Annotated in this window: 43 protein-coding genes and 1 tRNA gene (2 of these 44 cut by a window edge); 30 read left to right on the top strand and 14 right to left on the bottom strand. The window is 59.2% G+C overall.

The features are described from left to right. From KGB23_RS10650 to KGB23_RS10635, 4 genes are all read right to left on the bottom strand, one after another. A protein-coding gene (locus KGB23_RS10650) for an efflux transporter outer membrane subunit (RefSeq protein ID WP_223431057.1) crosses the window boundary here: on the bottom strand, positions 1-882 show its 5' portion. It extends 540 nt beyond the left edge of the window; 882 of the gene's 1,422 nt are visible here — the first part of the coding sequence; its start codon is at positions 880-882; its stop codon lies beyond the left edge, outside the window. After that, a complete protein-coding gene (locus KGB23_RS10645; protein ID WP_223431056.1) occupies positions 879-4,061 on the bottom strand; it encodes an efflux RND transporter permease subunit in 3,183 nt (1,060 codons plus the stop codon). The genes KGB23_RS10650 and KGB23_RS10645 overlap by 4 nt, the downstream gene beginning before the upstream one ends. Positions 4,062-4,073: 12 nt before the next feature. Next, positions 4,074-5,327, bottom strand: coding sequence for a multidrug efflux RND transporter periplasmic adaptor subunit MexE (mexE, locus tag KGB23_RS10640; protein ID WP_223431055.1), 1,254 nt, complete (start codon positions 5,325-5,327; stop codon positions 4,074-4,076). A gap of 327 nt (positions 5,328-5,654) precedes the next feature. Then, on the bottom strand, positions 5,655-6,572 hold the full coding sequence (locus KGB23_RS10635; protein ID WP_223431054.1) for a LysR family transcriptional regulator: 918 nt from the start codon (positions 6,570-6,572) through the stop codon (positions 5,655-5,657). A 268-nt stretch (positions 6,573-6,840) separates the two neighbouring features. On the opposite strand from KGB23_RS10635, the gene KGB23_RS10630 reads away from it, so the two are divergent. From KGB23_RS10630 to pgm, 4 genes are all read left to right on the top strand, one after another. After that, positions 6,841-7,863 carry a zinc-dependent alcohol dehydrogenase family protein gene (locus KGB23_RS10630; protein ID WP_223431053.1) on the top strand — a complete coding sequence of 341 codons (1,023 nt, stop codon included), beginning with the start codon at positions 6,841-6,843 and terminating at the stop codon, positions 7,861-7,863. Between the two features lie 576 nt (positions 7,864-8,439). Further along, on the top strand, positions 8,440-9,930 hold the full coding sequence (locus KGB23_RS10625; protein ID WP_223431052.1) for a hypothetical protein: 1,491 nt from the start codon (positions 8,440-8,442) through the stop codon (positions 9,928-9,930). Between the two features lie 67 nt (positions 9,931-9,997). Continuing rightward, positions 9,998-11,398, top strand: coding sequence for a PLP-dependent aminotransferase family protein (locus tag KGB23_RS10620; RefSeq protein ID WP_223431051.1), 1,401 nt, complete (start codon positions 9,998-10,000; stop codon positions 11,396-11,398). Positions 11,399-11,500: 102 nt separating this feature from the next. Continuing rightward, positions 11,501-13,147, top strand: coding sequence for a phosphoglucomutase (alpha-D-glucose-1,6-bisphosphate-dependent) (pgm, locus tag KGB23_RS10615; protein WP_223431050.1), 1,647 nt, complete (start codon positions 11,501-11,503; stop codon positions 13,145-13,147). Between the two features lie 62 nt (positions 13,148-13,209). Here the strand turns inward: pgm and KGB23_RS10610 are convergent, their stop codons facing one another. Next, positions 13,210-13,905 (bottom strand): pirin family protein, encoded by a 696-nt coding sequence (locus KGB23_RS10610; protein ID WP_223431049.1) that lies wholly within the window; start codon positions 13,903-13,905, stop codon positions 13,210-13,212. Between the two features lie 268 nt (positions 13,906-14,173). Between KGB23_RS10610 and KGB23_RS10605 the strand changes: the two genes are divergently transcribed. Beyond that, complete coding sequence (locus tag KGB23_RS10605) at positions 14,174-16,648, top strand: UvrD-helicase domain-containing protein (protein ID WP_223431048.1); 2,475 nt, start codon at positions 14,174-14,176, stop codon at positions 16,646-16,648. A 64-nt stretch (positions 16,649-16,712) separates the two neighbouring features. Here the strand turns inward: KGB23_RS10605 and KGB23_RS10600 are convergent, their stop codons facing one another. After that, positions 16,713-16,985: a DUF1652 domain-containing protein gene (locus tag KGB23_RS10600; RefSeq protein WP_008156356.1), complete on the bottom strand. Its 273-nt coding sequence runs from the start codon at positions 16,983-16,985 to the stop codon at positions 16,713-16,715. Between the two features lie 263 nt (positions 16,986-17,248). Here KGB23_RS10600 and KGB23_RS10595 point away from each other — a divergent pair, with 263 nt between their 5' ends. From KGB23_RS10595 to KGB23_RS10540, 12 genes are all read left to right on the top strand, one after another. Then, positions 17,249-18,064: a helix-turn-helix transcriptional regulator gene (locus tag KGB23_RS10595; RefSeq protein WP_140682769.1), complete on the top strand. Its 816-nt coding sequence runs from the start codon at positions 17,249-17,251 to the stop codon at positions 18,062-18,064. Between the two features lie 50 nt (positions 18,065-18,114). Further along, a complete protein-coding gene (locus KGB23_RS10590) occupies positions 18,115-19,518 on the top strand; it encodes an NAD(P)/FAD-dependent oxidoreductase (protein ID WP_223431047.1) in 1,404 nt (467 codons plus the stop codon). A gap of 43 nt (positions 19,519-19,561) precedes the next feature. Further along, positions 19,562-19,903 carry a cupin domain-containing protein gene (locus tag KGB23_RS10585; RefSeq protein WP_223431046.1) on the top strand — a complete coding sequence of 114 codons (342 nt, stop codon included), beginning with the start codon at positions 19,562-19,564 and terminating at the stop codon, positions 19,901-19,903. A gap of 47 nt (positions 19,904-19,950) precedes the next feature. Further along, entirely contained in the window at positions 19,951-21,036 is a 1,086-nt protein-coding gene (locus KGB23_RS10580; protein WP_223431045.1) for a polyamine ABC transporter substrate-binding protein, read from the top strand. A gap of 92 nt (positions 21,037-21,128) precedes the next feature. Beyond that, complete coding sequence (locus tag KGB23_RS10575; protein ID WP_223431044.1) at positions 21,129-21,587, top strand: REP-associated tyrosine transposase; 459 nt, start codon at positions 21,129-21,131, stop codon at positions 21,585-21,587. A gap of 478 nt (positions 21,588-22,065) precedes the next feature. Next, on the top strand, positions 22,066-23,523 hold the full coding sequence (locus KGB23_RS10570) for a serralysin family metalloprotease (protein ID WP_223431043.1): 1,458 nt from the start codon (positions 22,066-22,068) through the stop codon (positions 23,521-23,523). A 67-nt stretch (positions 23,524-23,590) separates the two neighbouring features. Further along, positions 23,591-24,013 carry an AprI/Inh family metalloprotease inhibitor gene (locus KGB23_RS10565; protein WP_223431042.1) on the top strand — a complete coding sequence of 141 codons (423 nt, stop codon included), beginning with the start codon at positions 23,591-23,593 and terminating at the stop codon, positions 24,011-24,013. Positions 24,014-24,221: 208 nt separating this feature from the next. Next, the gene (locus tag KGB23_RS10560) at positions 24,222-25,997 is read left to right on the top strand and encodes a type I secretion system permease/ATPase (RefSeq protein WP_223431041.1); all 1,776 of its coding nucleotides are present in this window, start codon (positions 24,222-24,224) and stop codon (positions 25,995-25,997) included. Continuing rightward, on the top strand, positions 25,994-27,328 hold the full coding sequence (locus KGB23_RS10555) for an HlyD family type I secretion periplasmic adaptor subunit (RefSeq protein ID WP_150656009.1): 1,335 nt from the start codon (positions 25,994-25,996) through the stop codon (positions 27,326-27,328). Before KGB23_RS10560 ends, KGB23_RS10555 begins: the two co-directional genes overlap by 4 nt. Positions 27,329-27,330: 2 nt before the next feature. Continuing rightward, on the top strand, positions 27,331-28,695 hold the full coding sequence (locus KGB23_RS10550) for a TolC family outer membrane protein (RefSeq protein WP_223431039.1): 1,365 nt from the start codon (positions 27,331-27,333) through the stop codon (positions 28,693-28,695). 96 nt (positions 28,696-28,791) lie between these two features. Continuing rightward, positions 28,792-30,480 carry a polyurethanase gene (locus tag KGB23_RS10545; protein WP_223431037.1) on the top strand — a complete coding sequence of 563 codons (1,689 nt, stop codon included), beginning with the start codon at positions 28,792-28,794 and terminating at the stop codon, positions 30,478-30,480. Positions 30,481-30,577: 97 nt separating this feature from the next. After that, positions 30,578-32,431 (top strand): polyurethanase, encoded by a 1,854-nt coding sequence (locus KGB23_RS10540; RefSeq protein WP_223431035.1) that lies wholly within the window; start codon positions 30,578-30,580, stop codon positions 32,429-32,431. Between the two features lie 108 nt (positions 32,432-32,539). Here KGB23_RS10540 and KGB23_RS10535 read toward each other — a convergent pair whose 3' ends face one another. Next, positions 32,540-32,764: a YgdI/YgdR family lipoprotein gene (locus KGB23_RS10535; protein ID WP_059407112.1), complete on the bottom strand. Its 225-nt coding sequence runs from the start codon at positions 32,762-32,764 to the stop codon at positions 32,540-32,542. A 206-nt stretch (positions 32,765-32,970) separates the two neighbouring features. On the opposite strand from KGB23_RS10535, the gene KGB23_RS10530 reads away from it, so the two are divergent. The 3 genes from KGB23_RS10530 to KGB23_RS10520 all read left to right on the top strand — a co-directional run bounded on the left by KGB23_RS10530 (position 32,971) and on the right by KGB23_RS10520 (position 38,957). Next, a complete protein-coding gene (locus KGB23_RS10530; RefSeq protein WP_223431033.1) occupies positions 32,971-34,638 on the top strand; it encodes a VRR-NUC domain-containing protein in 1,668 nt (555 codons plus the stop codon). Then, positions 34,635-36,935: an ATP-dependent DNA helicase gene (locus KGB23_RS10525; protein ID WP_223431031.1), complete on the top strand. Its 2,301-nt coding sequence runs from the start codon at positions 34,635-34,637 to the stop codon at positions 36,933-36,935. Before KGB23_RS10530 ends, KGB23_RS10525 begins: the two co-directional genes overlap by 4 nt. A gap of 99 nt (positions 36,936-37,034) precedes the next feature. Next, positions 37,035-38,957 carry a PAS domain-containing sensor histidine kinase gene (locus KGB23_RS10520; RefSeq protein WP_223431029.1) on the top strand — a complete coding sequence of 641 codons (1,923 nt, stop codon included), beginning with the start codon at positions 37,035-37,037 and terminating at the stop codon, positions 38,955-38,957. Between the two features lie 748 nt (positions 38,958-39,705). Here the strand turns inward: KGB23_RS10520 and KGB23_RS10515 are convergent. The 4 genes from KGB23_RS10515 to KGB23_RS10500 all read right to left on the bottom strand — a co-directional run bounded on the left by KGB23_RS10515 (position 39,706) and on the right by KGB23_RS10500 (position 42,921). After that, positions 39,706-40,182, bottom strand: coding sequence for a hemerythrin domain-containing protein (locus KGB23_RS10515; RefSeq protein WP_223431027.1), 477 nt, complete (start codon positions 40,180-40,182; stop codon positions 39,706-39,708). A gap of 254 nt (positions 40,183-40,436) precedes the next feature. After that, the gene (locus KGB23_RS10510) at positions 40,437-40,733 is read right to left on the bottom strand and encodes a hypothetical protein (RefSeq protein ID WP_223431026.1); all 297 of its coding nucleotides are present in this window, start codon (positions 40,731-40,733) and stop codon (positions 40,437-40,439) included. 186 nt (positions 40,734-40,919) lie between these two features. Next, positions 40,920-42,263, bottom strand: a complete 1,344-nt coding sequence (locus KGB23_RS10505) for a cation:proton antiporter (protein WP_223431024.1) — start codon at positions 42,261-42,263, stop codon at positions 40,920-40,922. A gap of 46 nt (positions 42,264-42,309) precedes the next feature. Beyond that, the gene (locus KGB23_RS10500) at positions 42,310-42,921 is read right to left on the bottom strand and encodes a Yip1 family protein (RefSeq protein WP_223431023.1); all 612 of its coding nucleotides are present in this window, start codon (positions 42,919-42,921) and stop codon (positions 42,310-42,312) included. A 171-nt stretch (positions 42,922-43,092) separates the two neighbouring features. Here KGB23_RS10500 and KGB23_RS10495 point away from each other — a divergent pair, with 171 nt between their 5' ends. Genes KGB23_RS10495 through KGB23_RS10485 form a run of 3 tightly spaced genes read left to right on the top strand, consistent with a single transcriptional unit; the run spans position 43,093 to position 44,321 of the window. Then, the gene (locus tag KGB23_RS10495) at positions 43,093-43,356 is read left to right on the top strand and encodes a hypothetical protein (protein ID WP_223431021.1); all 264 of its coding nucleotides are present in this window, start codon (positions 43,093-43,095) and stop codon (positions 43,354-43,356) included. After that, positions 43,346-43,864: a hypothetical protein gene (locus KGB23_RS10490; protein WP_223431019.1), complete on the top strand. Its 519-nt coding sequence runs from the start codon at positions 43,346-43,348 to the stop codon at positions 43,862-43,864. The genes KGB23_RS10495 and KGB23_RS10490 overlap by 11 nt, the downstream gene beginning before the upstream one ends. 7 nt (positions 43,865-43,871) lie before the next feature. Further along, positions 43,872-44,321 carry a DUF421 domain-containing protein gene (locus KGB23_RS10485; RefSeq protein WP_223431018.1) on the top strand — a complete coding sequence of 150 codons (450 nt, stop codon included), beginning with the start codon at positions 43,872-43,874 and terminating at the stop codon, positions 44,319-44,321. A gap of 152 nt (positions 44,322-44,473) precedes the next feature. On the opposite strand, the gene KGB23_RS10480 is transcribed toward KGB23_RS10485, so the two are convergent. Then, positions 44,474-45,331, bottom strand: coding sequence for an SDR family oxidoreductase (locus KGB23_RS10480; RefSeq protein WP_223431017.1), 858 nt, complete (start codon positions 45,329-45,331; stop codon positions 44,474-44,476). Between the two features lie 143 nt (positions 45,332-45,474). Then, a complete protein-coding gene (locus KGB23_RS10475) occupies positions 45,475-46,629 on the bottom strand; it encodes a MalY/PatB family protein (RefSeq protein WP_223431015.1) in 1,155 nt (384 codons plus the stop codon). A 233-nt stretch (positions 46,630-46,862) separates the two neighbouring features. On the opposite strand from KGB23_RS10475, the gene fdnG reads away from it, so the two are divergent. The 7 genes from fdnG (at position 46,863) to KGB23_RS10440 (ending at position 55,974) form a co-directional block, all read left to right on the top strand. Further along, the gene (gene fdnG / locus KGB23_RS10470; protein WP_223431014.1) at positions 46,863-49,928 is read left to right on the top strand and encodes a formate dehydrogenase-N subunit alpha; all 3,066 of its coding nucleotides are present in this window, start codon (positions 46,863-46,865) and stop codon (positions 49,926-49,928) included. Then, positions 49,929-50,873, top strand: a complete 945-nt coding sequence (gene fdxH, locus KGB23_RS10465) for a formate dehydrogenase subunit beta (protein ID WP_223431013.1) — start codon at positions 49,929-49,931, stop codon at positions 50,871-50,873. Continuing rightward, complete coding sequence (locus tag KGB23_RS10460) at positions 50,870-51,523, top strand: formate dehydrogenase subunit gamma (RefSeq protein WP_223431012.1); 654 nt, start codon at positions 50,870-50,872, stop codon at positions 51,521-51,523. The genes fdxH and KGB23_RS10460 overlap by 4 nt, the downstream gene beginning before the upstream one ends. A gap of 4 nt (positions 51,524-51,527) precedes the next feature. Further along, on the top strand, positions 51,528-52,454 hold the full coding sequence (fdhE, locus tag KGB23_RS10455; RefSeq protein ID WP_223431011.1) for a formate dehydrogenase accessory protein FdhE: 927 nt from the start codon (positions 51,528-51,530) through the stop codon (positions 52,452-52,454). A gap of 89 nt (positions 52,455-52,543) precedes the next feature. After that, positions 52,544-53,968, top strand: coding sequence for an L-seryl-tRNA(Sec) selenium transferase (gene selA / locus KGB23_RS10450; RefSeq protein ID WP_223431010.1), 1,425 nt, complete (start codon positions 52,544-52,546; stop codon positions 53,966-53,968). After that, complete coding sequence (gene selB, locus KGB23_RS10445; protein WP_223431009.1) at positions 53,965-55,872, top strand: selenocysteine-specific translation elongation factor; 1,908 nt, start codon at positions 53,965-53,967, stop codon at positions 55,870-55,872. The genes selA and selB overlap by 4 nt, the downstream gene beginning before the upstream one ends. 6 nt (positions 55,873-55,878) lie before the next feature. Next, a tRNA-Sec gene (locus KGB23_RS10440) sits at positions 55,879-55,974 on the top strand. Between the two features lie 280 nt (positions 55,975-56,254). On the opposite strand, the gene phaC is transcribed toward KGB23_RS10440, so the two are convergent. Then, positions 56,255-57,671, bottom strand: partial view of a class I poly(R)-hydroxyalkanoic acid synthase gene (gene phaC, locus KGB23_RS10435; RefSeq protein ID WP_223431007.1) — the 3' portion only. The gene runs 287 nt beyond the window's last position; only the last 1,417 of its 1,704 coding nucleotides appear in the window; its start codon lies beyond the right edge, outside the window — the gene reads right to left on this strand; it ends in the stop codon at positions 56,255-56,257.

The raw sequence follows: 57,671 nt of genomic DNA, 5'->3' as shown, positions 1-57,671 counted from the left end.
CTCGGCGCTGAGAATGTCCGGGCGACGTTGCAGCAGTTCACCCGGATCACCGATCGGGAGGGCCTTGGCGATCGCAGGCAAGTCTTTTGGACTCAAGTCGACGGTCAGTTTGTCCGGACGTTCACCCAGCAGGGTGGCGATGCGGTTTTTCTGTCGAACCTGTTCAGCCTGCAATTGCGGCACGCTGGCTTCGACGGACGCCAGGCGTGCATCGGCGCGCTCCACATCGAGCTGATCGCCGACACCGGCATCACGCAGGCTGATAGTGATCTTGCGCGACTCCTGCTGATTGTTCAGGTTGGCCAGGGCGATCTTTTCCCGCAGCTGCGCACCGCGCAGTTGACCGTAGGAATCCACCAGTTCGGCAATCATCGAGACTTGCAGTTGGTACAGATCAGCCTCGATGGCTTGCTGTTCGGCATTGGCCGACTCCAGGTTGCGCTGGATACGTCCAAACAGATCAATCTCCCACGCCATGTCCAGGCCCAGGTCGTAGCGTTCGCTATTGACCCGCTTGGTGGTCTGGCCCGGAATCTGACCTTTGGCCAGGTCACTGCTGACCCGGCTGGTGATGGTTGGCATGGCGTCATTGCTGACGTCATCGCGAATTGCCCGGGCCGCTTTCCAGCGAGCGAAGGCTACGCGCAAATCACGGTTACCTTTCAGCGATTGAGTCACCAACTGGTTGAGGGTCGGATCTTCGAACTGCTGCCACCAGATGCCTTCGAAACGCGAGCGGTCGAAGTTCTTCTGACCGGCGCTGCCATCGGTGGCGGTCGTGATGTTGGCCGGCTCAGTGGCTGGGGTCTTGTAGTCCGGGCCGACGGCACAGGCACTCAGGGCCAGAACCAGAAGGCTCGGCAGGAAGGCTTTCAGGCTCATTGTTGCGCCTCCAGTTTCAGGGCCTTGGCCGCTTTGCGCTTTTCACCGCGCTCCACAAAGTTACGAATCAATACGTAGAACACCGGCGTCAGCAACAGACCGAAGAAGGTCACCCCGAGCATCCCGGAGAACACTGCTACACCCATGGCATGACGCATTTCGGCACCGGCACCGCTGGAGAAGACCAGAGGCACAACACCCATGATGAACGCGAAGGAAGTCATCAGGATCGGACGCAGACGCAGACGGCAGGCTTCCAGCACCGCGGCGAGCGGGCTGAGGCCTTCATCCTGCTGTTTGTCCTTGGCGAACTCGACGATCAGGATCGCGTTCTTACAGGCAAGCCCCACCAGTACGATCAGACCGATCTGGGTGAAGATGTTGTTGTCGCCTCCCGAAGCAATCACACCGGTGATGGCCGACAGCAAGGTCATCGGTACGATCAGGATCACCGCCAGTGGCAGGCTCCAGCTTTCGTATTGAGCCGCGAGTACCAGGAACGCCAGCAGTACGCAGAGCGGGAACACAAACAGTGCGGTGTTACCGGACAGAATCTGCTGGTAAGTCAGGTCGGTCCATTCGTAGGTCATGCCGTTCGGAAGTTCTTCCTTGAGCAGTTTCTCGATGGCTTTTTCCGCTTGGCCGGAGCTGTAGCCGGGAGCTGCTGCACCGTTGATTTCAGCGGTGATGAAGCCGTTGTAATGCATCACACGATCCGGGCCCGAGGTGTCGCTGACCTTGATGAAGGTCGCCAGCGGGATCATCTCGCCTTTGTTGTTACGCACTTTCAGCTGACCGATCTGGTCCGGTTCGAGACGGAACTGCTGTTCAGCCTGAACGTTGACCTGGTAGGTACGGCCGAAGCGGTTGAAGTCGTTGGCATACAGCGAACCCAGGTAGATCTGCAAGGTGTCGAAGATGTCGCTGACGGCCACGCCGTGGGTCTTGGCTTTTTCGCGGTCGATAGCTGCATCGACTTGCGGCACGTTCACGGTGTAGCTGGTGAACAGGGCGGCCAGTTCCGGCACGCTGTGGCTCTTGGTGATGATGTTCATGGTTTCTTTGTACAGCTCGTCATAGCCCAGGTTGCCCCGGTCTTCGATCTGCAGGCGGAAACCACCGATGGTGCCCAGGCCTTGTACCGGCGGCGGCGGGAAGATCGCCATGTAGGCTTCCTGAATCCCGGCGTACTGGCCGTTCAACGCACCGGCAATTGCACCGGCGGACATGCTCGGATCTTTACGCTCGTCGAACGGTTTAAGGGTGACGAACACGATGCCGGCGTTAGGGCTGTTGGTGAAACCGTTGATCGACAGGCCCGGGAAGGCCACCGCACTTTCCACGCCCGGCTGTTTCAGAGCGAGGTCGGACATGCGTTTGATCACGTCTTCGGTACGGTCCAGGCTCGAGGCGTCCGGCAGTTGCGCGAAGGCCACCAGGTATTGCTTGTCTTGGCCGGGTACGAAACCGGTCGGAGTGCTGGAGAAACCGAAGAACGTCAGTACCATCAGGCCTGCGTACAACAGCAGGGCGATGCCGCTGCTGCGGATAACCCGGCCCACCGTGCCGACATAGCCATGGCTGGCCTTGTCGAAGAAGCGGTTGAACGGACGGAACAGCCAGCCACCGAAGATCTTGTCGAGGACCCTGGAGAAACCGTCCTTCGGCGCGTCGTGGCTTTTGAGCAACACCGCAGCCAGGGCGGGCGACAGCGTCAACGAGTTGAACGCCGAGATCACAGTCGAGATCGCAATGGTCAGGGCGAACTGTTTGTAGAACTGCCCGGTCAAGCCGGAGATGAACGCGGCCGGGATAAACACCGCACACAGCACCAGCGCCGTTGCGATGATCGGGCCGGTCACTTCACGCATGGCCCGTTTGGTTGCTTCGACCGGCGTTAGTCCCAGTCCAATGTTTCGCTCGACGTTCTCCACCACAACGATGGCGTCGTCCACCACGATACCGATGGCCAACACCAGGCCGAACAGTGAGAGGGCGTTCAGCGAGAAGCCGAACAGGTGCATCACCGCAAATGTACCGATCAGCGAAACCGGCACCGCCACCAACGGAATGATCGAGGCGCGCCAGGTTTGCAGGAACAGGATTACCACCAGAACAACGAGGATCAGTGCTTCGAAAAGGGTATGAACCACCGCCTCGATGGAGCCGCGCACGAAGATCGTCGGATCATAGACGATGCTGAAGTCCATGCCTTCCGGGAAGCTCTTTTTCAGCTCCGCCATCTTGTCGCGCACTTCGTTGGAGATTTCGATCGCGTTGGAACCAGGGCGCTGGAAGATCGGGATCGCCACCGCCGGTTGGTTGTTCAGCAGCGAACGCAAAGCGTATTGGCTGGAACCCAACTCAATGCGAGCGATGTCTTTCAGGCGAGTGATTTCACCGTTTTCGCCGGAGCGAATGATGATGTTCTCGAACTCTTCTTCAGAAACCAGACGACCTTGCGTGTTGACCGACAGCTGGAACGCGGTGGCATTCGGCGCAGGCGGCGCACCCAGTGCACCGGCAGCCACCTGACGGTTCTGTTCGCGGATTGCGGTCACGACGTCGGTGGCGGTCAGGTTACGCGAAGCGGTCTTGTTCGGATCGAGCCAGACACGCAGCGAGTAATCGCCCATGCCGAATAGCTGCACGTCACCGACACCGCCCAGACGCGCCAGCTCATCCTTGATGTTGAGCAAGGCGTAGTTGGACAGGTAGAGCATGTCGTAGCGTTTGTCCGGCGAGGTCAAGTGCACAACCATGGTCAGGTCGGGCGAAGCCTTGTCCACGGTGATACCGATGCGCGTCACTTCCTCGGGAAGTTTTGGCTCGGTCCGGGTCACACGGTTCTGCACCTGTACCTGTGCGTTGTCCAGGTCAGTGCCCAGCGCAAAGGTGATGGTCAGGGTGATCTTGCCGTCAGCGGTGGACTGCGAGGACATGTACAGCATGTTCTCGACGCCGGTGATGGCTTGCTCCAGTGGAGCGGCCACGGTTTCACCGATGACTTTTGGGTTGGCACCCGGGAAGTTGGCGCGGACCACAACGGTCGGCGGAACCACTTCCGGGTATTCGCTGATCGGCAACTGGAACAGCGAGATGGCGCCGGCGATCAGGATCAGCAGCGACAGCACCGCTGCAAAGATCGGCCGTGAAATGAAGAATTGGGAAAAATTCATCGTAGAGATCCCTTAACCGCGTGGAGTCGCAGCAGCCAGTTTCACAACCGAACCCGGCGCGACCTTGGCAGGTGCGACTTGGGGCAGGTTGCTGGCTTCCAGCGCTTGTCGTTGTTGTGCGAGAGCCGCGAGGGTTTGTTCACTGGCCATCGGGATCACTTCAGGGGTGACCGGCGAACCAGGGCGAACCCGTTGCAGCCCCTTGACGATGACGGTGTCGTCCTTGTTCAGGCCGTTGCGCACGATGCGCAAACCTTCGATCTTCGGACCCAGCTCGACCGAGCGGTAAACCGTCTTGTTGTCGGCATCCATCACCAGCACGAACTTTTTACCCAGATCGGTACCGACCGCTTCGTCGTTGATCAGCACGGCGGAATAGGTGCCGCTACCGACCAGTTTCAGGCGGGCATACAGGCCCGGGGTGTAGGCGCCGTCGCTGTTGTCGAACACGGCACGACCGCGGATGGTGCCGGTTTTCGGGTTGACCTGGTTGTCGACGAAGTTCATCACGCCCTGGTGTGGGTTGCCGTCTTCGTTGGAGAGGCCGAGGTACACCGGCGTGGTAGCACCGCGTTTGCCCTGGCGAGCGAGCTGGGTGTATTTGAGGAACACACGCTCGTCAGCGTCGAAATAGGCGTAGACCTTGTCGGTGGACACCACACTGGTCAGCGCGGTGGTATCGGCGGTCACCAAGTTGCCGGCGGTGATTTCCGCACGGCTGACGCGACCACTGATCGGCGCGGTAACACGGGTGAAACTCAGGTTCAGTTTGGCCAGGTCCAGTTGCGCCTGGAGGGCACCGACGGCGGCGCGGGCTTCTTGAGCAGCGCTGGTGCGCGAATCGGCCAGCTCGGCGGAGATCGCGTTGCTGGTGCGCAGACGTTCGCCGCGCTGGGACTCGTTTTCGCTGCGGGTGGCGTTGGCGCGGGACTGGGCAACCAGGGCTTCAAGGCGGCGGACCTCGGCCTGGAATGGACGCGGGTCGATCTGGAACAACAGGTCGCCTTTCTTGACCAACGCGCCTTCAGTGAAGGCCACTTCATCGATCTGACCAGAGACCCGTGGACGAATTTCTACGGTTTCCGGTGCTTCGAGGCGGCCGGTGAATTCGTCCCATTCGTTGACCGGTTGTTCCAGCACCTTGGCCACGCTGACCTTGGCTGCGGGCATAGTGGCGGCCGTGTCCGGAGTCTTGCCGCAGGCGCTCATCACCAGCACGGCCAACAGGGCCAACGGGAAGCGCAAATGTTTGAGTGATTGTTCCATGGATGCATCCGCCAATGTATTGAGAATGGACGGATGATGCTCGGCGAGGATGTATCGCACGAATCGAATGAGGCAAAGGTAACTATCATTCGGAATGATATAAGCCGCTGCCAAGCTCTCTAGCCTGCGCCTTTCGTTAGGCGGCTATCAATTAGATTGATGACAATTCAGTGTTGCGGGGAGTGCAAAGATAAGGTTCGAAACCGTGTCGCGGCTATTTGCGAGCAAGCCCGCTCCCACAGGGGAACGCATTCGAAATGTGGGAGCGGCGGTGCGGCGATCCGACTTGCTCGCGAAAGGGCCTGAAGCCCTCACACATAATCAGGATCAGGCCAAACTGTCCGGATCCCCAAAAAACATCTGAATCCGCGACCTTAACCAACGCTCGCCGGGATCATTATCCTGCGACCCACGCCAGGCCATGTGCAATTCAAAACTGCGCACAGGCAACGGCGGTTCTTCAGCCCGCACACCGCCGGCCGCCGTCAACGCTTCAGCCGTGTAATCCGGCACGGTCGCGACAATATCAGTCCCGCTGATGAGCGTGCTGAGCCCGTTGAACTGCGGCACTGCGAGCACCACATGTCGTTTGCGTCCGAGCTTTTCCAGTTCTTCATCTATAAAGCCGCTCAGGTCACCGGCGAACGACACCAGCGCATGAGGCCGTGCACAGAAATCATCCAGGCTCAACGGCCCCGGCACCGTGTCGGCCCGCAACAGCTTCGGCATGCTGCGACGCAGTACTTTGCGCTTGGCGTTGGCCGGCAGGTCGGCGGTGTAGCTGACGCCGATGGAAATTTCGCCCGAGGCCAGCAGGTTCGGCATCAGAATGTAGTTGGCCCGACGCACCACCAACACGATCCCCGGCGACTCGGCACGCAGGCGCTTGAGCAGCATCGGCAGCAGGGCGAATTCGACATCGTCCGACAGGCCGATGCGAAACACCGCAGTGCTGGTGGCCGGGTCGAATTCCGCCGCACGACTGACTGCGGTGGAAATCGAATCCAGTGCAGGCGAGAGCAGGGCGAAGATTTCTACCGCCCGGGCAGACGGTTCCATGCTGCGGCCGGTACGCACGAACAACGGATCATCGAACAGCCCGCGCAGGCGCGAGAGTGCCGCACTGATGGCCGGCTGGCCGAGGAACAGTTTCTCCGCAGCGCGGGTCACACTGCGTTCGTGCATCAATGTTTCGAAAACGATCAACAGGTTCAGGTCGACACGACGCAGGTCATTACGATTCATCTGGAGTCCTGGCAGAGTCATCAAGCTTGACGAGAGCGGCCATATGAGAACAATGGCCGGCATGAATATTAAGGGGAAAGACTGCTACTCTGCACCGAGTAATTCAGTTTTCCTGAAAAGGATGCTTCGGTTTTCACGGCATTTGATGATGTCACCGGCGCTGCGGAATCAATGACAGGCATGTCGACTATTAATAGCCACTGATAGTCTTGGGTAGAAAGCCCAGATAGAGTTCAGGGCATTAGAGGTTTCTTTGACGAGGTTTGCGATGTCCCGCACGATCCGTTTTCACAAGTTTGGTCCAGCCGAGGTGCTCAAATGCGAAGAGCATGCGGCCGCTCTCCCTGCGCCGGGCGAAGTGCAGGTGCGCGTCGAGGCGATTGGCATCAGCTGGTACGACATTCTCTGGCGCCAGAACCTGGCCTCGTCCCACGCACGTCTGCCTTCAGGCCTTGGCCATGAAATGTCCGGTATCGTGACGGCGGTCGGCGAGGGCGTCGATGATCTGGCAGTCGGCGACAAGGTCGCCAGCTTCCCGGCTGAAAGTCCCAACGATTATCCGGTTTACGGCGAACAGATCGTTCTTCCGCGCTCGGCACTTACCCGTTACCCGGACGTGCTCAGCCCGATCGAAGCCAGTGTGCATTACACGCCGCTGCTGATCGCTTACTTCGCTTATGTCGATCTGGCACGGGTCAAACCCGGGCAATTCGCCCTGGTGACTGACGCCAGTCACTGTGCCGGTCCGTCCTTTGTACAACTGGGCAAGGCTCTGGGTATCCGGGTCATTGCCGCGACCAAGACGGCGGAAGAGCGTGAGAATCTGCTGTCCCTGGGTGCCGAGAAAGTCATCGTCACCGAAGAACAGGATCTGCTGATGCAGATCAACAAGATCACCGACAACCGTGGCGTGGACGTTGTGTTCGACGGTCTCGGCGGTCCACAGATGTCGTTGCTTGGCGATGTGCTTGCACCTCGCGGCAGCCTGGTGCTGTATGGCCTGCAAGGTGGCAACCAGACGCCGTTCCCGGCCTGCGCAGCGTTCCAGAAGAACATCCAGTTCTTTGTGCACTGCATCGGCAACTTCACCGGCAAACCTGAACTGGGCATCATCCAGGACCAGGTCGCACTGCAACGCGCCTTGCGCGACATCAACCAGATGACCGCCGACCGCGTGCTGCTGCCGCTCAAGACTCGGGTCTTCCCGTTTGCCGAGTTTGTAGAAGCACACCGCTACATGGACGAATGCCCATGCCGCGAACGGGTCGCCCTCCAGGTCGAACCTGCATAAGCCCTTCAAATAAGCCCCCTCTGCAAGAGTCCGTGCCCACGGACTCTTCTGTTTTCAACACCTGCCAAAATGAGACGTCCCATTGCCCCATCAATGGGTCAGTTCAGCAACTGAACTGGTTTTTGCTCTCAATCTGTATCTTCTAATCATCATATAAGCCTTGATAATTGAATGATTACTTTCATCTCAAGGAATGAGTCATGGCTGGGTATCAGGTTGATACTTTTCAATACACACCGTTAATACATATCCGACCAATAGTTCGTCGCTGCGCAGTTGCCAAAAAAACATGGGTGACTTCTTTCTCTATTTCTTGTGCTAATTGTCTGTGGGACGCTGTCGGACATTTCCTAGGATGTCGCTCGCAGTCGCAAGAGGCCGGCTCTACAGGGGTTGGCGACCACCTGTTTCTGGCGGGAGCAGGGGAGACTTCTAGTTATTTCAAATAATTACTAAAAGCTTAAGTGCTAGCATTTGGCAATAGCGTCCAGTACTTCAATCGTGGCAAGCAACACTTTGCGCAATGCGTGTCGTTGTTGGCGCGATATCGAACTTACAAGCATCAGGTAAATTAAGATGACCAATATCCATGACCAAGCGATGAACTATGTCTATCAGCAAGTGCTGCAGCGATTGCTGAGTTTCTTCTCGCGCGCCGAACGCACGGCATTGCAGCTGATGATTCAGCGGCTGGTGGTGGCCGCCGGGGGCATGGAGCGTATTGGCGATTACAAGGTACTGGCGATTCAGTCCGGGTCCCGTGACAGTTGTTACACCCTGGCGATGCTGCGCGCGGCACAACTGAGTATCGCCGGCCGGGCGCCAGCGACATTCCAGTTGCGAGTGGCATCCTTGCGCTTGAACGACGCAAGCCCTGCGGCCCTGGAAAACATCCATCGCAGCTACAGCGCCTTGTTCCTCTACGACGATCCTCGGGTCGAAGTGTTGATGGTTGATAACCGGGAAGTCCTGCCGTTCAACCACCTGACACCGATTTCCGAAGGCGGCCGTGAGTCGAATCGGCTCAATCTTTTGATGGTTGGCCATCGTCGCGCCTGGAGCGGGCCGCTTGATCTGTGGGACGACGGGTATCTGGCCACCGGCGAGTTCCATGGGCAAATAGCTCGATGGGACAACGGTGTCGATGCATTGATCAGCAGTGACTCACCTCGTCAGCAGAAGCAGTTTCTAGGCGGGTTGAAGCGTGCTGCCGCCAAGGCCGGGCTCAAGACCTCGAACCACCACGAAACCGGCTACGAGGGGCTTTTCGCGTTGCTCGACGAACTGGGCAGCGACTGCTACCGCGCTTTTTATGCTGAGCATGACCAGGTTGCGTGGCGTCCGGGCGAACGATTTGAGGCCTGTCGTCGCACCACGTACATCGACATTCACGACATGCTGGTCAGCAACCTGGAAGAGCGTTGGCCGCTGCTCACAGAGTTTCTCGGTTTTCAACCTGACGAACTGGCGGCTCAGCTCAGCGACAACGAGTACGTCAGCCTTTCTATCTCTGCACACATGCGGGGTTTGCAGTCGTGCTTCATGCACGACCGCGGCTACGAGACGGGTGTCGCGGAATACCTGCAACGGGCCTTGGTGATGATGCGGCGCAAACAACTGGCGGAACGGTTGTGCGAGCAAGCGGTAGAGGCGTTCGGTAATCCGGCGACGTTGGCCGAGCAGCGCGTGCTGGCAGCGGCCGAGGCTCAAAAAAACCTTGGCCTGAGCGAGGCTCAACTGGTGTGCCTGCTCTTTTCACCTTTCGTCGAGAATGGCGCGGCGCTTGAACGTTTTCTGCGCCAGTGCCACCCCGGCATGCTCGTGGCGATGCCTGATTTGCACCGGGCAATGCAGGGCAATCCGGTGCCGGAGCAGGTTCTGCAATGGATGACCGACGTCAGCGGGTTGCCTGTCAGCTTGATCGGCACGCTTTACCGCATGGGCCCGGTGTCTGCGAATGAGGGTAGGGCAGGCACCCCGGAACTCGGCGGCGCGGGTTTGCAAGCCGAAGCAGCCGACTATGACGACGACACGGCGGTGGCGGATGAATGGTCAGCGGAGCGCTGAAAGTGCGTGGCTTGACAGATTTCCTGACGATGCATGATGACGTTCACACGGCATTCGGCCCTCGCCCATGAAAGGGCCACGAGAAACTGATTTCGCGTATCAGGCGGTGTACCGATATCTGACTAACCTGATCAACGAACCGGTCAGTGACACGCGAGTCCGCCTGCCTTCGTTGCGACAGTTGGCGGAGCGTCTGAGCGTGTCGATCTCGACCATTCAGTACGCTTATTCGCTTCTGGAGAAGGAAGGGCGCGTTTATTCGGTGGCCAAGTCCGGCTATTACGCGTTACCGGTGTCCTCCATCAGCACGCTCAGCAGTGGCAACGACCTGCTTGAAACCGTTTATGTCAACGCCAGACGTCCCGGAATGCTTGTCTTGAGCGCCGATGAACCGGCGTTGTTGCAACCCCTCGACAGTCCGTTGTTACTGCTGGAGCGAGAACTGCTGCGCCAGTATCCGCGTCAGCCGCAACCGACATCGCAACCTTGCGGTGAGCTGGAATTGCGCATTGCCCTGGCAGCGCGCTACACCACCTCGCCGCTGCGTTGCTGGCACGCAGACGATATCTACATAGGCGCTGACCTGCGTGGCGTGCTGGAAATACTGATCGCTGTGTTGAATCTCAAGGACGCCACGGTGTTGGTCGAGTCGCCGTGCGACTGGGCGATTCTGCGGTTGCTCCAGGCTGCGCAGGTGCGAGTGATCGAGCTGGCGGTGCAATCCAGCGGTGGCCTGGACGTCGAATGGCTCAAGGAGCTGCTGGAGACCGAGCCGGTGCGGCTGGTGATGGTTTCATCTGGGCTGAACATGCCGCGGGGCAGCCTGGCACCCCACGACAACCGACAAGTCGTCGCGCAGTTGCTGGAGCGACATGGCAGTTGGGTATTGGAAAACGACTGCTACGGCGAACTCGGATTCGAACCGGACGGTCAGCGGTTTCGCGACTTGCTGGACCCCGATCGGCTGATCGTGTTTTCGACCTTCGAGAAAATCATCGGGCCCGAAGCGCCCTATGGCTATTTGCTGTCGCGGCATTTCAGTGCCGAGCTGCAACGGCACTTTCTACTGCGGTCGTTCCGCTTGTCACCGATTCGCCAGAAAGCCATCGCGCGCTTGTACGGCAACGGACGTGTCGATCAGCATCTTCAGGTATTACGGCGGATGCTCAAGGACCGCAAGGTGCAGATGACGCAGCTGTTGCAGGAACGTCTGAGCGATGCCTTGCACTTCGTTGAACCCCAGGGCGGTGCAACCATCTGGGTCCGTTCGCTGCGCCAGGTCGATGTACGTCGGGTGTTCCAGCGCCTGCTCAAGCATCAAGTGGTGATCGCACCGGGAGAGCTGTTCAGTCTGCAGGGCTTGCACGCGCAACACTTGCGCCTGAGTCACACCTTCGGCGGTGACCACGACCTTGCCGCGGCGTTGGGCCTGTTAGGCGATGCCTTGCGTCTGGAATCGATCGATTGAACCGGGCTCCTTGTTACTCGTGGATCGATCCCATCGCGTTGTGGTCGAACTGCCAGTAAACTGCGTTCCTATTCCTGAACCACTCGACTTCAGAGGTTTTGCATGACACTCAGTCCTTTTGCGGGCAAACCGGCACCGGTAGAACTGTTGGTCGACATCCCGCGACTGGTAACGGCCTATTACACCGGCCAGCCCGATGCCGCCATCTCGACCCAGCGCGTAGCTTTTGGCACGTCCGGACACCGAGGCAGCTCGTTCGACTTGAGTTTCAACGAATGGCACGTCCTGGCGATCAGCCAGGCGATCTGCCTGTACCGCGAAGCCCAGGGCATTGACGGTCCGCTGTTCGTCGGCATCGACACCCACGCGCTGTCCACCCCGGCCGGCGCCAGTGCCCTTGAAGTGCTGGCCGCCAACGGTGTCACGGTGATGATCGCCGAAGGTGACGAATACACCCCGACACCGGCCATTTCCCACGCCATTCTTTGCTACAACCGCGGGCGTACGTCGGGCCTGGCGGACGGCATCGTCATCACGCCGTCGCACAATCCGCCGCAAAGCGGTGGTTATAAATACAACCCCACCAACGGTGGCCCGGCCGATACCCACATCACCAAGTGGATCGAAGCCAAGGCCAACGAACTGCTGAGCAACAAGCTCGCTGGCGTCAAACGCATCAGCTACGAGCAGGCGCTGAAGGCCAGCACGACCCATCGCCACGATTACCTCAATACTTACGTCGCCGACCTGATCAACGTGATCGACTTCGACGCCATCCGTGATGCCAAGCTGCGTCTGGGTGTCGATCCGCTGGGCGGAGCCGGGGTGCGCTACTGGTCGGCGATTGCCGAGCATTACTGTCTGGACCTGGAAGTGGTCAACAAACAGGTCGATCCGACCTTCCGTTTCATGACCGTCGACTGGGATGGTCAGATCCGCATGGACCCATCGTCCACTCACGCCATGCAGGGCCTTATCGGTCTGAAAGAGCGTTTCGACGTAGCATTCGCGTGCGACCCGGACCACGATCGCCATGGCATCGTGACCCCGTCCGGTGGTTTGCTCGCGCCGAACAACTACCTCGCGGTATCGATCGACTACCTGTTCCAGAACCGTCCGCAGTGGCGTGCCGATGCCGCCGTGGGTAAAACCGTGGTCAGCAGCGGCTTGATCGATCGCGTGGCAAAACGTCTGGGTCGTCGCCTGTACGAAGTGCCGGTCGGCTTCAAGTGGTTTGCTGACGGCCTGTTCGACGGCTCTCTGGGCTTTGGCGGCGAAGAAAGTGCCGGTGCTTCGTTCCTGCGCAAGGATGGCAGCGTCTGGTGCACCGACAAGGACGGCTTGATCCCGGCACTGCTGGCGGCAGAAATGACCGCCCGCACTGGTCGCGACCCAAGTCAGGCCTATCGCGCCTTGACCGATGAACTGGGCGAACCGTTCTCGGTGCGCGTCGATGCCAAGGCCAACCCTGAGCAGAAGGCACTGCTGAGCAAATTGTCGCCGGATCAGGTCACCTCGACCCAATTGGCGGGCGAAGCGATCCAGAGCATCCTCAGCCATGCGCCGGGTAACGATCAGGCGATCGGTGGTCTGAAAGTCATGACCGAGAACGGCTGGTTCGCGGCGCGTCCGTCGGGCACCGAAGACATCTACAAGATCTACGCTGAAAGCTTCGTCAGTGACGAACACCTCAAGCAATTGGTGGCAGAAGCGCAAACACTGGTGGACGGCGCGATCTCTGCGAAGTAATCCAGAATGTAAAAAGGGGCGGCCATGACGGTCGCCCCTTTTTTTGTCCCGCTTTTACAAGATCAAGCCAGGTCCACCAGGACGATTTCACTGTCTTCGATGGCGGTCACTCGCAACACTTGCTCATCGGCAACCGCAATACCGTCTCGAGCTTGTGCACGCAAGCCATTGACTTCAATGACGCCAGTAGCGGGAACCAGATAGGCGCGACGGCCATTGTCCAGGCGATACTCGGCGGACTCACCAGCCTTCAGATTCGCGGCCACCAGTCGCGCATCGGCTCGAATCCGCAGGCTTTGATCGTCGCCGGCCTTGCCGCTTGCCAGTGTCACGAAACCTTCGCGCTGACCTTTCGGAAAGGGTTTGGCGCCCCAGGACGGTGCCAAACCGGATTCATTCGGGATGATCCAGATCTGGAAGATCCTGGTCTCGGTCGATTCCAGGTTGTATTCACTGTGGGCGATCCCGGTGCCGGCGCTCATGACCTGAACGTCGCCCGCTTCGGTACGGCCCTTGTTGCCCAGGTTGTCTTCGTGAGTGATTGCGCCTTCACGGACATAAGTGATGATTTCCATGTCCCGGTGCGGGTGTTTCGGGAACCCGGTGCCAGAGGCAATCACGTCGTCGTTCCACACCCGCAGGTTGCCCCAGTTCATGCGTTTTGGGTCATGGTACTCGGCGAACGAAAAGTGGTGATGAGCATCCAACCAGCCATGGTTGGCGCCGCCCAGGGAGTTGAAGGGTCTGAGTTCAAGCATGATCGTCTCCTGAAAAGGTTCGTCATGGGGCAGAGCGCCTGAGAACCGGTGGTTGATGGCGAGCATCATCTATCAAGCATCAATCGATAAAAAGCGTAAAAAATGCCTCAATACAATCGAATAAACTGATATCAATTCGCCTCGAAAGATTCTCACCCAACCTTCACTTCATCGCATAAGCCAATGACCTGTAAGCATTTCACTAGAACTGAATGGCAAATGCAGACACCATAGCCCTCAACAGCCTCACACCCTGGAGTCAGCCCGCGTGCCGCAACACACCCCCGATCTTCCTCCTGAACTTCGTCCCCTGGCCGAGATGCCGCTGCTCAAGCGTCTGGCCGCCCGGTTCTTTGGTCACGGCCTGACGCGTCTGCGCGCACAACACCGGGCATCCTGGCTGCACGGCCAGGCCGACGGCTTTCGCAGCGGGCACAGCGCCGGGGTGGATTACGGCTATAAGGAAGGCAAACTTGAAGGGTTGGAGGAAGGCCGGCAGGTATTGTTGATCCGCGACTCGCGCTCCACCGAACACCGGCCGCCCAACGTTGACGACAATCTGTTCGACGATTGGCGTCTGCCGTTGAGCGCTGAGTTGAAGAAGCGCATGAAGACGGATGTCGCTCGACTGCTGCCACCGCACGCCCAGCCTAGCGCCGCGCAGTGGAAAATGATTTTCAGTGACACGCCCTCGACCTCGGTGATTGCCGGCGCGGGTGCGGGCAAGTCGACCACGTTGGTGTTGCGTATTTTGCTGCTGACCCATTATCTGGGGTTCGAGCTGAGTTCGATGACGGTGGTGACCTTTACCCGTGAGTCGCGCAAAGATTTCATCAATAAACTGATCGAGCTGTTTGCACTCTGGGGCCGGTCGCTCAGTTTCAAAGAGGCGCGTGATCTGGTGCGCACCTTCCATTCGCGAATCCTGCCGATGGTTCGCAGTCTGCCGGGCTTCGAGCGGCTGCAAGCCTTCGAAAACCTCAGTCACCGTGCGCAAAGCGGCGATGAGGAGGTGGACAGCAATCCTTTCGACCTGCGCATCAACGACGCTCAGCGCCAGCAACTCAACGCTTGCTATCACAGCCTGCACATGCGCAATGAGCGCTTTCGCGAATTGATCAAGCCATTGTCCCGTCACGCGCTGCAACTCAAGGAGCTGGAGCGCGACCACCCGGACGTGCAGAAGCGCATCGCCGTGACCGAACTGGCCGCCAAGCGTGATGAAGAGCTCTGCGACGCTATCGAAGATTTGTGGTTTCGCGCGGGTGCCTGGCCAATCAAAGGCATCGAGCCGAGGCGCCAGACGTTCGATATCAATGGCTCGACGTTTCATTGTCATGGCTATATTCCTAGCCTGGACGCTTGGGTGGTGCTGGGCTTCGATCCCCGGGAAAACCCGCAGGTCAGCCGCCCTAATGCCAAATTGAGCGTGCGCGCGGAATGGGCGGTCAAGCGCACCCTGTTTCAAGCTTTCTGTCGTAAACCATTGATATGGCTGGATAGTTATGAGTCATCAAAGCGGGTATTGGCGTCCCTTGGAGGCGATGCCAGTGCCGGGCCGGGCTTCGATTACAAGGTCAAGGGCGAGCTCAGCTCTGCACCGTTACTGGACTGTTTTGTCGCTGCCGCCGGATTTATCGAGAATCTTGGCCTGGATGTACCCAATGCTGTGGGCCAGATGAGTTTTGCCAAGGACGACCCGGACCGGTTTTTCTTCGAGGCCTTGAGCCTGTACTGGCGAGCGCTGGAAGATCATCTGCTCGATCAGAAGCCACCGGTGATGACCTACAACCGGATGTTCGCCTTATTCAGCGAACATTCACCGGAAAACCTGAAGCTGCTGAGCGATGAGCTGCTCAGGCCGATGTCGCACTTGATGATCGACGAATTTCAGGACGTATCGCCACAGATCGTTTCCTGGATTCGCGCGAGCCTCACGGAAATCCGCAGTCGCGGCCCGGCTATGCACGTGGCGCGCGGCGCACAACGTTCGTCGTTGCTCTGTGTCGGCGATGACTGGCAGTCCATCTATGGCTGGCGGGGCAGTTCGCCGACGTATTTCATGGAATTCAACAAGGAGTTCCCTTCGCCGAGCACGACCAAGGTGATGCTCAGCGACAACTATCGCAGTCATCAGCACATCATCGATGCCGCCGAACATATCGTTCGTGCGGCGCCGGCGATCGCAGGCAAGAAGGCCAAGGCCAGTGGTGAGCCGAAGGCGTTGTTGCCGGTTAACGTTCTCGATCGCGACGATCAAGGCATGGCCAAGCGCCTGATGGAGCACTACAGAAAAGGCGATTCAATCTTGATGCTTTATCGAAAAAGCAGCGATAAATCATTGATAGAAGAGCATATTCAGTCTGTAGTTAATGTGGATTCTAGCTTGCCGTACGAAGCGCGACGGCTCAAGCAACTGACTTACCACAGTGCCAAGGGACTTCAGGCTGACGCGGTGTTCCTGCTGGGTGATTGTCAGCACCTGACCAGTTCGCCGTACAAGAACCAGGTCTACCGCATGGCGGGTCTGGGCAAGGCTGGCGACAGCGAAGCGTACGACAGCGCACAGAAAGACGAGATCCTGCGACTGGCTTACGTCGGCATCACTCGGGCGGTGAGTCATTGCTATTGGTATGTCGATGGGCAAGACACCCAGGCAGCCAACCTGCCCAAAGCTTCCGATCGGATTGGCAAGGGCAAGGCGTTCTTTGCCGATCACCGACTGGGCAAGACATCGGCGTGAACCTTTGATCCATGCCCCACAAAAAAGCCCACTTAACGTGGGCTTGTTGTTGAGTGTTCAGCCTTCAGGCATAGCTCCTGAGGGCGGCTGGTGGAATGAAAGCTTCAAGCTCGTCTTCCACCGCTTCGATTATTCGTTCTACATCCGCAGCATTCATTACCGTCGCGCAAGGAATGCCGGCGATGGCGATCATGGTCTCGCCACTGGCACGGTCAAATAGACGGGCAATCATGCTGCCCGGCGCATCCATGCTCGCCTCGAAACCCATGGGATGAAAATGCCAGCGCATCAGCTGGCAGGCGTTTGGAAAGGTGACTTTACTGAACCCTTTATTCATATGCAGCCCGCCTCATTCATCGAGCGCTTCCTTTAGCTCATGTTAGGAGGGAAGAGCCTTCAATGGCTCAACCGGTGACTGCCTTTAAAAGTAGCAGCCAAATGTGAAAACAATGTGGATTTTTCAGGCCGTTTAGCGATTGGTTCAGTTTTTTTGATGCAGGTCATGGGAACGGTCGGTGTTCGGCAGTTGGCCAGCACTGGTTGGTCATTGAAGCCGAGACGGAATTTCGGCAAGCTCGGCGTTTTCTCGCCGAGTCCTTTATGCACGCCGATGATGATGGTCCGCTGCAAACCCAAGCCACGGGCGACACGGTGATGCGTTATCACTTGCGGTGGAAACACCGGGACCTGGACGGGGTGATGGCGCTCTATCACCCAGAGATTCAGTACAGCGATTTTTTCCAGAACCGTGTGATGGGGCTGTCCGAATTACGTGAATACGTGCGCAGCAGCATGCCCCGCGATCCCGATGAGGCTCTGGAGCACTCGGACCGTATTCGCCTGGACGGCAACACGGCGTTCATTCAGTACCGCATCACCCTTCGTGGCGGTGAAGGCCTGGTGTCGTTCCGGGCCAGCGAGGCGATTACCGTACGTGACGGACTGATCTGGCGGGTCAACGAGTATGCCTCGCTGGTGCATGAACAGCCCGTCAGCAAAGCCGCCAGCAGCCAACGCCCGGCGGTCAGTCGACTCGGGTTGTCTGCGCGCCAGCTGAGTTTCATGGCTGAAGACTTGCAGCAATATTTTCAGCGCCAACAACCTTATCTTGATCCCGAACTCGACCTGCAACGGGTGGCGAAGGAGTGCGGGTACAGCCGCAATCAGATTTCCTACCTGCTGAATCAGGTGCTTGGCCAGAGCTTCTATCGATACGTCAACCAGGCGCGCCTGCAGCACTTGCTCGCGGCACTGGATAACGCCACGCCGCCACTGCGTATCGACGAACTGGCGTTCGCCGCCGGGTTCAATTCGCTGTCGGCGTTCTATAGCTGCTTCCGTCAGCACACCGGCCAGTCGCCCAAGGCCTACGTAAAACAAATTTCTTTGCGTGCACGCGCGCAAGACAGCCTCTAAGCCCACGCACTAGGATCGACGCCATCGAAGTTTGAGTGGCGGAGTCTTGCATGTCGGCGTGGCGCACTATCAGTTTGTGGATGGATCAACTCGACGAGCCATTGTTGGCGCGTCCGGCGCTGGAACAGGATCTGGACGTCGACGTCGCCATCATTGGCGCGGGATACACCGGGCTCTGGACCGCGTACTACCTCAAGCGTCTGGCGCCCGACCTGAGCATCGCCATCGTTGAAGCGCAAACCGCCGGTTTTGGCGCCTCGGGGCGTAACGGCGGCTGGCTGATGGGCAATGTGCTGGGCGAAGACCGTTTGCTCGCCGACTTGCCGCCCGAACAGCGCAGGGCTTCGTTCGATTTACTGCACGGCATTCCGGATGAAGTCGGTAGGGTCCTCGAACGTGAAGACATCAATTGCGATTACCGCAAAGGCGGGGCGCTGTATTGCGCTGCTCGCTACCCGGAACAGGAAGCCAGCCTTCGGCACTATCTCGACACGCTCTACCGCCAGGGATTGACCGAAAGCGATTACCGCTGGCTCAGCCCCGAGCAGTTGGCGCAACAGATCAGAGTCGCCAAGCCTTATGGCGGTATCTATGCACCGCACGTCGCGACCATTCACCCGGCAAAGTTGGTGCGAGGTCTGGCTCGGACGGTGGAGAAAATGGGCGTCAGGATTTACGAGAACAGCCCGGTCACCCAATGGCAATCGGGTGGTCTGCGCACGGCGAAAGCTTCGGTTCGCAGCCGTTGGATCGTGCCGGCGGTCGAAGGTTATTCGGTCACCTTGCCACCGTTGGGGCGTTATCAGTTGCCGGTGCAAAGCTTGATCGTGGCCACCGAGCCGCTATCCGCTGCCACGTGGGATGAAATCGGCCTGAGTCGCGGCCAGGCCTTCAGCGAAAACAGCCGACAGGTCACTTACGGTCAGCGCACGGCTGACAACCGGTTGGTGTTCGGCGCGCGGGGCGGTTATCAGTTCGCGGCCAAGTTACGCCATGACTTCGACCTGACCACCAGCGAAGTGGAGCTACGACGTTATCTGTTTGGCGAACTCTTCCCGCAGCTCAAGAACGTGCGGATTACCCATGCCTGGGGCGGCAACCTGGGGATGTCCCGGCGTTTCAAGCCACACATGCTGTGCGATCAGGCCAGCGGCATCGCCTTGTCGGGTGGCTATGGCGGGGAGGGCGTCGGTGCCAGCAACCTGGGTGGCCGGACCCTGGCCGACCTGATTCTGCAGCGCGACACCGAGCTGGTTCGCCAGCCGTGGGTCATCCGTGGCGGGCTCGACGCGCTCAGGGCCTGGGAGCCGGAGCCCTGCCGTTGGCTCGGCTACAACGCAATCATCCGCAGCTTCGTCCACGAAGACCAGACCCTGGCCAACCCGGCCACCGCACCCTGGCGTCGCAAACTGGCCAGCGGCATTGCCGGCTTCATGGAAGGTTTCATGCAGTAAACGGCGCGCTCGTCATCTATAGGCTCAATCGACAGGTACTCCCATGAGCATCACGCAATTCAAGAACACCGCAACCCTGAAGCTGGAAGAGTCGAATCCGGTCGCCGTACCGCTGGGCATGCCCGTGGCAGTGGCCTCGATCACCAGTGTCGAGCGCGACGATGGCGTCGAAACCGGTGTCTGGGAATGCACGCCCGGCCGCTGGCGGCGACAGATCGTCGCCCAGGAGTTCTGTCACTTCATCCAGGGGCGCTGCACGTTTACCCCGGATGACGGTGAAACCCTGCACATAGAAGCCGGCGATGCACTGATGTTGCCAGCCAACAGCCTCGGCATCTGGGATATCCAGGAAACCGTGCGCAAGACCTATGTTTTGATTTTTTGATCCTCTGATTGCCTGCCAACAACAATAAACCCATCAGGAATCGACTCATGATCCGAAAGACACTGACTCTGGCTCCACTTGCGCTCTTCGCGACCCTTGGCCACGCGGCCGAGACCGTCAAGATCTACAACTGGTCGGAATACATCGCCCCGGACACCACCAAAAACTTCCAGAAAGAAACCGGCATCGCGTTCAGTTACGACGTCTTCGACAGCAATGAAACCCTCGACGGCAAATTGATGACCGGCAAATCCGGTTACGACGTGGTGTTTCCGTCCAACCACTTCATGGCGCGACAAATTCAAGGCGTGGCACTGAAGAAACTCGACAAGAGCCAACTGCCGAACTGGAAAAACCTCAACCCGGCGTTGCTCAAGGCCTTGCAAACCAACGATCCGGGCAACGAACACGGTTTCCCGTACCTCTGGGGCAGCACCGGCATCGGTTACAACATCGCCAAGGTCAAGGCCGTGTTGGGCGATAACGCGCCAGTGGACTCCTGGGACCTGATTTTCAAACCCGAAAACATGCAAAAGCTGCAGAAGTGCGGCGTGGCCATCCTCGACAACGGCCCCGAACTGTTGCCGGCGGCCCTGAACTACCTGGGCCTGCCGCATCACAGCAAGAACCCGGAAGACTACAAAAAGGCTGAAGCGCTGCTGATGAAAGTCCGCCCGTATGTCAGCTATTTCCACTCGTCCAAGTACACCAGCGACTTGGCTAACGGCGACATCTGCGTGGCCGTCGGCTTCTCCGGTGACATTCTGCAAGCCGAAAATCGCGCGAAAGATGCCAAGAACGGCGTCGACATCGGTTATTCGATTCCCAAGGAAGGTGCCGCGATCTGGTTCGACATGGTTGCCATGCCGGTAGACGCCCCGGACGAAAAGGCCGGCTACGCCTTCATGAACTACCTGCTGCGCCCGGACGTCATGGCCAGCATCAGCAATTACGTGCACTACGCCAACGGTAACGAACAGGCCGACAGCCTGATCGACCCGGCGATCAAGAATGACACCAAGGTCTACCCAAGCCCGGAAATGATGGGGAAATTGTTTGCGCTGGAGGCGATGCCGCTGAACATCGACCGGGTCCGTACGCGGGTGTGGAACAAGATTCGTACCGGGAGTTAAGGGTTCATATCTTGTAGTCATTGTGTGCTCATCGGGTTGACTGACACACTGTAGATTCCAGGCCTCCTTTCGATGAATCAGGAGGCAATGGAATGCCTGTTTGTACAAATGCGGGTCAGCTACGCGTTGGTCGCTTTTCTGAGTCAGGGCGCATTTATTTGCTAACGGTTGTCGTTGATCAGCGACAGCCGTTTTTTGCTGACTGGCAATTGGGTAGGTTGGTCGTACGAGAGTTGCGTCAAGCGCAGGAGGAGGGCTGGGGCGACTTTCTGACGTGGGTTGTGATGCCGGATCACATGCACTGTTTGGTGCAACTGCACGAGAGAACGTTGGCGGAGCTGATGTGCCGAATCAAATCCCGGAGTAGCTTGGCGGTCAATCAGGCGTTAGGGCGGCGAGGGCGGCTGTGGCAGAAGGGTTACCACGATCGTGCGGCTCGGCGGGAGGAGGATGTGAAGGCGCTTGCCCGGTATGTCGTGGCTAATCCGATCCGAGCGGGACTGGTGACGCGGGTTCATGATTACCCACTTTGGGATGCGTGTTGGTTGTGATGATTTGGCGACTGCTGCGCAGTCGAACGCAGCCTTCGGCAGCTGCTACAGGTTTCGCGTACGCCGCGATCTTTGTAGCAGCTGGCGTAGCCTGCGTTCGGCTGCGAAGCAGTCGTAAAAATCCAAAACACAACAAATCTCCAACTGATATCAATGCGCTGGAACTCATATTAATAACTCACTAAAAGTGAGACACCATCGACAAAAAAGAAACTTACCTCTATTTAATAATTAAATAACCAATTGTCAGACAATTTGCGCAAACCGCCATCTAACAAACAATATTTCGACAGCGCAGGCATTGTTTCCGGGTACTTGCAGGAACAACTCAATTTGACGTCAAAAAAGTAGTAGACGTTTGATTTCAAATTGTGTCAGTTTTCTTTCGCCTTCATTGGGCGAGTGATAGGACGATCTCGCCAGAGATTGTCGCTGTCTGACAAAAAACTGTTCCATAGCTAAACAAGGAAGTGTGTTTATGTCGAAAGTAAAAGGCAACGCTATTGATACCGCCGAACAGGCGTTCCAGCCACTGCAAGCATTGGCTGCATCCAGTTCTGCGTTCAACCAGATCAATAGCTTCAGCCATCAATACGATCGGGGCGGTAACCTCACGGTCAATGGCAAACCCTCCTTCTCCGTCGACCAGGCAGCTACTCAGTTGCTGCGCAATGGCGCTGCCTACCAGGACAAGGATGGCAGCGGCAAAATCGAACTCACCTACACGTTCCTGACCTCGGCGTCGTCGAACACCATGAACAAGCACGGGATCACCGGGTTCAGCCAGTTCAGCACTCAGCAGAAAGGCCAGGCCGTACTTGCCATGCAATCCTGGGCCGATGTGGCCAATGTCACTTTCACCGAGAAGACCACGGGCGGCGACGGTCACATGACCTTTGGCAACTACAGCGGCGGCCAGGATGGCGCGGCGGCCTTCGCCTATCTGCCGGGCACCGGCGCTGGTTATGACGGTACTTCGTGGTATCTGACGGGCAGTGGCTATAACGTAAACAAGACACCGGACCTGAACAATTACGGCCGGCAAACCCTGACCCACGAAATCGGCCACAGCCTGGGCCTGGCCCACCCTGGTGACTACAACGCTGGCGAGGGCGCGCCGACCTACAACGACGCTTCCTACGGGCAAGACACCCGCGGTTACAGCGTCATGAGCTACTGGAGTGAAAGCAATACCAGCCAGGACTTCAGCAAGGGCGGCGTCGAAGCCTATTCGTCCGGTCCGCTGATGGACGATATCGCGGCCATCCAAAAGCTCTACGGCGCCAACACCACCACCCGTACCGGTGACACCACTTATGGCTTCAACTCCAACGCCGGGCGCGACTTCCTGAGCGCGACTTCGTCGTCGGACAAGGTTGTGTTTTCGGTATGGGATGCGGGCGGCAAGGACACCCTGGACTTCTCCGGTTTTACCCAGAACCAGAAGATCAACCTCAATGAAGCCTCGTTCTCCGACGTTGGCGGCCTGGTGGGTAACGTTTCCATCGCCAAGGGCGTCACCGTCGAGAACGCTATCGGCGGTTCGGGCAGCGACCTGCTGATTGGCAACAGCGTGTCCAACGAACTGAAGGGCGGTGCCGGCAACGACATTCTCTACGGCGCGGGCGGTGCGGACAAATTGTGGGGCGGCTCAGGTTCGGACACTTTCGTGTTCGCCGCCAGCAGCGATTCCAAACCCGGTGCAATCGACCAGATCCTCGATTTTGTCAGTGGCCTGGACAAGATCGATCTGACCGGCATCACCAACGGCGCGGGCCTGCATTTCGTGAACTCGTTCACCGGTGCGGCAGGCGATGCGGTGCTAACCACATCGGGTGGCAACAGCCTGTTGTCGGTGGACTTCTCCGGGCATGGCGTGGCTGATTTCCTGGTCAGCACCGTGGGCCAGGCGGCTTACTCCGACATCGCTGCGTAATGTGAGGTGAAAAGGGGGGCGGCGCAGACGCGCCGCTCTCTGCACCTTGATCGGAGTAAAGCGCCTTATGATCGATAACGGCTTTACCTACAGAACAACCGCGTGGCTGTTGGCGACGCTCATGATGTTTTTTGGAGATTTGGCCATGGCAAGCAGCCTGAAATTAGCAGACCCCTCGGAACTGGCCGGCAAATGGCAAGCCACCTTGAACACCGAGCAAGATGCCCCTGAGTCCCAAGCGTTGCAGGACAAGCCGTCGAACGTTTGCATTATCGACTTTCAACAAAAGCAAACCTTGGGTGATGGCGCCGAGTGTCTCAGCGCCTGGCTGGACGAGCCGGCCGTTGGCTGGTTCCCGGAACCCGACGGCATTTCGATTACCGGCAAAGAAGGTTCAAGAATTGTGTTCTTCAGCCGACAGCATGAGGGGGTTTACAAAAGCACTTTGAAGTCAGGTCTGATCATTACGCTCCAGCGCACTGTGCCGTAGCGAAAAATACCAGGCCTCAATCAGATGCCGAATATAAAGCCCGTAATGGTAGTTATAAGCAGAACATGAGTAACCGGACTCTTTGCCGAGCCTGGATAGTTGTTATTAATGTGTAAGCGATAACGGGTAAAGAATGTCTCGACCCGTGTGCGGACAGTTAATTGGAACCTCGCCAGAAATGCGAGAGATATCATCTCAGGAAAAACCAATGAAGATGGCGAAGGCCCCAGCCACCGCACCGTTAATCAAGGCATTGGGCGACTATAAAAGCATTCTGATCAGCGTCGGTTGTTTTACCGCATTGATCAACATACTGATGTTGGTACCCTCTATTTATATGCTCCAGGTCTACGACCGGGTGCTGTCATCGCAAAACGAAACCACCTTGGCCATGTTGTCGTTGATGGTGGTCGGGTTCTTTGCCTTCATTGGCTTGCTGGAGATTGTCCGCAGCTTCGTTGTCATCCGCATCGGCAGCCAACTGGAGCGGCGCTTCAATTTACGGGTCTATCAGGCGGCGTTCGAGCGCAACCTGTTCAAGGGCGAGGGTAACGCCGGGCAAGCCTTGGGGGACCTGACGCAAATTCGCCAATTCGTTACCGGTCCTGCGCTGTTTGCCTTCTTCGATGCGCCGTGGTTTCCGGTTTATCTGTTTGTGATCTACCTGTTCAATGTCTGGCTCGGCGTGTTTGCGACCGTGGGTGCGGTGGTGCTGATTGGCCTTGCTTGCCTCAACGAGACAATGACCAAAAAGCCCTTGGGCGAAGCCGCAGGGTTTTCCCAGAAATCCAGCCAACTGGCGACCAGTCACCTGCACAACGCCGAAACGATTCAGGCCATGGGCATGCTCGGGGTGTTACGTAAACGCTGGTTCCAGGTGCACTCGCGTTTTCTCGGTCTGCAGAATCAGGCCAGCGACACCGGTGCCGTCATCAGTTCCCTGAGCAAAACCCTGCGCCTGTGCCTGCAATCGCTGGTGCTGGGCCTTGGCGCCTTGCTGGTGATCAAGGGTGATATGACGGCCGGGATGATGATCGCCGGTTCCATTCTGATGGGCCGCGTCCTGAGCCCCATCGATCAGTTGATCGCCGTGTGGAAGCAGTGGAGCGGCGCCAAGCTCGCTTACCGTCGTCTTGATTCGTTGCTGCAAGCCTTTCCACCGAGTGACGAGGCCATGGCGCTGCCGGCGCCGAAGGGTCAGATCACCTTCGAACAGGTCAGCGCCGCGCCGCCGGGGCAACGGGCCGCCACGCTGCATTTGGTCAGTTTCAGCCTCGGTGCCGGGGAAGTACTGGGCGTGCTCGGAGCATCCGGTTCCGGCAAATCGACATTGGTTCGGGTGCTCGTTGGCGTCTGGCCGACGCTGGGCGGTACGGTGCGGCTCGACGGTGCGGACATTCATCGCTGGAACCGCGACGATCTCGGTCCCTACATCGGTTATCTGCCACAGGACATCGAATTGTTCAGCGGCAGCATCGCTGAAAACATCGCCCGGTTCAGCGAGGCGGACCCGCAAAAAGTCGTTGAAGCCGCGCAACAGGCCGGTGTTCATGAACTGATTCTGCGCATGCCGCAAGGCTACGACACCGTGCTCGGCGAGGACGGTAGCGGTTTGTCCGGGGGCCAGAAGCAGCGCGTTGCCCTGGCGCGCGCGCTGTATGGCAACCCGCGCCTGGTGGTGCTGGATGAACCCAATTCCAACCTCGACACCGTGGGCGAAGCCGCATTGGCCAGCGCGATTGCGCAAATGAAAGCCCAAGGCACCAGCGTGATTCTGGTCACCCACCGTTCCTCGGCGCTGGCCCATGCTGACAAGCTGCTGGTGCTCAACGAAGGACGCTTGCAAGCCTTCGGTGCAAGCCAGGACGTGCTTAAGGCACTCGCAGGCAATCAGGAACAGCAACGGGAAAAAGCCGCGCAAGCACCGGATGGACTCAGCATGAGCCGTCAGTATCAGCCCTCGACAAGGAATTCGGGTGTATGAGCAACATCAGCGAAGCCACCATGGAACACGACTACATCGCAGAACGCCCTGAGCGCGACGCGCGTTTCTTCGTCCGCATGGGCTGGATTCTGGCGATCGTCGGCGCCGGCAGTTTCTTCACCTGGGCCAGTCTCGCGCCTCTTGACCAAGGCATTCCCGTGCAAGGCACGGTCGTGGTGTCGGGCAAGCGCAAGGCCGTGCAATCGATGAGCAATGGCGTGGTCAGCCAGATTCTGGTGCGCGAGGGCCAAGTGGTGAAGCAGGGCCAGCCATTGTTCCAGCTCGACCAGACGCAAGTCGCCGCCGACGTGCAATCGCTGCAAGCGCAATACCGCATGGCCTGGGCCAGTCTGGCGCGGTGGCAGAGTGAACGGGACAACCTCAAGCAGGTGAGTTTCCCCGCTGAACTGAGCAACAATCCTGACCCGCGTCTGGCCTTGGTGCTGGAAGGTCAACGGCAGTTGTTCAGTAGCCGCCGTGAAGCGTTTTCCCGCGAACAGGCTGCCTTGCGCGCCAGCATCGAAGGCGCCAGCGCGCAACTGGCGGGCATGCGCCGCGCCCGCACGGACCTGACTGCTCAGGCCAGTTCTCTGCAACAACAACTGAGCAACCTTCAGCCCCTGGCGGATAACGGCTACATCCCGCGCAATCGTTTGATGGAGTACCAGCGTCAGCTGTCGCAAGTGCAGCAACAATTGGCAGAAAACAGCGGCGACAGCGGCCGTGTGGAGCAGGGCATCCTCGAATCGCGGCTGAAACTGCAACAGCACATCGAGGAATACCAGAAAGAAGTCCGCACCCAACTGGCCGATGCGCAATTGAAAAGCGTGACGCTGGAAGAGCAGCTGACTTCCGCCGGGTTCGATCTGCAACACAGCGAGATCATTGCCACGGCCGATGGCATTGCGGTCAACCTTGGGGTTCACACCGTGGGCGCGGTGGTGCGTCAGGGCGAAACCTTGCTGGAGATCGTGCCTCAGGGGACGAGTCTGGAAGTGGAAGGGCACCTGCCGGTCAACCTGGTCGACAAGGTCGGCACGCACTTGCCGGTGGACATTCTGTTCACGGCGTTCAACCAGAGCCGCACGCCGCGCGTGCCCGGCGAAGTCAGCCTGATCTCCGCCGATCAGATGATCGACGAGAAAACCGGTGCGCCGTATTACGTACTGCGCAGCAGCGTCAGCGATCAGGCCATGGAAAAACTCAACGGTCTGGTGATCAAGCCCGGCATGCCGGCGGAAATGTTCGTGCGCACCGGTGAACGTTCACTCCTCAACTATTTGTTCAAGCCGCTGCTCGACCGGGCAGGCTCCGCGTTGACTGAGGAATAAGGATGTTCCGCTGTATGAATAAGCTTTCCATACTCGCCGCGACCCTGGCATTGCTGACCTGCAACAGTGTGTTGGCCATGGGGCCGTTCGAGGTCTACGAACAAGCATTACGCAATGATCCGGTGTTTCTCGGCGCCATCAAGGAACGCGATGCCGGCCTTGAGAACCGCGCCATCGGCCGCGCCGGGCTGTTGCCCAAGATCGGTTACAACTACAACAAGGGGCGCAACACCTCAAAAGTGACCTACCTGAACGATCGCGGTCGTAGCCAGAGCGATGACCGCAACTACAGCAGTTACGGCTCGACCCTGACCCTGCAACAACCGCTGCTCGACTACGAGGCTTACGCGTCGTACCGCAAAGGCGTGGCGCAATCGCTGTTTGCCGACGAAGCCTTTCGCGGCAAGAGCCAGGAGTTGCTGGTTCGGGTGCTGGAGAATTACACCAAGGCGCTGTTCGCTCAGGATCAGATCGACATCGCGCAAGCGAAGAAAAAGGCTTTCGAGCAACAGTTCCAGCAGAACGAGCACATGTTCCGACAGGGCGAGGGCACGCGCACCGACATCCTTGAGGCCGAGTCCCGCTATGAACTGGCCACCGCCGAGGAAATCGAAGCCCGTGATGAGCAGGACGCGTCGTTGCGAGAGCTGGGGGCGCTGATTGGCGTGCCGGCGATCGACATCAACGACCTCGCGCCGCTGGATCAGAGTTTCCAGACGTTCACTCTGCTGCCGGCCAATTACGACACCTGGCACGAGATGGCCGTGGCCAATAACCCGAACCTGGCTTCGCAGCGCCATGCCGTGGAAGTCGCGCGTTATGAAGTCGAACGCAACCGCGCCGGGCACCTGCCCAAAGTCAGCGCCTACGCCTCGGTGCGCCAGAACGAGTCGGAAAGCGGCAACACCTACAACCAGCGTTACGACACCAACACCATCGGGATTGAAGTCAATGTGCCGCTGTATGCCGGCGGCGGGGTTTCCGCATCGACCCGTCAGGCCAGCCGCACCATGGAGCAGGCCGAGTACGAACTGGACGGCAAGACCCGGGAAACCCTGATCCAGTTGCGTCGTCAGTTCAGCGCCTGCCTGTCGGGCGTGAACAAGTTGCGGGCTTATCAGAAGGCCCTGACGTCTGCCGAAGCGCTGGTGGTTTCGACCAAGCAAAGCATTTTGGGCGGTGAACGGGTCAACCTCGATGCGCTGAACGCCGAACAACAGCTCTACACCACCCGCCGCGACCTGGCTCAGGCGCGCTACGACTACTTGATGGCCTGGACCAAGTTGCATTACTACGCCGGGACCTTAAGCGAACAGGATCTCGCCAAGGTTGACGAGGCGTTCGGCCAAGGCCCAAAAACCCAATAGATGCCCCCCACAAAAACAAAAAAACGAGAAGTGAACATGGACGTACAGATCAAGTCGCCTGGGGCAGTTCTGATTTAACGCAAAGGAAGCAAACCTATGGGACTGTTTGATTACAAAAGTGCTGATGGCAAGGCGTTGTATAGCGACGCCATTGCCCTGACGCTGTATGCGTACACGCCGACGGGTCAGCCACTGCCGGCGACTGGTTGGGCGCCGATTGGCGCCACGCAGCTGGGTTATCAAGGCAAGGTCGGCGCACAAGGCACCTTCTATGGCGAGAAGGACGGCTTCACCAGCGCCGAAGCCGAAGTACTCGGCAAATACGACGCGGCGGGCAAGCTGATCGGTATCGGCATTGCCTTCCGAGGCACTGGTGGCCTGGGTTACAGCGACACCTTCGGCGACATGAAAAACAACCTGCTGGCCGCCATCGGCCCGGTGGATTACGCGACGAACTACGCGAAAAACGCCTTCGACAGTTTGCTCAAGGACGTCGCCGCGTTTGCGCTCGGCCATGGCCTGAGCGCCAGGGATGTGCTGGTCAGCGGCCATAGCCTGGGCGGGCTGGGGGTCAACAGCCTCGCCGAACTGAGCGGCGACAACTGGGGCGGTTTCTTCAAGGAGGCCAACTACGTTGCCTTCGCCTCGCCGACCCAGAGCGCCACCGGCAACAACGTGCTGAACATCGGCTACGAAAACGATCCAGTGTTTCGGGCACTCGACGGCACCACGTTCAGCAGCGGCTCCCTGGGCAAACACGATGGACATCAGGATTCGGCGACCAACAACATCGTCAACTTCAATGACCAGTACGCGTCCACCGCGCAGAACCTGGTGCCGTTCAGCATCCTCAACCCGCTGAACTGGTCGGCCCACGGCTCGCTGGGTTACGCCGACGGGTTGAACCGGGTGATCGACTCGCGCTTCTACGACCTCACCGACAAGGACTCGACGCTGATCGTGTCCAACCTGGCGGAAGCGTCCCGGGGCAAGACCTGGGTCGAGGACCTCGGTCGCAGCGGCGAACCTCACACCGGCAGCACATTCATCATCGGCACCGACAGCAACGACCTGCTCAAGGGCGGTGCCGGCATTGACTTCATCGAAGGCCGCGACGGCAATGACCGGTTCCGCGATGACGGTGGCTACAACCTCCTTCTGGGCGGCAAGGGCAACAACACCTTTGAATTGCAGAAGCCGTTGCAGAACTTCAGCTTTGCCAACGACGGCGACGGCACGCTGTACGTGCGTGATGCCTATGGCGGCATCAGCATGACCCGCGACATCGGCGCGCTGGTCAGTCAGGAGTCGGGCTCATGGTGGGGGAGCAAGGAGGTGGCTTACAGCGTCACCGCCAACGGTTTGCTCAACGGCAGCGAACTGACCCACTACAACCACTCGCTCAACGGTGACGCCTACGGCAACACACTGGCGGCCACTGTCGACGGCGACTGGTTGTTCGGCAATGCCGGCGACGACCTGCTGCGCAGCGACAAAAGCCACGTGACCTTCGTCGGTGGCACGGGCAATGACGTGATGCAGGCCTCGGGTGGCAACAACACATTCCTGTTCAGCGGCGCCTTCGGTTTCGACGTGATCAATGGCTACCAGGGCGGCGACAAACTGCTGTTCCTGGGCGTTCAGGGCGCGGGGCAGGGCTATGACTACACACAACACGCTTCGCAGTCGGGTCACGACACGGTGCTGAAGATTGGCGATTTTGCCGTGACCCTGGTGGGGGTGGGACTGGATAACCTGTCGGCTACAGGCATTACGTTTGCCTAAAGGCTGCATGCACTAAATGCTCCGGGGCGCCTCGTGATCGAGGCGTCCTGGTTGTGAGCTATCTCTGACAATTCCAACAAAAAGAGAGGCAATACCAATGGGTGTGTACGACTACAAAAACTTCGGTACAGCCGATTCCAAAGCGTTATTTACCGACGCGATGGCGATCACGCTGTATTCCTATCACAACCTCGACAACGGCTTTGCCACCGGCTATCAGCACAACGGCTTCGGCCTTGGCTTGCCGGCGACACTGGTGACCGCGCTGATCGGCGGCACCGACTCCCAGGGCGTCATTCCCGGAATCCCATGGAACCCCGATTCGGAAAAAGCCGCACTGGACGCGGTGCAGAAAGCCGGCTGGACGCCGATCACCGCCACGCAACTGGGCTATGACGGCAAGGTCGACGCACGGGGAACGTTCTTCGGCGAGAAGGCCGGTTACACCAGCGCTCAGGTGGAAATCCTCGGCAAGTACGACGCTCAGGGTCATCTCAGCGAAATCGGTATCGCCTTTCGCGGCACCAGCGGCCCACGAGAAAGCCAGATCAGCGACTCCATCGGCGATGTGATCAATGATCTGCTGGCAGCGCTAGGGCCTAAGGATTACGCCAGTAACTACGTCGGCGAAGCGTTCGGCGACCTGCTTGGCGACGTGGCGGCCTTTGCCCGGGCCAATGGCCTGTCGGGCAAGGACGTGCTGGTCAGCGGTCACAGCCTGGGCGGGTTGGCGGTCAATAGCCTGGCGGATTTGAGCAACGACAAGTGGGCCGGGTTCTACCAGGATTCCAACTACATTGCCTACGCCTCGCCGACCCAAAGCAGCACCGACAAAGTGCTGAACGTCGGTTACGAAAACGACCCGGTGTACCGCGCCCTCGACGGTTCATCCTTTAACCTGTCGTCGGTGGGCGTGCACGATGCCGCCAAGGTCTCGGCGACCGATAACATCGTCAGCTTCAACGACCACTACGCCTCGACCGCGTGGAATGTGCTGCCGTTTTCCATCCTCAACATCCCGACCTGGATCTCGCACTTGCCTACCGCCTATGGCGACGGCATGAACCGGGTGATCGAGTCGAAGTTCTATGACCTCACCAGCAAAGACTCGACGATCATCGTTGCCAATCTGTCGGACCCGGCGCGCGCCAACACTTGGGTTCAGGATCTGAATCGCAACGCTGAAACCCACAAGGGCAGCACCTTCATCATCGGCAGCGACGGCAATGACCTGATCCAGGGTGGCCAGGGCAACGACTATCTGGAAGGCCGCGATGGTAACGACACCTTCCGCGACGGTGGTGGTTACAACATCCTGTTGGGCGGCAAGGGCAACAACGTGCTGGATGTGCAGCAGTCGGTGAAAAACTTCGACTTCGCCAATGACGGCGCCGGCAACCTGTACATCCGCGACGCCAATGGCGGCATCAGCATGACCCGCGACATCGGTAGCATTGTGACCAAGGAGCCGGGGTTTCTGTGGGGGCTGTTCAAGGATGACGTGATCCACAGCGTCACGGCCGATGGCCTTAAGGCGGGCAACAACCTGACCCAGTACGCGTCAACGGTAAAGGGCGGCGCCGGTGCCGATACGCTCACGGCTCACGCCGGTGGCGATTGGTTGTTGGGGCTGGACGGCAACGACCATTTGCTCGGCGGCAAGGGCAACGATGTGTTTGTCGGCGGGGCCGGGAATGACTTGATGGAGTCGGGAGGCGGGGTCGATACGTTCCTGTTTAGCGGCGCGTTTGGTCAGGACCGGGTGGTTGGCTACCAGGCCAGCGACAAACTGGTGTTTCTCGGGGTTCAGGGGGTGACGCCGAACGATGACTATCGGGCGCATGCCACGGCGGTGGGGCACGACACGGTGCTGACGTTTGGGGGGGATTCGGTGACGTTGGTCGGGGTTGGGCTGGATAGCTTGTCCAGCTCAGGAATTGTTATCGCCTGAGGGTGATGCGCCGTCTGTGAGGGACTCTTCGCGAGCAAGCCCGCTCCCACATTAGACCGAGTTCCAATGTGGGAGCGGGCTTGCTCGCGAAGAACGATGACGCGGTATTCAGTCTTCCTGCCGAATCGTGCTCACTTCATCGGCCTTGACCTTCACTTTCGCCCCGGAAATATCTTCGAACTCGAAGAAGCCGTCCTTGGTTTTGGTTTTCGGCATGTCCTTGGTCAAATACTGGGTGCCGTTCTGCAGTGTCACAACCGTTGGTGTCGAGCAACCGGCCAGGGCCAGAAAGGCCGCTACCGCCAGGGGCAAGCCCAGAGTCTTGATATTCATAACCACCTCTCATCCTTCAAAAAAACAGTGCGACTGCCACGAACGAAATCAATCGTCACTGTACCTCTATCGCGGTTGGTGCGATGGATCGGCAGAAAGTTCATAGCCAGTCGAAAAATTACCGATTAACGCCGCCGCTTATCCTTTTCCATTTGCCCGGGCAGGGCGCAGCTGGTATCTGTACGCATAACCAGTACTCGCTCACCATGGCCTTTTTTCCTGTGACTGCAAACCCTCTCGACGACCCGTTCTATTACTTGAACAACTTCATGCAAGTGCTTGATTGGCTTGAGCTTCGCTATGCCGATGTATTGAGTGTCGAAGAGCAACACTTCATCCGCGAGTTCAAGCGGTTGCCCCGTGAGTCCAGGGCGCTGCTGGTCAGGATGGTGATGCGCAGGGGGAATCACTTCCGGGCGAGCAAGCTGCATTACCTCGAAATCGGCGACATCGCCATCGCCGCTGGCCCACTGCTGGCGCTGGGCTGGGTCGATGAGCAATCGTCGCTGTCGATCGAGGCGCTGTTCGAGGTGCTGCTCAAGGCGGAAATTCTCCAGTGTTTTGGCGCCACCATCGATCGACCCAAGGGAAAAAAGACCGATTGGCTGCCCGCCCTGAGCGAACAGTTTCCTCAGGCTCACAGCTTCGGCCAGTGGTGCCCGTCGCTGGATGACCGATTGTTCAACCTGACCATCATGGGCCTGTGTGACCGGCTGCGCTTGATGTTTTTCGGCAATCTTTACCAGGACTGGTCCGAGTTCGTGCTGGCTGACCTGGGCATCTTTGCCTATGAAAAAGTCGAGTTCTGCGCCGACTCCCGAGGCCTGCGCAGCCGTGATGATGTGGACGCCTGCCTCTTCCTTTATGAGTGTCAGCAGCATTTCGAGGCCGGCGAAGCCGTGGACGGCATTGTCGAGCAGATCAAAGGGCTGGCGCTGAGCAATCCCTGGCTGCAACGACGTCGCGGCAAACTGTTGTTCCAGATCGGTCAGCACTGCGAGCGCCTGGCGGATTTTTCTACCGCACTGGCGATCTACCGCGAGTGTGCGTATCCCGGCGCGCGGCTGCGGTTGATTCGCGTATTGGAGCGCTGCGGTGAATATCAGCTGGCCATGGACCTGGCCGTCGCGGTGGAGCAATCGCCGGAAAGTGCCGCCGAACAGCAACAATTGTTGCGTGTGCTGCCCAGGCTGCGGCGCAAGTTGGGCGGGCCGGTGATAAAGCGCTCGTCCCCACGGGAAATGCTGCGCCTGGACCTGCAACTGCCCAGAACCGATCCGGCGTTGTCGGTGGAATATTACGTTCAGGCGCATTTGGCGGAAGAATCGGCACCGGTGCATTTCGTCGAAAACAGCCTGATCAACTCGCTGTTCGGTCTGCTGTGCTGGCCGGCGATTTTCGCGCCGTTGCCGGGGGCGTTTTTCCACCCGTTCCAGCGTGGGCCGGTGGATCTGCTCAATGAGGACTTTCACGCACGCCGCGCGGAGCTGTTCCAGGGTTGCCTGGCTGAACTCGATGACGGGCATTACCGCCAGACGATTCGTGAACGCTATGCCAGCAAGTGGGGCGTGCAGTCGCCCTTCGTGTTCTGGGGTGTGCTGAGCGAAGAATTGCTCGATCAGGCACTCGATTGCCTGCCGGCCGAACACCTCAAGCACTGGTTCAATCGACTGCTGTCGGACATCAAGGCCAATCGCGCCGGCATGCCGGACCTGATCCAGTTTTGGCCGCAGGACAAAACCTACCGGATGATCGAAGTCAAAGGCCCCGGTGATCGCCTGCAAGACAATCAATTGCGCTGGCTCGAGTTCTGCCATGAGCACCAGATGCCGATTGCCGTCTGCTACGTGCAATGGGCGGAGCAGGGCGCTTGAGTTACAGCATCGCGGTGCGGGCGCTGTGTGAATTCACCGCCAAGGTCGGTGACCTCGACCTGCGTTTTACGCCTTCGCCGACAGCGCTGGAAGGGATTGTCGGGCACCGTACGGTGGCGTCCCGGCGCAGCGAGGGCTACCAGAGTGAAGTCGCGCTTGAAGGTTTGTATCAGACGTTGAAGGTAAAGGGCCGGGCCGACGGCTACGACCCCGCGCAAAACTGCCTGGAAGAAGTCAAAACCTATCGCGGCGACTTGAGCAAACAACCGGCCAACCACCGTCAGCTGCACTGGGCGCAGGCGAAGATTTACGGCTGGTTGATGTGCCAGAAACTGGAGCTGGCGCAGATCAATCTGGCCCTGGTGTACTTCGACATCGTCAGCGAAAAGGAAACCTGCCTGGTCGAGGCTTTCAGCGCCGCGCAACTGGGGCTGTTCTTCGAACAACATTGCGCCTTGTTCCTGCATTGGGCCGAACAGGAAATGGCTCATCGCGAAGGGCGTAATCGGGCGGCGCAACAACTGGCGTTTCCCCATGCCGACTTTCGACCCGGGCAACGCCATCTGGCGGAATCGGTGTTCAAGGCCGTCAGCACCGGTCGTTGCTTGATGGCGCAGGCGCCCACGGGGATCGGCAAGACGGTCGGCACGCTGTTCCCGATGCTCAAGGCCCTGGCGCCGCAGCAACTGGACAAGGTGTTCTTCCTCACGGCGAAAACCCCGGGGCGCAAACTGGCGCTGGACGCCGCGCAAGTGATCCTCGACAGCGCTGACGCGCCACCCTTGCGGGTGCTCGAAATGATCGCCCGGGACAAGGCCTGCGAACACCCGGACAAAGCCTGTCACGGCGAATCCTGCCCCCTGGCCCAGGGGTTTTATGATCGCTTGCCCGCCGCTCGCCAGGCGGCCAGCAAATTGTCCCTGCTGAACCAGAACGCTTTGCGCGAAGTCGCCCTGCAACACGACGTCTGTCCCTACTACCTGAGCCAGGAAATGGCCCGCTGGGCAGACGTGGTGGTCGCCGATTACAACTACTATTTCGATATCAGCGCGCTGCTGTTCGGGCTGACCCAGGCCAATAACTGGAACGTCGCGGTGCTGGTGGACGAAGCACACAACCTGGTGGAGCGCGGCCGGCAGATGTACAGCGCCAGCCTCGACCAATCGACCCTCAACGGCGTACGAAAAACCGCGCCCGAGGCGTTGAAAAAATCCTTGCAACGGGTCAACCGTGAGTGGAATACCCTGCATAACCTGCAACTCGGTGCCTATCAGGCCTATGATAAGGCGCCGGAAAAACTGCTCCAGGCGTTGTCATCGTGCTGCGCGAGCATCGGCGATTACCTGAACGATCACCCGCAAGGCCTGGACGGAGCGTTACAGAACTTCTATTTCGACATGCTGCAATTTTGCCGGGTGGCCGAGCTCTTTGATGAACAGTTCCTGTTCGACATCAGCAAACGCGACCTCGAACGCCAACGCAACCTGTCGCAGCTGTGCCTGCGCAACGTGGTGCCCGCCGGCTTCATCCGCCCACGCTTGACGGCTGCACGCAGCACCGTGCTGTTTTCCGCGACCCTGAGCCCTCGCCATTACTATGCCGATCTGCTCGGCACGCCGGAGAACACGGTGTGGATAGACGTTGAATCGCCATTTCACGCCGATCAGCTGCAAGTGCACATCGTCAGCCAGATCTCTACGCGGTTCGCCCATCGCCAGTCATCCCTTGCTCCAATCGTCGAGTTGATCGCCCGGCAGTTCAGCCAACGTCCCGGCAACTATCTGGCGTTTTTCAGCAGCTTCGATTATTTGCAGCAAGTGGCGCAGTTGCTGGCCGAGAAACATCCACACATCAATCTGTGGTCGCAGTCTCGAGGCATGGGGGAAGGGCAGCGTCAGGACTTCCTCGATCAGTTCACCGCCGAAAGTCAGGGCGTCGGGTTTGCGGTGTTGGGCGGGGCTTTTGGCGAAGGCATCGACTTGCCGGGCGCGCGACTGATTGGAGCGTTTATCGCCACCCTCGGACTGGCGCAACTCAACCCGATCAACGAGCAGTTGAAACAGCGCATGGCAGCGATTTTCGGCGCCGGTTATGACTACACTTACCTGTTTCCCGGTGTGCAGAAAGTGGTGCAGGCGGCGGGGAGGGTGATCCGCACCCAGCAGGACCAAGGGGTGGTGATGTTGATCGATGACCGGTTTGGCGATAGCAAGGTCAAGCAGCTACTGCCGCGCTGGTGGTCGATTGCGCCAGCCTCTTTTGCAACTCAGCGAACGTATGACCACCCGGTCATCTGAGGCATATGTTCCAGAGCCGCCACCCAGCGTTGTTTTCGAACTTTCCAAATTTTCGGTTTGTCGCATACTCCAGAAAAACGATAGTGACGTGAGGGATCAATGAGCGAGGATCGGACCAAAGCCAACGCCATCGACGACAGTCGTTTCCGCCTGTTGATCGATGCTGTGATTGACTACGCGATCTACATGATTGATCCCGATGGCATCATCACCAGCTGGAATGCCGGCGCCAGGCGTTTCAAGGGGTATGAAGAGGCCGAAATCCTCGGCCAGCACTTTTCGCGGTTCTATACCGAAGAGGATCGCCGTGCTGGTTTGCCCCTGCGAGCGCTGAACACGGCGATCAGGGAGGGGCGTTTCGAGGGGGAAGGCTGGCGGGTTCGCAAGGACGGCACGCATTTCTGGTGCCACGTGGTCATTGATCCGATTCTCGACCCGTCGGGTAAGTTGCTAGGGTTTGCCAAGATCACTCGGGACCTGACCGACCGCAAAATGGCCGAAGAAGTCCTCAAGCAAAGCGAGCAGCAATTCCGTCTGCTGGTTCAAAGTGTCACTGATTACGCCATCTACATGCTCACCCCGGATGGCCGCATAACCAACTGGAACCTTGGGGCTCAGCGAATCAAGGGCTTCTTGCCCGAAGAAGTCATCGGCCAGCATTTTTCGATGTTTTATACCCCGGAAGACCGCGAGGCCGGCGAACCACAACGGACCCTGGACATTGCAATCCGTGAGGGGCGATTCGAAAACAAAGGCTGGCGTGTGCGCAAGGACGGTACGCGGTTCCTGGCACATGTCGTGGTCGACCCGATTTGGGGCGACACCGGAACGTTACTCGGCTTCGCCAAGATCACCCGTGATATCACCGAAGTCACCCAAGCCCAGCAGGCCCTGGAGCAAACCCGCGAAGCGCTGTTTCAGGCGCAGAAGATGCAGGTCATCGGTCAACTCAGTGGTGGCATTGCCCACGACTTCAACAACTTGCTGACCGTCATCCTTGGCAATCTGGAGATCATCCGCAAACGCGTCGGGGATGATTCGAGTATTACCCGATTGGTGGACAACGCCACTCAAGGTGCCTTGCGTGGCGTAACCCTGACTCAGCGCATGCTGGCGTTTGCCAGACGCCAGGAGCTCAAGTCCGAACCTGTCGAGATTCCGAAGCTGGTGCAAGGGATTACCGGACTGTTGCGCAGCTCCCTCGGGCCTTCCGTGGTGCTCGAAACGCGCTTTTCGCCAGAACTTGAACCGGTCCTGGCCGACGTCAATCAGCTCGAACTGGCGGTACTGAACCTGGTGACCAACGCTCGAGATGCAATGCCCCATGGCGGAAAAATCGTGATCAGTGCCCAGACAGACGCTGTTGCGGACAAGGCACAGCTTTCCCTGGCGCCCGGTCGTTATGTCTGCCTGAGTGTCACCGATACCGGTGAGGGTATGGATGACGCGACGCTGGCATCGGCAACGGACCCTTTTTTCACCACAAAGGGAGTTGGCAAAGGTACTGGTCTGGGGCTGTCGATGGTTCATGGCTTTATCGAGCAATTGGGCGGTCGATTCGTTCTCAAGAGCCTGAAGGACAAAGGCACAACCGCCGAACTGTGGATACCCGTCGCCACCGCTGGTTCAGTCGCCAAACCTGTTGCCGAGGAGCAAGCCGGACCGCCGGTGCCCCGACTTTGTGTGTTGGTGGTGGACGACGACAGCCTGGTATTGACCAGTACCTGTCTGTTGCTCGAGGACCTGGGGCATCGAGTGATTAGTGCCGCGTCCGGCGCACAGGCGTTGGCCATGTTCGACAGCGAACAGGCGATTGATCTGGTCATCACTGACATGGCCATGCCTCAGATGAATGGCGCGCAACTGGCGCAGGCTATCCGTATCATCAAGCCGAGCCTGCCGATCATCCTTGCCACCGGTTACGCCGAGCGCCTGGAAGGTTTCGCCACCAGACTTCCGCGCCTGTCCAAACCCTTTACCCAACTCAATCTGGTGGAAATCATTGCCACGACCATGAAATGACAATCAACCTAAAAGGTGCGGTATATGCCGTAATGCTGTTCACTTAAGGTTGGGGAACATATCCGTTTCTTCGGTCATGGCGACTGGCGGTTTCGCTTTTACAGCGAGTCACTTTGGAAAAGAACCCCAAAGTAACCAAAGGGTTCTTGCCCCTTTCGTTCGGTGCCTCGCCCAGGCTCGGCATGCCCTCGCTCCGGTCCTGCTCCGTGGGCCCGCCGCCATCGGCCATCCATGGCCGGGGGCGGCTAACCCGGCATCCATGCCGGGTTGCCCACTGCGCAGAACCTCCACTCGGCCTCTCGAGGGGGCGGTGCATCAAGATCAAAAGCTGCAGGCGAGCTAACGCTCGGCCTGTTGAGTGGTGAGGAGCGTGCGTACACCCTTCCCCCTGTAGGAGCTGTCGAGTGAAACGAGGCTGCGATCTTTTGATCTTGCCGTGGCTGTGGCTCTGGCTTTTGATCTTGATCTGCCTGCCCCTTTCCCAGAGGCCGAACGCAGGCATTGCGCAGGGGGCACCGCGGCAAGGATGCCGCGGTAGCCGCCCCCGGCCATGGATGGCCGATGGCGGCGGGCCCCCGGAGCAATGCCGGAGTGAGGGCATGCCGAGCCTGGGCGAGGCACCGAATGGCGGGGCAGGAGCCTTTGGTTACTTGGGGCTTTTCCAAGTGACTCGCTGTAAAAGCGAAACCGCCAGCAGCCATCACCACAGAAACGGATATGCCGGGCCTTCTGTTGTCCATCACCTGCATCAAGCCGCCAGATTGGCTGCGCTCATTTCTTTCTTGTACTGGGCTTTCAAACTTTCCATTTGCAAGCCCAGCTCTTCAAGTGTGGCTTTGCCCAACAGCTTTTTAGCCTGAGGGAACATTTCCGTTTCCTCTTCTTCAATGTGATGTTCCAGCAGTTCCTTGACCACTTTCACGCGACCGGCAAATTCCGGGGTGGACGGGTCGGTGACTTTCAGGTCCGGCAGTACCAGGGAATCTACGGTGCGATGTTCTTCCTTGGCTTCGTAATACATGACGTCCTGTTCCTTGCCCCCGGCTTTTTTGTACGCCGGGTACAAGACCTCCTCTTCGAGACGGGTATGGATGGCGATCTCCATTTCCAGCTTGGCCAGCAACTCACCGCGCTTTTTAACACCACGCTCGGTGGATTCGCTTAGCTGGGCCAGGATGCCTTTTACGCGTTCATGGTCGGCTTTCAACAAGTCTATGGCGTTCATGGTCGAGTCTCTCCAACAAGTCAGGGGTGAGCGCAAACGGTCTCAAGGCCGAAGGTCGCTCATAGTCCTTGAGCATTTGTCGTGCCGGTTTTTCGGTGCGATAACGTTCTTATAAAACAATGAGTTGGAGTGGCTGATGGCAAACTGAAGTCATGCAGCCTGCATGAGTCCGGAAATTGACTCATGCAGTTCGCGGTGGAGTATTGATGCCTTGGGCAGTAAAAAGCCCGGCGATTGCGCCGGGCTTTTCAAGTTCAGGATATGGGTTCGGGTTGCTGGAGCGAACGATGAGCGTTTTGCGTGGAAATCGAGACAGGCGGGAAAGCTTGGTTGAGCAGCCGCAAGTGCTCGATTGCTTCCTCGAACTTCAAGTCGGCCTTCCTGCGCATCGCCTGATAGCGATCAAACCGTTCCACATCCATGTCGCTATCCTCGAGTAACGCAAAGGCGTTACGGCTCAGAGCCTGGGCCTCTTCAAACATCTGATGATTACGTTCCAGGGCGAAGGCCCGGCAGGCTTTGATTTCTTCGGAGGTGGAATAGTGAATCATGACCAGCACCTGATTTTCCGAGGTTCCTTTTGATAGGTATCGATGCCGTAGGGGTACCGAACCTGGCAAGTCCCGCCGTGCAAAAGTCGCGAGGGATCAAGGTTGTGACCTGCGGGCTCGCTAAAGGATTTCAAATTTATTAGCGAAAAATATCGATAATTCATGCCGTAAACACCCACGACCAAATCAAAAACCCTGTTTTTTTTGCCGTTCATATCGAGCCAGAATCGGTTGAGTGCTGATCCCGTGGAGGAGAATGCTGAGCGCGACCACAGACAACGTCAGGTCGATACATAACGTTGCTATCGAATCGCCCAACCCATGGTTCACGGCATAAAACAGGTAATACAGACTTCCGATGCCGCGTATGCCAAACCAGCCAATCAACATTCGCTGCTGACCGTTGAGCAAGCTGCCCCAAGGCATGGCGACGACGCTCAGTGGTCTTATCAGACAAAACAAAACGCCGGCGATCGGCAATGCGCGCCAGTCCCAGTGCGCCATCAGCACCACGCCGAGCAGCGTCACCAGAAAGACTTCCATGGCCCGCTCCACCAGGCTGCCGAAGGCGAGCATGTCGCCCATCATGATGCCCGCGGCGACCTGAGCATCTTCAAGGCTTGCGGTATCACCATGAACCGCATGTTGCGGCTCGACATTTTGATGTCCCACGACAGGCTGAACCAGATGCTCGGCGGGAAGCTCGTGGCTACCCGTGGATTTGACTTCTTCGTGGCGTAAACCCAGGCCGGCGGCGAACACCGACAGAAAGCCGTAACCGTGAATCGACTCGGCCCCGACATACGCCAGGGCAATCAAGGCGAGGGCGAGGTAATCATTCGGCGAAAGGGTGCTGTCGTCATTTTTGATGCGCATTAACAAGGTCAGGCGGCCAATGCCACGTCCCATCCAGTAGCCGGTGAGCAAACCGGCCGGGACTGCCCACAACAGACTGCGCAGCAACCAGTCGCTCAGCCAGCCGGGGTTGCCGTTGTGTTGCACCAGCAGCAGGCCGAGGATGACAAACGGGAAGGCGACCCCGTCATTGAGCCCGGCTTCACCCGACAGTCCGAAGCGCACGCTGTCGTCATCCCGGGCGTCGTTGACTTGCACCAGGGCGGCGAGTACCGGGTCGGTGGGCGCCAGAATCGAACCGATCAACACAGACGCGCCCCAGGACAATTCGAAACCGTAATGCAGCAACAGACTGACGCCGGCGATGGTCAGCACCATGACCGGGCCGGCCAGGCCGTAGGCAATCCGCCAGTTTTTGTCCCTGAGCGGCAAGCGCAACTTCAAACCACAGACAAACAACGAAAACAGCACCGCGACTTCCGTCAGATGCTCCATCCAGGTGGACGCATCTTCGGTGTCCAGTTTCAACAGCCCGAACGCCGCGGGCCCGATGGCTATACCCAGCACCAGGCACACCGCCGACGTTGTCACCGGCATCCATCGCAGGTACGACGACGTCAGCGCCAGCGTCAGCAGCACGGCACCCAGCACCGCCACCCACAAAATGAAACTCATGCTCGGTACTCGTCGGGTGCGTGCCGCGATGTAGAGCCTTTGGCAATCAATTGACGGTCGCGCGCAGGTATTCAGGTGTCAGTACGTTGAACCATAGCAGGATCATTGAGACCAGGAGGGTGACCAGCACCAGCAATCCGACGCCCCAGACGCAAACGGCGTTCAGCAGGCCTTGTTCCTTGCGCTCATGCATAAAGGTCGGCAAGCCGACGAACAGCAGAAACGTCGAATAGATCGACGCCGCGCCCAGCACCACAATCGCCAGCCAGCGGCTGGGGTATAGAGCGGCGAAGCCTGCGAGGAAAAACGGTGTCACAGTGTAAGCGGCAAAACCGATGCATTGATTGACGGTCGGCCTCGCGTCGAAGGTGCGCGACATCCAGCGGATGAACAGCCCCATCAGCGCCACGCCGGCGACGATGGTCACGTACAGCAGCACGCAGAGCTGTAGCGCGCTGGCAGTGCTTAGCTTGACGATTTCGTTGTCGGCCAGGCTCCAGCCGACGTAGGTGGTCCCGATAAACAGACACACCGCAGGAATCATGGCGAGCAACAGCAAATGAGCGAGGTAGTGGTGTGGATGCGCTTCCTCTTCCTTGCGGATATCCGTCCACGCAAAGTTCGGTTGAGTAAACAGCTTGACGATAGGTGCGGACATGATGGCCTCCGGATCTGGAGCGGCCCGTAGCAGGGGGGCCCTAAACGTATTGAGGGGCGAGTTTTGACAGGGGTTCACTTTTTTATCCCTGAGCCGGGCGTCGTCCGATAGAGGGAATGTTTGGAGACGCTGAAGGTCAACCGAGCAGCTCTCCTTTCTGGATGATGTGCCATGAGCGTCAGCCAATCCGTGGTCGAGTATTTGCGTCAAAACGACTTGCTGCTGACCACCGCAGAGTCTTGTACGGCCATTTGTTTCGCCTGGGCCTATCAGACCGGGCAGGGGCCATGTGTCTTCAGCCGACAACTGCGATTTTCCGGCTCACGCAGTGAGGTTCAGTTATTAGCATCAGAGCACGCGTTGAAGTTGCTGCCGCATTTCCATCAACGAGCATTGGCCGGTGAACAAGGGCAGGGCGCACTCGATGAACGATGAACCCGGCCATACCGATTATCACAGCCGCGACTATCCCGTGCGCGAAGACATGGCGCATCAGGTCAAGGTCTGGCGATTCGAGCGTTGGGGCTGGTTCACCTTGATGCTGTTGGTGTTGCTGGCGCTGCTCGGCCTGTTTTCACGCGGGCCGCTGAGTACCCGGGACATTTATGGCGACGATGGCAAGGTCAGGGTGCAATACGAGATGTTCCACCGCCACGGATCGTCCAACCCTATGCAGATCAGCGTGAGCGGTGCGCCCAATGCCACGGTTGAGCTGGAACTGAGCGGGGCGCTGCTGGACGGTTTCAACATTGAAACCCTGCAACCGCAACCCCAGCGCGCCATCAGTGCCGGGCAGGGCATGAAGCTGTGGGTGCAAACCGACGCTCAGGGCCAGGCAAACCTTTATCTGACGTTGCGCGGCGATGGGCTGGGACTGTTTCGCAACCGCGTTGCATCGCCCGGCGCCATGCCCGTGAACCTCGATCAATTCATTTTCCCTTAGGTGACCTATGGACTCGGTATTGCGCGCGGTCGCGATGTATCTGGCGCTGATGGTGCTATTCAAAATTGCCGGCCGACGCTCTCTCGCCGAATTGACGACATTTGATTTTGTGCTGTTGATGATCATTGGTGAGGCGACGCAACAGGCATTGCTGGGCGATGACTTTTCCCTGACCAATTCGATGCTGGTGATCGTCACGCTGATTGCCATCGACGTCGGCCTGTCGCTGCTCAAACAGCGCTCGCGATGGGTATCGCAGTTGATCGATGGCGGACCGACGATCATCGTCGAGAACGGCAAGGTCCTGCACAAACGCCTGCGCCACGCGCGATTGATCGAGGCCGACATCATGGAGGCGGCACGCTCGAGTCAGGGCATCGAGACCCTTGAGCAAATCAAGTTCGCGATCCTTGAGCGAAACGGCAAGATATCGGTGATTGCTCAAGAGCAGTCCTGAGCAAACCGTTGCAATAGAGCCATACCTGCTTTTGTGGCGAGGGAGCTTGCTCCCGCTGGCTGCGTAGCGGCCCCAAAGATCTGTGAGCGCTGCGCGCTCAAGCGGGAGCAAGCTCCCTCGCCACAGGTTTCTCGCTGATTGAAGAGCTGTGTTCAGAGCATCGGTTTGCCACCGGTGATCCCGTATCGCTGGCCCGTGATGTAACTGGCCTCATCCGACGCCAGCAACACATAAATCGGCGCCACTTCCACCGGTTGACCCGGCCGTCCGAGTGGCGTTTGCCCACCAAAGTTCTGCACTTCTTCATCGGGCATGGTCGAGACAATCAGCGGCGTCCAGATCGGCCCCGGTGCCACGCAGTTCACCCGAATGTTCTTCGTCGCCAGCATCTGCGCCAGGCCCGCGGTGAAGTTGGCAATCGCGCCTTTGGTCGTGGCGTAAGGCAGGAGGGTCGGTTTGGGCATGTCCGAATTGACTGAGCTGGTGTTGATGATCGAACTGCCGGGTTTCATGTGCTTCAACGCGGCCTGACAGAGCCTGAAAATGGCGGTGATGTTGACGTCGAAGGTCATCACCCATTCTTCGTCCGGGATGTCCTCGAAGTGTTCGTGGGTCATCTGGAACGCGGCGTTGTTGACCAGCACGTCGATCCGGCCGAAGCGTTCGACCGTCTTGTCCACAAGGGCCTGGCATTGGGCTTTCTGCGCCAGGTCACCGGGCAACAGCAGGCACTGCCGGCCGGCCTGTTCGACCCAGCGTGCGGTTTCCTGCGCGTCTTCATGTTCATTGAGGTAGGCGACGGCCACATCCGCGCCTTCACGGGCGAAGGCGATCGCTACGGCGCGACCGATGCCACTGTCGGCGCCGGTGATCAGGGCGATCTTGCCGTCCAGTCGGCCTGATCCCTTGTAGCTTTGTTCGCCACAATCGGGATACGGGTCCATTTTCTTTTGGGAACCGGGGACAGGCTGGGCCTGTTTCGGGAAGGGTGGTTTTGGATAGGCAGTCATTGGGAAATCTCCGTTCGCAAGGCAGAGGAGTCAAAGGGTTGACCCTGGTGTTTTGCCTTGAGTTCGGTTGGATTTCATGTCGCGAAAAATCAAAAGATCGTCCGAACGCGGCCAGAGACTTCGGACGATCTTTTGATCTGGATTCAAATTTTGCGATTGAGCAAACTGCGCTCCATCCGCGCGATGCCTTCTTCCAGCAATGCCCGTGGGCAGCCGAAATTCAGGCGCACGAACTGTTTGCTGTCATCGCCGAAATCCAGACCTGGGCTCAGCCCGACCTTGGCTTGTTCAAGGAAAAACTGCTGAGGGTTATCCAGTCCCAGCGCCGAGCAATCGAGCCACGCCAGATACGTGCCTTGCGGGATATTCATGGTCACCCCTGGCAGTCGCGTGTTGACCGCTTCCACCAGATAATCCCGATTGCTTTGCAGATACGCCTTCAACCCAGCCAGCCAAGGGCCGCCTTCGCTGTAGGCGACGCGAGTCGCTTCCATGCCCAACGGGTTGACGCTGTCAACCATGCCGCAGCGGGCATGGTTGACCTTTGCACGCAACGCCGAGTCCTGAATAATCATGAACGATGTTTTCAGCCCCGCGATGTTGTAAGCCTTGCTCGCCGACATCAGCGTGATGGTGCGCTTGGCGATTTCCGGGCTCAGGGAGGCCGTCGGAATGTGCACGCGCCCGTCGAAACACAGCTCGGCATGAATCTCGTCAGAGATGATCCAGGCGTCCTGCTCCAGACAGATGTCGGCGACCGCTTGCAGTTCTTCTCGCGGGAAGACTTTGCCCACCGGGTTGTGCGGGTTGCTCAGCAGCAGCGCACCGCCACCGGTCAGCGCCTGATTCAGGGCATCGAGTGGCGTGGCGTACGTGCCGTCCGCCAATGCGTCGAATTCGAGTTCGACCTTGTTCAGACCCCAGTGCCCCGGCGCATGACGCAGCGGCGGGTAGTTCGGGACCTGAACCACGACGTTCTGCTGCGGCTGGACCAGCGCATTCAGCGCCATGTTGAACCCCGACTCCACGCCCGGCAGGAAAATCAGTTCCTCAGGCAATACGCGCCAGGCGTACTTGTTCCACAGGTCGGCGACGATGGCGTTGCGCAAGTCATCCTGGGCCACGCTGTAGCCGAGCATCGGGTGTTCCAGACGTTTTTGCAGGGCCTGGATGATCACCGGCGGTGCGGAGAAGTCCATGTCGGCCACCCACATCGGCAACACGTCGGCCGGATAACGGCTCCATTTGGTACTGCCGGTGTTGTGGCGGTCGAACACCTGATCAAAATCGAAAGTCATGCTCAGTCTCATAAAAAGCGTGGTTGAACGTGGGGCAATGATAAACGCCAAGGACCTGTGGGAGCGAGCTTGTGTGTGGTGGCTGACTCCCGGCATTGCCCGATGGTCGGTTTTCACACAGTCAGTTCTAACATTGTCTACAGTTTTAAGTGTCGGCAGTCAGACTGCCGCAACCGTGATTGTCCAGAAAAACCCGGCAAAACTACCGGGTCTCCACCTGACAGGAGTGCACGATGGACCTCAACCGTCGTCAGTTCTTCAAGGTCGCTGGTATCGGCCTTGCGGGCTCGAGCCTCGGCGCGCTGGGCATGGCCCCAGCGACTGCCTTCGCCGAGCAGGTGCGCCACTTCAAGCTTGCCCACACCCATGAAACCCGCAACACCTGCCCGTACTGCTCGGTAGGCTGCGGCTTGATCATGTACAGCCAGGGCGATGCCGCCAAGAATGTCGCGCAAAACATCATCCACATCGAAGGCGATGCCGATCATCCGGTCAATCGCGGCACCCTGTGCCCCAAAGGCGCCGGCCTGCTGGACTTCATTCACAGCCCCAGCCGTCTCCAGTACCCGCAGGTGCGCAAGCCCGGCACCACGGAGTGGACGCGAATCTCCTGGGATGAAGCACTGGATCGCATCGCCGACCTGATGAAGGCCGACCGCGACGCCCACTTCATCGAGAAGAACGCCCAGGGGCAAACGGTGAACCGCTGGCTGACCACCGGTTTCCTCGCGGCGTCGGCATCGTCCAACGAAGCGGGGTACATCACCCACAAGGTGATTCGCAGTCTCGGCATGCTGGGGTTTGATAACCAGGCACGTGTCTGACATGGCCCGACGGTGGCAAGTCTTGCCCCGACGTATGGCCGTGGTGCCATGACCAACCACTGGACCGATATCGCCAACGCGAATCTGGTTCTGGTGATGGGTGGCAACGCCGCGGAAGCGCACCCTTGCGGTTTCAAATGGGTGACCGAAGCCAAAGCCCACAACAAGGCGCGGCTGATTGTGGTCGACCCGCGTTTCACCCGTACCGCCTCGGTGGCCGACTATTACGCACCGATCCGCACCGGCACCGACATTGCCTTCATGGGCGGGCTGATCAATTACCTGCTGACCGAAGACAAGATCCAGCACGAATACGTGCGGGCCTATACGGACGTGTCGTTCATCGTCAAAGCCAACTACGGCTTCGAGGACGGGTTGTTCAGCGGTTACGACGCGAGCAAGCGCACCTACACCGACAAGTCCGGCTGGGGCTACGAAATCGGCGAGGACGGTTTCGCCAAAGTCGACCCGACCTTGCAAGACCCACGCTGCGTCTATCAATTAATGAAGCAGCATTACAGCCGCTACACCCTGGAGCTGGCCAGTCAGGTCTGCGGCATGCCCGTGGACGCGATGCAGAAAATCTGGGAGGAGATCGCCACCTGCTCGCAACCGGGCAAAACCATGACGATTCTCTATGCGCTGGGCTGGACCCAGCATTCGACCGGCTCGCAGATGATCCGCAGCGCGGCCATGGTGCAACTGCTGCTGGGCAACGTCGGCATGCCGGGTGGGGGAGTCAATGCCCTGCGCGGGCACTCCAACATCCAGGGCCTGACCGACCTGGGCTTGCTGTCCAACCTGTTGCCCGGTTACCTGACCCTGCCGGCTGAAGCCGAACAGGATTACAACACCTACATCGCCAAACGTGCACTCAAGCCGCTGCGTCCCGGGCAGATGTCCTACTGGCAGAACTATGGCAAGTTCCACGTCAGCCTGATGAAAGCCTGGTACGGCGCCAATGCCACCGCCGAGAATAACTGGGGCTACGACTGGCTGCCCAAGCTGGACATTCCCGGCTACGACATCCTGAAAATGTTCGACATGATGGGCAAGGGCGAGGTCAATGGCTACATGTGCCAGGGCTTCAACCCGATCGCCGCCTTGCCGGACAAGAACCGTGTGATGAAGGCGCTGGCCAAACTCAAGTGGCTGGTGGTGATGGACCCACTGGCTACCGAAACTTCGGAGTTCTGGCGCAACGCCGGGCCTTACAACGATGTGCAAACGGCCGAGATCCAGACCGAAGTCATCCGTCTGCCCACCACCTGTTTCGCCGAAGAAAACGGTTCGCTGGTCAACAGCGGTCGCTGGCTGCAATGGCACTGGAAGGGTGCCGATGGCCCGGGGCAGGCGCGCACGGACGTGAAGATCATGGCCGAGCTGTTCTTGCGCCTGCGCAAGCGTTACCAGGCCAACGGCGGTGCCTGGGCCGAGCCGATCCTCAAGCTCGACTGGCCCTACAAAATACCGGATGACCCGACGCCGGAAGAGCTGGCCCGGGAATTCAACGGCTACGCCGTCGCCGATGTCACTGACGCCTCGGGCGCGGTGGTCAAGGCCGGTCAGCAGCTGTCCGGCTTCGGCCAACTCAAGGACGATGGCAGCACGGCGTCCGGGTGCTGGATCTTCTGCGGCAGCTGGACCGAGCAGGGCAACAACATGGCCCGGCGTGACAACAGCGATCCTTTCGGTATGAAGCAGAACCTCGGCTGGGCCTGGGCTTGGCCGATGAACCGGCGGATTCTCTACAACCGCGCCTCTTGCGACCCTCAAGGCAAACCGTGGGACCCGAACAAGCGGTTGGTGTGGTGGAACGGCAAGGTCTGGACCGGCACCGACGTGCCTGACTACAAGGCCGATGTGCCGCCGGAAGCCGGGATGAACCCGTTCATCATGAACCCCGAAGGCGTGGCGCGTTTCTTCGCCCTCGACAAGATGAACGAAGGGCCGTTCCCGGAACACTATGAGCCGTTCGAGACGCCCATCGGCATCAACCCGATGCACCCCAACAACAAGCAGGCGACCAGCAACCCGGCCGGGCGGATCTTCGATTCAGTCTGGGACACCCTCGGGCAGGCCAAGGACTTCCCTTATGCGGCGACCAGCTACCGGCTGACCGAACACTTCCACTTCTGGACCAAACATTGCCCGATCAACGCCGTGACCCAGCCTGAGCAATTTGTCGAGATCGGCGAGGTGCTGGCCAAGGAGAAGGGCATTGCTGCCGGCGACCGGGTCCGTGTCAGTTCCAAGCGCGGGCATATCGAAGCGGTGGCGGTGGTGACCAAGCGGATTCGTCCGCTGCAGGTCAATAACCAAGTGGTGCATCAGATCGGTATCCCGTTGCACTGGGGCTTCACCGGCGCCACCCGTCACGGTTACCTGACCAACACCCTGGTGCCATTCCTCGGCGATGGCAACACACAGACCCCGGAATCCAAGTCATTCCTGGTCAACGTGGAGAAAGTCTAAATGGCCAGCCAAGACATTATCGCCCGTTCGGCCACCACCACCATGCCGCCCTCGGTGCGCACGCAAGAGGAAGTGGCCAAGCTGATCGACACCACCAAGTGCATTGGCTGCAAGGCTTGTCAGGTCGCCTGCTCGGAATGGAACGAGCTGCGCGACGAGGTCGGCCACAACCTCGGCACCTACGACAACCCTCAAGACCTGAGCGCAGATACCTGGACCTTGATGCGCTTCACCGAGCATGAAACCGACGCCGGCAATCTGGAGTGGCTGATTCGCAAGGACGGCTGCATGCACTGCGCAGAACCCGGTTGCCTGGCGGCGTGTCCGAGTCCGGGGGCGATCATCAAACACGCCAATGGCATTGTCGATTTCGACCAGGACCATTGCATCGGCTGTGGGTATTGCATCACCGGTTGCCCGTTCAATATCCCGCGCATCTCGCAAAAGGACCACAAGGCTTATAAATGCACGCTGTGCTCGGACCGGGTGGCGGTGGGGCTGGAGCCGGCCTGCGTGAAAACCTGCCCGACCGGCGCCATCGTTTTCGGCAGCAAGGAAGACATGAAAGAACACGCTGCCGAACGGATCGTCGACCTCAAGAGTCGCGGTTTCGAAAATGCCGGTTTGTATGACCCCGCAGGCGTCGGCGGCACTCACGTCATGTATGTGCTGCACCATGCCGACACGCCCAGGTTGTATGCCGGGTTGCCGGATCACCCGGCGATCAGTCCGCTGGTGGACCTGTGGAAAGGCCTGAGCAAACCCCTGGCGTTGCTCGCCATGGGCGCCGCAGTGCTGGCCGGGTTCTTCCATTACGTGCGCGTTGGGCCGCAGTTGGTCGAGGAAGACGAACATCCAGTCATCGTCGACCCAGCGGTGCATGAATTCGATCCATCGGTGCACACCTTTGATCCGACCAAACCCGGCGGGGAGGACAGGCCATGAGCGACAAACCAATCCTGCGCTACACCTCCAACCAGCGCACCAATCACTGGCTGGTGGCGATTGTGTTTCTGATGGCGGCACTGTCGGGATTGGCGCTGTTTCATCCGGCGCTGTTCTGGCTCAGCAACCTGTTTGGCGGCGGCCCGTGGGCGCGCATTCTGCATCCGTACATGGGCGTGGCGATGTTTGTGCTGTTCCTCGGCCTGGTGTTCAGTTTCTGGCGGGCGAATTACTTCAGCGCCAACGACCGGTTGTGGCTCAGGCGCGTCGGGACTGTCATGCGCAACGAAGAGGAGGGCGTGCCGCCGATCGGCAAGTACAACCCGGCGCAGAAGCTGCTGTTCTGGGTGTTACTGATCTGCATGCTGGTGTTGCTGTTCAGCGGGCTGGTGATCTGGCGCGCCTGGTTCAGCGCGTACTTTGGCATCACCAGCATTCGCTGGGCGATGCTGCTGCATGCGTTGGCGGGTTTCATCCTGGTGTTGAGCATTATCGTCCACGTCTATGCGGGTATCTGGATTCGCGGCTCGGTCCACGCCATGGTGCGTGGCAGGGTCAGCCGCGCCTGGGCGAGAAAACACCATGAGCTCTGGTACCGGGAAGTGACCCGTGATGATACGCCTGAGCCACCGATCAGCAAAAAAGGATGACCCCTTGGCCACGATCCTCGAGCCTGGGCAGATAGAAGCGGCGGCGAGTTCACCGCCGTTTCTGTACCTGCCACCGAACAACCTGTTCACTTTGCGCGCGCTGCGGCTGGAGCGTCTGGTAGATGGGAATCCCATGGCGGACTATCTGCGCTTGATCGCGGGGCTGTGCCACGCTCAGCAGAAATTGATGGACGATCCGCCTGTGGCCGCCATGCCCGATCCCGAACGTCTTCGGGTATGCGTGGAACATGGCTTGCCACCGTTCGCCGCCGACAGTCTGGTGCGCGAAAACGTTTGGTTGCCGTATCTCGAAGCCTTGTTGCAACGCTATCAGCCACCGCCACAAACGGCGGTAGAAAACGCCGTGGCGAGTTTGCGCAGTGCTAACCCCGGGCTGCTCAAAGCCTGGGCGATTGCCTTGGTCAGCGGCCAGTATTCAATGCTGCCGGCGGAGCTGGTGCCGTTCCTCGGCGCAGCGTTGCAGGTGGCCTGGAGTCATTGGTTGCTGAGCACGCCGGACCTTGCGCTGAAGCCCGGCGACAGTCTCAGCCAATGCCCGGCCTGCGGTTCGCCGGCCATGGCCGGCGTGATTCGCCATCGCGGCAAGTACAACGGCTTGCGGTATCTGGTGTGCTCGCTGTGTGCCTGCGAATGGCATGTGGTGCGGGTCAAATGCGTGTATTGCGAACAAAGCAAAGGCCTTGAATACGTCAGCCTCGATGACGACCGCCACGCCGCCAATCAGGCACCGACACGCGCGGAGGTCTGCCCCAGCTGCCACAGCTACTTGAAACTGCTTTACCTGGAAAACGACGCCGAGGCCGAAGCGCTCTCGACCGACCTGACCAGCCTGCTGCTGGACATGCGTCTGGAACAGGAAGGCTACCAGCGTCCGGCGCCTAACCTTCTGCTGGCACCCGGAGGTGGCTGAGCTACCCCTTTAAGCTACCCCTTTGAGCTCTCCCTTTAAACTCAGCGGCTACACTCAGGCGCTACGGTCAACGTTTGCGGGAGCGCCTGATGTCTTCCAGATCCGCCAGCCAGGCTCTGCGGCTGCCTTCCATCGACAGTCTGTTGCGCCATCCCGCCTGCCAGCCGCTGGCCAAGCGTTATGGGCGTGACGCGTTGCTGGCCAATTTGCGCCAATTGCTGGATGACTTGCGTGAACCGGTGCTTTCAGGGCAACTCGACGCCATTGAAATCGCGCCTGAAGCGTTGGCGGGCAGGGCGGGTGAACGCTTGGCCACTCAGCATCGCAGCAATGTGCGCCGGGTGTTCAATCTCACCGGCACGGTGCTGCACACCAATCTGGGGCGAGCGTTGTTGCCGGAGGAAGCCATCGACGCCGTGCAACTCGCGGCACGCTACCCGCTCAATCTGGAATTCAACCTGCACAGCGGCAAGCGCGGCGACCGTGATGACCTGATCGAAGGCCTGATCCGCGAGCTGACCGGCGCCGAGGCGGTGACGGTGGTCAACAACAACGCCGCCGCCGTATTGCTGACGCTCAACAGCCTGGGCGCGCGCAAGGAAGGCATCATTTCCCGGGGCGAACTGATCGAAATCGGTGGCGCCTTCCGCATTCCCGACATCATGGCCAGAGCCGGGGTCAGGCTCCACGAAGTCGGCACCACCAATCGCACCCATGCCCGAGATTACGAAGCAGCCATCGGCCCACGCAGCGGTTTGGTGATGCGCGTCCATGCGAGCAACTACAGCATCGAAGGCTTCACCGCGCGGGTGCCGACCGCCGAGTTGGCGCAACTCGCGCATCAACACGGCTTGCCGTTGCTTGAAGACCTCGGCAGCGGCAGCCTGCTGGACCTGACGCGCTGGGGTTTGCCCGCCGAGCCGACCGTGCGCCAGGCGCTGATCGATGGTGCGGACATCGTCACCTTCAGCGGCGACAAACTACTGGGTGGCCCCCAGGCCGGGTTGATTGTCGGCCGCAAAGACCTGATCGCGAAGATCAAGAAAAATCCACTCAAGCGCGCCTTGCGGGTCGACAAACTGACCCTGGCCGCCCTCGAAGCGGTGTTGGGCCTGTACCGCGATCCTGATCGATTGGCCGAGCGGCTGCCGAGTTTGCGCCTGCTGACCCGACCCCAGGCGGACATCCTCGCCCAGGCTGAGCGCTTGCAACCCTCACTGGCCAGAATCTTGGGCGACAACTGGAGCGTCAGCGCAGTACCGGCGCTGGGCATGATCGGCAGCGGCAGCCAACCGGTGGCGCGCTTGCCGAGTGCGGCTTTATGCCTGCGACCGCACGCGTCCAAACGTCTTTGCGGACGGCGGCTGCACGATCTGGAGGCGGCCCTGCGTGCATTGCCGATTCCGGTGCTCGGGCGCATTGATGACGATGCGTTGTGGCTGGATCTGCGGCAACTGGACGATGAACCGGCGTGGCTGGCGCAGCTCGATCAAATTGCAGGAGCCATAGAGTGATCGTCGGCACCGCAGGGCACATCGACCACGGCAAGACCGCCTTGCTCCAGGTCCTGACCGGCCAGGTCGGCGATCGTCGTAGGGAAGAGCGTCAGCGCGGCATGACCATCGACCTCGGCTACCTTTATGCGGCGCTGGAACCGCAAGCGCCCCTGACCGGTTTTATCGATGTGCCCGGTCATGAGCGCTTCACCCACAACATGCTGGCGGGGGCTCAGGGCATTGATCTGGTGTTGCTGGTGGTCGCGGCCGACGACGGCGTCATGCCGCAGACCCGCGAACACCTGGCCATCGTTGAACTGCTGGGAATCCCTCGGGCGCTGGTGGCAATCAGCAAATGCGACCGCGTCGAACCGTCCAGAGTGCAAGCCGTTCGCGAACAGATCCAGGCATTGCTGGCCCCTGGGCCTTATGCAACCGCGCCGCAGATTGCGCTGTCGAGTGTGACCGGGGAGGGCATCGAGACCTTGCGACAAGCCTTGCTCAAGGCGCAGCGTGAAGTCGTTCAACGCAGCACCACCGGCGGTTTTCGCCTGGCGATCGATCGTGCCTTCAGCGTGGCCGGCGTCGGTATCGTGGTGACAGGTACTGCGTTGTCCGGCGTGGTGGCGGTGGGCGATACGCTGATGCTCGGCCCGCAGGGCAAACCCGTGCGTGTGCGCGGCCTGCATGCACAGAATCGGGCCGCCGAAGTCGCAATGGCCGGACAGCGAGTGGCGTTGAACCTGAGTGCCGAACGCTTAGCCCTGGAACAGATTCACCGCGGTCACTGGTTGCTGGCCGAGTGGCTGTACGCGCCGACCCAGCGAGTGGATGTCGACCTGCAATTGTTAGTCAGCGAGCCCAAGGCCTTCGAGCACTTTCAGCCAGTACACGTTCACGTGGGGACTCAGGACGTGACCGGGCGGGTGGCGTTGCTGGAAGGCACCCGCCTGGCGCCGGGTGAACGGATGTTCGCGCAACTGCTGCTGAATACGCCGGTGCAGGCCGTCAAGGGCGATCCGTTGATCCTGCGTGACCAAAGCGCCCAACGCACCCTCGGCGGCGCGCGGGTGCTCGACCCGTTTGCACCGACCCGACAACGCCGAAGCCCCGAACGGTTGGCGCAGCTACACGCCCTCGCCACACGCAAAGAGTTGGAAGACAGCCTGCCGGCGTTGTTGGCCAACAGCGACACCGGGCTCGATCCCCAGCGTCTGGAACGTCAGTTCAACCGTCCCCGCAACACCTGGGTTTTGCCCGATCACGTGCGCCTGATCGACACCCGCCAAGGTCCGTTGCTGTTCAGTGCAGCCCGTTGGGAAGCGCTGAAAGTGCCATTGCTGGAACACCTCGCACGCTTTCATCAACTGGAACCGGATCAAATGGGCCCGGACCGGGATCGCCTCCGACGGTTCACCGGTACAGCGCTGGACCGTCCGACGTTCATCAGTCTGCTCGACGAATTACTCGCCAGCGGTGCCATTGCCGCCAGCGGGCCATGGCTGCATTTGCCCGATCATCAGGTGCGTTTAAGCGAAGACGACGAAGCCCTGTGGCAACACTTGCAACCGTTGTTCGAACAGGCTGGTTTTGATCCGCCGTGGGTGCGCGACCTTGACCATGACGAGGCGGCCGTGCGCTTGCTGCTGTGCAAAATGGCGAGGTTGGGATTGGTGCATCAAGTCGTCCGTGACCTGTTCTACACCGACACGATGATCCGCCGATTGGCGGCTATGCTTGTGCAACTGGCCGCGCAAAACCCGGTGATTCAGGTCACGGTGTTTCGTGATGCAGTGGGCCTGGGTCGCAAGCGCAGCATCCAGATTCTCGAATATTTCGACCGGATCGGCCTGACGCGACGGTTTGGCGACAAGCGCCATATCCGCCTCGACAATGCCTTGGCCCAACGCACCGACCACTGACTTCAAGGAAGGCAATCGCGCCCGGTGGCGCGGCCGGGCTTCAAACCCGGTTGGGGACGGCATCCGTTCCCGGGCAGGTTCGACTCCGGCTGCCTTCCGCCATTTTCAATCATGCTGGTCGAGTTGGTGGTGAACCGAGCACTGGATCGACTCGCCCCATCTGAGTAGTCACGATCCTATGTGGGGAGGGGACCGCCCCGTTCGGCGCTGTAGCAGCTGTCGAGCCTGCGAGGCTGCGTTCGGCTGCGAAGCAGTCGTAAACCCTGAGTACGCGATGAGTCTGACGCACCGCATTGACTGACCTTACGGCTGCTGCGCAGCCGGACGCAGCCTCGCAGGCTCGACAGCTGCTACAGAGCCAGCCGCCGCGCGGGGTTGTCGATCACTGCATTACGTAACGCCCCGGCGCCGACTCGATCGCCGGGTATTGCGCGTTACCGGTATGCAGTACCGAGGGCTGGCGTTCGCCAGACTGTTCAGCCAGCCAGATGAACCAGTCATTCCACCAGCTACCGGAATGTTGCTGGGCGTTCTTGAACCAGGTTTCCGGGTTTTTGGTGACCCGGTTGTTGGTCCAGTAATGGCGTTTTTCCTTGGCCGGCGGGTTGATCACTCCGGCGATATGCCCTGATGCGCCCAGCACAAAACGCTTGGTCCCGGAGAGCAACTCGGTGCTGGCGTAAGCGCTTCTCCACGGCACGATGTGATCGTCATGGGTGGCGAGGATGTACGCCGGAGCATCGATGGCGCGCAGGTCCAGCTTGACCCCGCAACAGTCCAGCTCACCGGATTTCAGGTCGTTCTGCAGATAGGTGTGGCGCAAATACCAGCAGTACATCGGGCCCGGGAGGTTGGTGCTGTCGTTGTTCCAGAACAGCAGGTCGAGGGGAATCGGTTTCTGGCCCTTGAGATATTTGTCGACGTTGTAGTTCCACCACAAGTCGTTGGGGCGCAACAGCGAGAAGGTATTGCCCATGTCCTCGCCCTTGAACAGGCCGATGGGGCCGTTCAGGCCTCCGATGGTGCGCTCGCGGTAGGCCACCAATTGTTCGTCGACGAAGATGTCGATGGGGCCGGTATCTAGGTAGTCGAGGAAGGTGGTCAACAGGCTCACGCTGCCAATCTCGCGGTCGCCGCGCGCCGCCAGTACGGCCAGCGCCGAACTCAGCAAGGTGCCGCCGATGCAGAAGCCGACGCAATTGGGCCGCTGCTCGCCGCTGATTTCGCGGGTCACTTGCAGGCCTTTGATGATGCCGGTTTCGATCAGGTCATCCCAGGTGGTGCCGGCATGTTCCTGGTCGAAGTTGCGCCACGACATCAGGAACACCGGGTGCCCTTGTTTCAACAGATGGGCAACCATCGAGTTGTCCGGGCGCAGGTCGAGAATGTAGTACTTGTTGATCGACGGCGGCACGACAAACACCGGGCGCCGGTACTGGGTTTCGCTTTGCGGGTAATACTGGATGAGCTGGAAGAGTTCGTTCTCGAACACCACTTCGCCGGGGGTGTTGGCCAGATCGACACCGACTTTGAATGCACCAGCGTCGCACTGGCGCATCTTGCCTTCTTGCAGGTCGCTGGCCAGGTGCAACATGCCTGTGAGGAGGCTGCTGCCCTGGGTCTCGACGACACGTTGCAGCGCATCGGGGTTACTGGCCAGAAAGTTACTCGGCGCCCCGGCGGCAATGGCTTGTTCCACCAGATAGAGCAGGCGTTGGCGCGGCTTTTTGTCCGGGATCGCTAATTTGTTCAGCAGCTTCAGCAGAAACTCTGCGTTGAGCAGGTAAAACGCTGCGAGG

The organism is Pseudomonas sp. GL-B-26 (assembly GCF_019947405.1).
Taxonomy (GTDB): domain Bacteria; phylum Pseudomonadota; class Gammaproteobacteria; order Pseudomonadales; family Pseudomonadaceae; genus Aquipseudomonas.
Note: the sequence above shows the minus strand (reverse complement) of the source record. Positions and strands in the feature narration are given on the sequence as shown.

Excerpts from the sequence above, each read along its gene's own strand:
- KGB23_RS10645 (WP_223431056.1), bottom strand. The coding sequence starts at position 4,061 with ATGAATTTTTCCCAATTCTTCATTTCACGGCCGATCTTTGCAGCGGTG.
- mexE (WP_223431055.1), bottom strand. The coding sequence starts at position 5,327 with ATGGAACAATCACTCAAACATTTGCGCTTCCCGTTGGCCCTGTTGGCC.
- KGB23_RS10635 (WP_223431054.1), bottom strand. The coding sequence starts at position 6,572 with ATGAATCGTAATGACCTGCGTCGTGTCGACCTGAACCTGTTGATCGTT.
- KGB23_RS10630 (WP_223431053.1), top strand. The coding sequence starts at position 6,841 with ATGTCCCGCACGATCCGTTTTCACAAGTTTGGTCCAGCCGAGGTGCTC.
- KGB23_RS10625 (WP_223431052.1), top strand. The coding sequence starts at position 8,440 with ATGACCAATATCCATGACCAAGCGATGAACTATGTCTATCAGCAAGTG.
- KGB23_RS10620 (WP_223431051.1), top strand. The coding sequence starts at position 9,998 with ATGAAAGGGCCACGAGAAACTGATTTCGCGTATCAGGCGGTGTACCGA.
- pgm (WP_223431050.1), top strand. The coding sequence starts at position 11,501 with ATGACACTCAGTCCTTTTGCGGGCAAACCGGCACCGGTAGAACTGTTG.
- KGB23_RS10610 (WP_223431049.1), bottom strand. The coding sequence starts at position 13,905 with ATGCTTGAACTCAGACCCTTCAACTCCCTGGGCGGCGCCAACCATGGC.
- KGB23_RS10600 (WP_008156356.1), bottom strand. The coding sequence starts at position 16,985 with ATGAATAAAGGGTTCAGTAAAGTCACCTTTCCAAACGCCTGCCAGCTG.
- KGB23_RS10595 (WP_140682769.1), top strand. The coding sequence starts at position 17,249 with ATGCACGCCGATGATGATGGTCCGCTGCAAACCCAAGCCACGGGCGAC.
- KGB23_RS10590 (WP_223431047.1), top strand. The coding sequence starts at position 18,115 with ATGTCGGCGTGGCGCACTATCAGTTTGTGGATGGATCAACTCGACGAG.
- KGB23_RS10585 (WP_223431046.1), top strand. The coding sequence starts at position 19,562 with ATGAGCATCACGCAATTCAAGAACACCGCAACCCTGAAGCTGGAAGAG.
- KGB23_RS10580 (WP_223431045.1), top strand. The coding sequence starts at position 19,951 with ATGATCCGAAAGACACTGACTCTGGCTCCACTTGCGCTCTTCGCGACC.
- KGB23_RS10575 (WP_223431044.1), top strand. The coding sequence starts at position 21,129 with ATGCCTGTTTGTACAAATGCGGGTCAGCTACGCGTTGGTCGCTTTTCT.
- KGB23_RS10570 (WP_223431043.1), top strand. The coding sequence starts at position 22,066 with ATGTCGAAAGTAAAAGGCAACGCTATTGATACCGCCGAACAGGCGTTC.
- KGB23_RS10565 (WP_223431042.1), top strand. The coding sequence starts at position 23,591 with ATGATCGATAACGGCTTTACCTACAGAACAACCGCGTGGCTGTTGGCG.
- KGB23_RS10560 (WP_223431041.1), top strand. The coding sequence starts at position 24,222 with ATGAAGATGGCGAAGGCCCCAGCCACCGCACCGTTAATCAAGGCATTG.
- KGB23_RS10555 (WP_150656009.1), top strand. The coding sequence starts at position 25,994 with ATGAGCAACATCAGCGAAGCCACCATGGAACACGACTACATCGCAGAA.
- KGB23_RS10550 (WP_223431039.1), top strand. The coding sequence starts at position 27,331 with ATGTTCCGCTGTATGAATAAGCTTTCCATACTCGCCGCGACCCTGGCA.
- KGB23_RS10545 (WP_223431037.1), top strand. The coding sequence starts at position 28,792 with ATGGGACTGTTTGATTACAAAAGTGCTGATGGCAAGGCGTTGTATAGC.
- KGB23_RS10540 (WP_223431035.1), top strand. The coding sequence starts at position 30,578 with ATGGGTGTGTACGACTACAAAAACTTCGGTACAGCCGATTCCAAAGCG.
- KGB23_RS10535 (WP_059407112.1), bottom strand. The coding sequence starts at position 32,764 with ATGAATATCAAGACTCTGGGCTTGCCCCTGGCGGTAGCGGCCTTTCTG.
- KGB23_RS10530 (WP_223431033.1), top strand. The coding sequence starts at position 32,971 with ATGGCCTTTTTTCCTGTGACTGCAAACCCTCTCGACGACCCGTTCTAT.
- KGB23_RS10520 (WP_223431029.1), top strand. The coding sequence starts at position 37,035 with ATGAGCGAGGATCGGACCAAAGCCAACGCCATCGACGACAGTCGTTTC.
- KGB23_RS10515 (WP_223431027.1), bottom strand. The coding sequence starts at position 40,182 with ATGAACGCCATAGACTTGTTGAAAGCCGACCATGAACGCGTAAAAGGC.
- KGB23_RS10510 (WP_223431026.1), bottom strand. The coding sequence starts at position 40,733 with ATGATTCACTATTCCACCTCCGAAGAAATCAAAGCCTGCCGGGCCTTC.
- KGB23_RS10505 (WP_223431024.1), bottom strand. The coding sequence starts at position 42,263 with ATGAGTTTCATTTTGTGGGTGGCGGTGCTGGGTGCCGTGCTGCTGACG.
- KGB23_RS10500 (WP_223431023.1), bottom strand. The coding sequence starts at position 42,921 with ATGTCCGCACCTATCGTCAAGCTGTTTACTCAACCGAACTTTGCGTGG.
- KGB23_RS10495 (WP_223431021.1), top strand. The coding sequence starts at position 43,093 with ATGAGCGTCAGCCAATCCGTGGTCGAGTATTTGCGTCAAAACGACTTG.
- KGB23_RS10490 (WP_223431019.1), top strand. The coding sequence starts at position 43,346 with ATGAACGATGAACCCGGCCATACCGATTATCACAGCCGCGACTATCCC.
- KGB23_RS10485 (WP_223431018.1), top strand. The coding sequence starts at position 43,872 with ATGGACTCGGTATTGCGCGCGGTCGCGATGTATCTGGCGCTGATGGTG.
- KGB23_RS10480 (WP_223431017.1), bottom strand. The coding sequence starts at position 45,331 with ATGACTGCCTATCCAAAACCACCCTTCCCGAAACAGGCCCAGCCTGTC.
- KGB23_RS10475 (WP_223431015.1), bottom strand. The coding sequence starts at position 46,629 with ATGACTTTCGATTTTGATCAGGTGTTCGACCGCCACAACACCGGCAGT.
- fdxH (WP_223431013.1), top strand. The coding sequence starts at position 49,929 with ATGGCCAGCCAAGACATTATCGCCCGTTCGGCCACCACCACCATGCCG.
- KGB23_RS10460 (WP_223431012.1), top strand. The coding sequence starts at position 50,870 with ATGAGCGACAAACCAATCCTGCGCTACACCTCCAACCAGCGCACCAAT.
- selA (WP_223431010.1), top strand. The coding sequence starts at position 52,544 with ATGTCTTCCAGATCCGCCAGCCAGGCTCTGCGGCTGCCTTCCATCGAC.